The organism is Pseudomonas bubulae (genome assembly GCF_900618535.1).
GTDB classification, from domain to species: domain Bacteria; phylum Pseudomonadota; class Gammaproteobacteria; order Pseudomonadales; family Pseudomonadaceae; genus Aquipseudomonas; species Aquipseudomonas bubulae.
Genome location: NZ_UYJA01000007.1, coordinates 1 through 57,671, shown reverse-complemented (window position 1 = coordinate 57,671; position 57,671 = coordinate 1). Strand labels below are relative to the sequence as shown.

The 57,671-nt window shown below is 59.7% G+C and carries 42 protein-coding genes, 2 rRNA genes and 2 pseudogenes (1 of these 46 running past the window's edge); 11 read left to right on the top strand and 35 right to left on the bottom strand.

All coding sequences use genetic code 11. The features are described from left to right. Positions 1-637, top strand: the final stretch of a protein-coding gene (locus PPTH39_RS22055; RefSeq protein WP_198417418.1) for a purple acid phosphatase family protein. Its footprint begins 764 nt before the window's first position; the window shows 637 of its 1,401 coding nt (coding positions 765-1,401); its start codon lies off the left edge, out of view; the stop codon is at positions 635-637. A gap of 115 nt (positions 638-752) precedes the next feature. Here PPTH39_RS22055 and garD read toward each other — a convergent pair whose 3' ends face one another. The 5 genes from garD to PPTH39_RS22030 form a co-directional block, all read right to left on the bottom strand. After that, the gene (garD, locus tag PPTH39_RS22050; protein WP_095002495.1) at positions 753-2,306 is read right to left on the bottom strand and encodes a galactarate dehydratase; all 1,554 of its coding nucleotides are present in this window, start codon (positions 2,304-2,306) and stop codon (positions 753-755) included. 11 nt (positions 2,307-2,317) lie between these two features. Further along, a complete protein-coding gene (locus PPTH39_RS22045) occupies positions 2,318-3,673 on the bottom strand; it encodes an MFS transporter (RefSeq protein WP_095002494.1) in 1,356 nt (451 codons plus the stop codon). Positions 3,674-3,823: 150 nt separating this feature from the next. Beyond that, positions 3,824-4,735: a 5-dehydro-4-deoxyglucarate dehydratase gene (gene kdgD, locus PPTH39_RS22040; RefSeq protein ID WP_095002493.1), complete on the bottom strand. Its 912-nt coding sequence runs from the start codon at positions 4,733-4,735 to the stop codon at positions 3,824-3,826. Positions 4,736-5,088: 353 nt separating this feature from the next. After that, positions 5,089-5,838 carry a FadR/GntR family transcriptional regulator gene (locus tag PPTH39_RS22035; RefSeq protein ID WP_095002585.1) on the bottom strand — a complete coding sequence of 250 codons (750 nt, stop codon included), beginning with the start codon at positions 5,836-5,838 and terminating at the stop codon, positions 5,089-5,091. A 263-nt stretch (positions 5,839-6,101) separates the two neighbouring features. Then, positions 6,102-10,814, bottom strand: a complete 4,713-nt coding sequence (locus PPTH39_RS22030; RefSeq protein ID WP_130872475.1) for an AAA domain-containing protein — start codon at positions 10,812-10,814, stop codon at positions 6,102-6,104. A gap of 182 nt (positions 10,815-10,996) precedes the next feature. On the opposite strand from PPTH39_RS22030, the gene PPTH39_RS22025 reads away from it, so the two are divergent. Then, positions 10,997-13,966, top strand: a complete 2,970-nt coding sequence (locus PPTH39_RS22025) for an autotransporter outer membrane beta-barrel domain-containing protein (RefSeq protein ID WP_130872474.1) — start codon at positions 10,997-10,999, stop codon at positions 13,964-13,966. A 235-nt stretch (positions 13,967-14,201) separates the two neighbouring features. On the opposite strand, the gene PPTH39_RS22020 is transcribed toward PPTH39_RS22025, so the two are convergent. The 13 genes from PPTH39_RS22020 to PPTH39_RS21960 form a co-directional block, all read right to left on the bottom strand. Then, a complete protein-coding gene (locus PPTH39_RS22020; protein ID WP_095002490.1) occupies positions 14,202-14,780 on the bottom strand; it encodes a TerD family protein in 579 nt (192 codons plus the stop codon). Positions 14,781-14,819: 39 nt separating this feature from the next. Beyond that, complete coding sequence (locus PPTH39_RS22015; protein ID WP_016783512.1) at positions 14,820-15,395, bottom strand: TerD family protein; 576 nt, start codon at positions 15,393-15,395, stop codon at positions 14,820-14,822. A gap of 26 nt (positions 15,396-15,421) precedes the next feature. After that, positions 15,422-16,468 carry a TerC/Alx family metal homeostasis membrane protein gene (locus PPTH39_RS22010; protein WP_130872473.1) on the bottom strand — a complete coding sequence of 349 codons (1,047 nt, stop codon included), beginning with the start codon at positions 16,466-16,468 and terminating at the stop codon, positions 15,422-15,424. Positions 16,469-16,475: 7 nt separating this feature from the next. Further along, a complete protein-coding gene (locus PPTH39_RS22005) occupies positions 16,476-16,925 on the bottom strand; it encodes a tellurite resistance TerB family protein (RefSeq protein ID WP_095002488.1) in 450 nt (149 codons plus the stop codon). Between the two features lie 66 nt (positions 16,926-16,991). Continuing rightward, complete coding sequence (locus PPTH39_RS22000; RefSeq protein ID WP_130872472.1) at positions 16,992-18,197, bottom strand: TerD family protein; 1,206 nt, start codon at positions 18,195-18,197, stop codon at positions 16,992-16,994. Further along, a complete protein-coding gene (locus PPTH39_RS21995) occupies positions 18,194-18,784 on the bottom strand; it encodes a TerD family protein (RefSeq protein ID WP_095002486.1) in 591 nt (196 codons plus the stop codon). Before PPTH39_RS21995 ends, PPTH39_RS22000 begins: the two co-directional genes overlap by 4 nt. Positions 18,785-18,857: 73 nt before the next feature. Next, the gene (locus PPTH39_RS21990) at positions 18,858-19,535 is read right to left on the bottom strand and encodes an HAD family hydrolase (protein ID WP_095018727.1); all 678 of its coding nucleotides are present in this window, start codon (positions 19,533-19,535) and stop codon (positions 18,858-18,860) included. After that, positions 19,532-20,491, bottom strand: a complete 960-nt coding sequence (locus PPTH39_RS21985) for an HpcH/HpaI aldolase/citrate lyase family protein (protein WP_095020649.1) — start codon at positions 20,489-20,491, stop codon at positions 19,532-19,534. Before PPTH39_RS21985 ends, PPTH39_RS21990 begins: the two co-directional genes overlap by 4 nt. Further along, on the bottom strand, positions 20,491-21,585 hold the full coding sequence (locus PPTH39_RS21980) for a cysteine protease StiP family protein (RefSeq protein WP_130872471.1): 1,095 nt from the start codon (positions 21,583-21,585) through the stop codon (positions 20,491-20,493). Before PPTH39_RS21980 ends, PPTH39_RS21985 begins: the two co-directional genes overlap by 1 nt. Further along, the gene (locus tag PPTH39_RS21975) at positions 21,578-22,336 is read right to left on the bottom strand and encodes an HAD family hydrolase (RefSeq protein ID WP_095031907.1); all 759 of its coding nucleotides are present in this window, start codon (positions 22,334-22,336) and stop codon (positions 21,578-21,580) included. The genes PPTH39_RS21980 and PPTH39_RS21975 overlap by 8 nt, the downstream gene beginning before the upstream one ends. Then, complete coding sequence (locus PPTH39_RS21970) at positions 22,326-23,462, bottom strand: phosphoribosyltransferase domain-containing protein (RefSeq protein WP_095020647.1); 1,137 nt, start codon at positions 23,460-23,462, stop codon at positions 22,326-22,328. The genes PPTH39_RS21975 and PPTH39_RS21970 overlap by 11 nt, the downstream gene beginning before the upstream one ends. 77 nt (positions 23,463-23,539) lie before the next feature. After that, positions 23,540-24,682 (bottom strand): trypsin-like peptidase domain-containing protein, encoded by a 1,143-nt coding sequence (locus PPTH39_RS21965; protein ID WP_095002480.1) that lies wholly within the window; start codon positions 24,680-24,682, stop codon positions 23,540-23,542. Between the two features lie 40 nt (positions 24,683-24,722). Beyond that, complete coding sequence (locus PPTH39_RS21960) at positions 24,723-25,736, bottom strand: ATP-grasp domain-containing protein (protein WP_130872470.1); 1,014 nt, start codon at positions 25,734-25,736, stop codon at positions 24,723-24,725. A gap of 176 nt (positions 25,737-25,912) precedes the next feature. On the opposite strand from PPTH39_RS21960, the gene PPTH39_RS21955 reads away from it, so the two are divergent. From PPTH39_RS21955 to PPTH39_RS21945, 3 genes are all read left to right on the top strand, one after another. Further along, complete coding sequence (locus PPTH39_RS21955; RefSeq protein WP_095024395.1) at positions 25,913-27,208, top strand: carbohydrate porin; 1,296 nt, start codon at positions 25,913-25,915, stop codon at positions 27,206-27,208. 91 nt (positions 27,209-27,299) lie between these two features. Next, positions 27,300-28,760, top strand: a complete 1,461-nt coding sequence (locus PPTH39_RS21950; RefSeq protein ID WP_130872469.1) for an ArnT family glycosyltransferase — start codon at positions 27,300-27,302, stop codon at positions 28,758-28,760. 92 nt (positions 28,761-28,852) lie between these two features. Beyond that, entirely contained in the window at positions 28,853-29,359 is a 507-nt protein-coding gene (locus PPTH39_RS21945) for a hypothetical protein (protein WP_095018720.1), read from the top strand. 47 nt (positions 29,360-29,406) lie between these two features. Here the strand turns inward: PPTH39_RS21945 and pmrG are convergent, their stop codons facing one another. Beyond that, positions 29,407-30,129, bottom strand: coding sequence for a lipopolysaccharide core heptose(II)-phosphate phosphatase PmrG (gene pmrG, locus PPTH39_RS21940; RefSeq protein ID WP_232527685.1), 723 nt, complete (start codon positions 30,127-30,129; stop codon positions 29,407-29,409). A 341-nt stretch (positions 30,130-30,470) separates the two neighbouring features. Here pmrG and PPTH39_RS23935 point away from each other — a divergent pair. Together PPTH39_RS23935 and PPTH39_RS23930 are read left to right on the top strand one after the other, a co-directional pair. Continuing rightward, positions 30,471-31,565 (top strand): annotated as a pseudogene (locus tag PPTH39_RS23935) (methyl-accepting chemotaxis protein); the annotation flags it as partial. Further along, positions 31,557-32,420: a methyl-accepting chemotaxis protein gene (locus PPTH39_RS23930; protein ID WP_371928121.1), complete on the top strand. Its 864-nt coding sequence runs from the start codon at positions 31,557-31,559 to the stop codon at positions 32,418-32,420. The pseudogene PPTH39_RS23935 and the gene PPTH39_RS23930, both read left to right, overlap by 9 nt. A gap of 52 nt (positions 32,421-32,472) precedes the next feature. Here PPTH39_RS23930 and PPTH39_RS21930 read toward each other — a convergent pair whose 3' ends face one another. From PPTH39_RS21930 to PPTH39_RS21905, 6 genes are all read right to left on the bottom strand, one after another. Then, on the bottom strand, positions 32,473-33,918 hold the full coding sequence (locus PPTH39_RS21930; protein ID WP_095020642.1) for a SulP family inorganic anion transporter: 1,446 nt from the start codon (positions 33,916-33,918) through the stop codon (positions 32,473-32,475). A 199-nt stretch (positions 33,919-34,117) separates the two neighbouring features. Further along, the gene (gene ggt, locus PPTH39_RS21925) at positions 34,118-35,785 is read right to left on the bottom strand and encodes a gamma-glutamyltransferase (protein ID WP_130872467.1); all 1,668 of its coding nucleotides are present in this window, start codon (positions 35,783-35,785) and stop codon (positions 34,118-34,120) included. A 155-nt stretch (positions 35,786-35,940) separates the two neighbouring features. Then, positions 35,941-36,114 carry a hypothetical protein gene (locus PPTH39_RS21920; RefSeq protein ID WP_176465213.1) on the bottom strand — a complete coding sequence of 58 codons (174 nt, stop codon included), beginning with the start codon at positions 36,112-36,114 and terminating at the stop codon, positions 35,941-35,943. A gap of 60 nt (positions 36,115-36,174) precedes the next feature. Beyond that, entirely contained in the window at positions 36,175-37,095 is a 921-nt protein-coding gene (locus tag PPTH39_RS21915) for a LysR family transcriptional regulator (RefSeq protein WP_095002472.1), read from the bottom strand. Between the two features lie 116 nt (positions 37,096-37,211). Further along, positions 37,212-37,802 (bottom strand): NADPH:quinone oxidoreductase MdaB, encoded by a 591-nt coding sequence (gene mdaB / locus PPTH39_RS21910; RefSeq protein WP_095002471.1) that lies wholly within the window; start codon positions 37,800-37,802, stop codon positions 37,212-37,214. 143 nt (positions 37,803-37,945) lie between these two features. After that, positions 37,946-38,710, bottom strand: coding sequence for a sulfite exporter TauE/SafE family protein (locus tag PPTH39_RS21905; protein WP_095002470.1), 765 nt, complete (start codon positions 38,708-38,710; stop codon positions 37,946-37,948). A gap of 180 nt (positions 38,711-38,890) precedes the next feature. Here PPTH39_RS21905 and PPTH39_RS21900 point away from each other — a divergent pair, with 180 nt between their 5' ends. The 3 genes from PPTH39_RS21900 to PPTH39_RS21890 all read left to right on the top strand — a co-directional run bounded on the left by PPTH39_RS21900 (position 38,891) and on the right by PPTH39_RS21890 (position 41,795). Next, positions 38,891-39,772 carry a LysR substrate-binding domain-containing protein gene (locus tag PPTH39_RS21900; RefSeq protein WP_130872466.1) on the top strand — a complete coding sequence of 294 codons (882 nt, stop codon included), beginning with the start codon at positions 38,891-38,893 and terminating at the stop codon, positions 39,770-39,772. A 137-nt stretch (positions 39,773-39,909) separates the two neighbouring features. Further along, positions 39,910-41,313: an amino acid permease gene (locus PPTH39_RS21895; RefSeq protein ID WP_130872465.1), complete on the top strand. Its 1,404-nt coding sequence runs from the start codon at positions 39,910-39,912 to the stop codon at positions 41,311-41,313. A 137-nt stretch (positions 41,314-41,450) separates the two neighbouring features. Then, positions 41,451-41,795 carry a cupin domain-containing protein gene (locus tag PPTH39_RS21890; RefSeq protein WP_016783536.1) on the top strand — a complete coding sequence of 115 codons (345 nt, stop codon included), beginning with the start codon at positions 41,451-41,453 and terminating at the stop codon, positions 41,793-41,795. 60 nt (positions 41,796-41,855) lie between these two features. Here the strand turns inward: PPTH39_RS21890 and mmsB are convergent, their stop codons facing one another. After that, positions 41,856-42,743, bottom strand: coding sequence for a 3-hydroxyisobutyrate dehydrogenase (gene mmsB / locus PPTH39_RS21885; protein WP_095002466.1), 888 nt, complete (start codon positions 42,741-42,743; stop codon positions 41,856-41,858). A gap of 11 nt (positions 42,744-42,754) precedes the next feature. Next, a complete protein-coding gene (locus PPTH39_RS21880) occupies positions 42,755-44,269 on the bottom strand; it encodes a CoA-acylating methylmalonate-semialdehyde dehydrogenase (RefSeq protein ID WP_095002465.1) in 1,515 nt (504 codons plus the stop codon). A 114-nt stretch (positions 44,270-44,383) separates the two neighbouring features. Here PPTH39_RS21880 and PPTH39_RS21875 point away from each other — a divergent pair, with 114 nt between their 5' ends. After that, complete coding sequence (locus tag PPTH39_RS21875) at positions 44,384-45,331, top strand: LysR family transcriptional regulator (protein ID WP_095002464.1); 948 nt, start codon at positions 44,384-44,386, stop codon at positions 45,329-45,331. Between the two features lie 58 nt (positions 45,332-45,389). Here the strand turns inward: PPTH39_RS21875 and PPTH39_RS21870 are convergent. From PPTH39_RS21870 to PPTH39_RS21835, 8 genes and pseudogenes are all read right to left on the bottom strand, one after another. Next, positions 45,390-45,892 (bottom strand): annotated as a pseudogene (locus PPTH39_RS21870) (OmpA family protein). Between the two features lie 7 nt (positions 45,893-45,899). Further along, a complete protein-coding gene (locus tag PPTH39_RS21865) occupies positions 45,900-47,171 on the bottom strand; it encodes a diguanylate cyclase DgcN/YfiN (protein WP_095002462.1) in 1,272 nt (423 codons plus the stop codon). Beyond that, positions 47,168-47,743: a regulatory sequestration protein YfiR gene (locus PPTH39_RS21860; RefSeq protein ID WP_095002461.1), complete on the bottom strand. Its 576-nt coding sequence runs from the start codon at positions 47,741-47,743 to the stop codon at positions 47,168-47,170. The genes PPTH39_RS21865 and PPTH39_RS21860 overlap by 4 nt, the downstream gene beginning before the upstream one ends. Before the next feature lie 182 nt (positions 47,744-47,925). Beyond that, positions 47,926-50,010 carry an exodeoxyribonuclease V subunit alpha gene (recD, locus tag PPTH39_RS21855; protein ID WP_130872464.1) on the bottom strand — a complete coding sequence of 695 codons (2,085 nt, stop codon included), beginning with the start codon at positions 50,008-50,010 and terminating at the stop codon, positions 47,926-47,928. Next, on the bottom strand, positions 50,007-53,696 hold the full coding sequence (gene recB / locus PPTH39_RS21850; protein WP_130872463.1) for an exodeoxyribonuclease V subunit beta: 3,690 nt from the start codon (positions 53,694-53,696) through the stop codon (positions 50,007-50,009). Before recB ends, recD begins: the two co-directional genes overlap by 4 nt. Next, positions 53,696-57,145, bottom strand: coding sequence for an exodeoxyribonuclease V subunit gamma (gene recC / locus PPTH39_RS21845; RefSeq protein ID WP_130872462.1), 3,450 nt, complete (start codon positions 57,143-57,145; stop codon positions 53,696-53,698). Before recC ends, recB begins: the two co-directional genes overlap by 1 nt. 141 nt (positions 57,146-57,286) lie before the next feature. Beyond that, positions 57,287-57,402: ribosomal RNA gene (gene rrf / locus PPTH39_RS21840) — 5S ribosomal RNA — on the bottom strand. A 162-nt stretch (positions 57,403-57,564) separates the two neighbouring features. Beyond that, positions 57,565-57,671 (bottom strand): 23S ribosomal RNA (locus tag PPTH39_RS21835); the annotation flags it as partial.

Here is a 57,671-nt window from a genome sequence, read left to right as displayed (position 1 = left end):
CACCACCTACTTTGTCGACTATCAGGGTGTGCGGTTTATCGTCCTTGATGGCACCTCGGCGCTCGATATGGGCACCCTTGATCAACAGACCCGCTGGCTTAAGCAGAGCCTGAAAACCAGCCCCGCACGCTGGAATATCGTGGTCACTCACCAGCCGGTCTACACCTGCGCCCGCCCCGAAGATACCGAGCCGTTGAAAACTGCCTGGAAGCCGCTGTTCGAGCGTTATGCGGTGGATCTGGTGTTGCAGGGCCATGATCACTGCTACAGCCGTGTCAGCAACGAGGCCGGGCGTGTTGCGTCCAAAGCCGCACAAGCCGGCGGCAAGATTCAGGGACCGGTGTATATGGTCTCGGTGGCGGGTTCGAAGATGTATGGCCTCAATGACCGGGCCCGGCAGCAACCGGATCGCAGTGCTGAAGAAACCCAGCTGTACCAGACGGTCGACGTACAGGACTCAAGGCTGAAGGTGCGCAGCTACACCGCCGCTGGCAAGTTGTATGACGCCTTTGACCTGGAGCGCGACGGCAAAAATCGTAACCACTTGCGCGAGCCGGTGAAAAACCTGCCCGCCGAACGCGCCTGCACGCAAACGGCTGGCCCCGACGGCTTCGCCTGCAGCTCAAGGGCCAAGTAACCCGCTGCTACGGGAAAACTTCAACTGTGGGAGCGAGCCTGCTCGCGAACGACCTTCGCGAGCAGGCTCGCTCCCACTGGAAGGTATCTACGGGGTTCGGCGGCACCTCACTGCTCTAGGTGATCGGCGCCGGATTGAACAGGGTGATGTCGTTGTGCAATTTGTGCTGCTCGGCCCAGGTGTGTTGTTTACCGCTGGCCACGTCCAGGTAGTAATGGAACAGTTCCCAGCCCAGTTCCTCGATGCTCGCCCGCCCGGTGGCGATGCGCCCGGCGTCGATATCGATTAGGTCCGGCCAGCGTCGGGCCAGCTCAGTGCGGGTCGAGACTTTCACCACCGGTGCCATGGCCAACCCATAAGGCGTGCCGCGACCTGTGGTGAATACGTGCAGGTTCATACCGGCGGCCAGTTGCAAAGTACCGCAGACAAAATCGCTGGCAGGCGTGGCACAAAAAATCAGGCCCTTGCCCTTGACCCGTTCGCCGGGCCCCAGCACGCCATTGATCGCGCTGCTGCCGGATTTGACGATGGAACCCAGGGACTTTTCGACAATATTCGACAACCCGCCTTTCTTGTTCCCCGGCGTGGTGTTGGCGCTGCGATCCGCCTCACCCTTGGCCAGGTAACGGTCGTACCAGTCCATTTCGCGCACCAGTTCACGGGCGACGGTTTCGTTGGCAGCACGGGAAGTCAGCAGGTAGATGGCGTCGCGCACTTCGGTGACTTCGGAAAACAGCACCGTCGCCCCTGCCCGCAGCAGCAGGTCCGAGGCAAAGCCCAACGCCGGGTTGGCAGTGATGCCGGAGAACGCATCGCTGCCACCGCACTGCATACCCAAAATCAGCTCGGACGCAGGCACGGTTTCGCGGCGACGTTGATCGAGCTTTTTCAACCGCACTTCGGCCAGCGCCATGATCTGTTCGATCATTTCGGTAAAGCCGTGGCTGGAGTCCTGCAAGCGGTACAACCACGGCTCGCTCAAGTCCACTGAGCTGTCGTTTTCGTGCATCACCTGGCCGGCCTGGAGCTTTTCGCAGCCCAGACTGATCACCAGTGCTTCGCCACCCAGGTTGGGGTTGCGCGCCAGGTTGCGCACGGTACGGATCGGGATATAGGCGTCGGTGGCGCTGATCGCCACACCGCAGCCGTAGCTGTGGGTCAGAGCCACCACATCATCGACATGCGGGTAACGGGGCAACAACTCGTCCTTGATGCGCTTGACCGCATGGTCCAGCACGCCGGTCACACACTGCACGGTGGTGGTGATGCCGAGGATATTGCGCGTCCCGACCGTGCCATCGGCGTTGCGATAACCCTCGAAGGTGAAGCCCTCAAGTGGCACTTGCGGTGCGGGAACATCAGTGGCCAGTGGCAGGCTATCGAGCGGCGGTGCGGTGGGCATGCGCAGTTGGTCCTCATTGACCCAACTGCCCCGCGCAATGGCTTGCAGGGCATAGCCGATCACCTGACCGTAGCGGATCACCTCGCCACCTTCGGCAATAGCCGCCAGCGTGACCTTGTGGCTCTGGGGGACAAAATCCACCGTCACCAGCCCGTCGGCAAACACAGTACCCGCCGGTACGCCCTGGTCGTTGACCACCACCGCGACGTTATCCCGCGGGTGCAGGCGGATCGAGCGCGGTGAGTCGGAATGTTCAATCAACGTCATGACGCCGCTCCTCAAATATGGACAGGTAAAATGTCAGCGATTTTCGGGTCGCTGGTCGGTGGTTCTTTAAGTACCACACGCTTGATCGGGCCGACGATCACCAGATAGCTGAAGACCGCCACCAGTGCGTTGCAGCCGACAAACACCAGCGCCCATTTGAACGAGCCGGTGGCACTGATGATGTAGCCAATGACGATCGGGGTAGTGATGGAGGCGATGTTACCGAAGGTATTGAACAGGCCGCCGCTCAAGCCGGCGATCTGCTTGGGCGAGGTGTCGGAAACCACGGCCCAGCCCAGTGCGCCCACGCCCTTGCCGAAGAAGGCCAGGGCCATAAAGCCCACCACCATCCATTCAATGTCCACATAGTTGCAGGCCACGATACTGCTCGATACCAGCAGGCCGGCGATGATCGGCGCCTTGCGGGCGAAGGTCAGGGAGTGGCCCTTGCGCAGCAGGTAATCGGAAATGACCCCGCCCAGCACGCCGCCGATAAACCCGCAGACCGCCGGCAGTGAGGCAATAAAACCGGCCTTGAGGATGGTCATGCCGCGATCCTGCACCAGGTACACCGGGAACCAGGTCAGAAAGAAATAAGTGATGCCATTAATGCAGTACTGACCCAGGTAAACGCCGAGCATCATGCGATTGGTCAGCAGTTGGCGTATGTAGTCCCACTTGGGGCCGTCGGCCTTTTTGCCTTTCTGGTCCATGTCGACCATGCCGCCGTTGTCGGCGATGTGTTTGAACTCCGCTTCGTTGATGCGCGGGTGCTCACGCGGGCTGTAGATCACTTTGAGCCAGATGCCCGAGAAGACGATGCCGAACACACCCATCACGATAAAGACGTGCTCCCAACCGTAGGAATACACGATCCAGCCCATCAACGGTGCAAACAGCACGGTGGCAAAGTATTGCGCCGAGTTGAAAATAGCTGAGGCCGTGCCACGTTCGGCGGTGGGGAACCAGGCGGCCACGATGCGGGCGTTGCCGGGAAAGGACGGCGCTTCGGCCAGCCCCACCAGAAAACGCAGCATAAAGAGCGCCACCACGGCCGTGGACATGCCGAATTCACCGACAAAGCCTTGCAGCACGGTGAACAGGGACCAGGTAAAGATGCTCAGGGCATAGATTTTTTTCGAGCCGAACCGGTCGAGCAACCAGCCACCGGGGATTTGCCCGGCCACATAGGCCCAGCCAAATGCGGAGAAGATATAGCCCAGGGTCACGGCGTCGATGCCGAGGTCTTTTTGCAGGCTGGAACCTGCGATGGCGATAGTGGCACGGTCGGCATAATTGATCGTGGTCACCAGAAAAAGCATGAGCAAAATCAAATAACGGACATGCGTCGGCTTGGTCGCTTGCATGTAGTACTACTCCCACTGATTATTTTTATGTGCGGGTTAATCTGTTTTGGCTGTAGCTGACGGGTGGAACTTATGTGGGAGCTGCGTGAGCCACCGATCGTATTCCTTTACGTAAAAAGCCGCTGATTACTCAGCGGCCTTGGTCATTGCTTACTGCGGACCTTGCTTGTCGATCAAGGCTGCCAGCGCCTCGTACTCGTCCGGCAGCAGATCGGTCAACGGGGTACGCACCGGGCCTGCGCCGTAACCGGAAATGGTGGCCCCGGCCTTGACGATGCTGACCGCGTAGCCGGCTTTGCGGTTGCGGATGTCCAGGTACGGCAGGAAGAACTCATCGATGATCTTGCCGATCGTGCCGTGATCGTCACGGGCCACCGCACGGTAGAACTCCATCGCGGTTTTCGGGATAAAGTTGAACACCGCCGAAGAGTAAACCGGAACGCCCAGTGCCTTGTAGGCCGCGGCGTACACTTCGGCCGTCGGCAAGCCGCCCAGATAGCTGAAGCGATCACCCAGGCGGCGACGGATCGACACCATCAATTCGATATCGCCCAGGCCATCCTTGTAGCCGATCAGGTTGGGGCAGCGCTCGGCCAGACGTTCCAGCAGCGGTGCGGTCAGACGGCAAACGTTGCGGTTGTAGACGATCACGCCGATGTTTACCGACTTGCACACAGCCTCAACGTGGGCGGCAACGCCGTCCTGGCTGGCTTCAGTCAGGTAATGCGGTAACAGCAGCAGGCCTTTGGCGCCCAGGCGCTCGGCTTCTTGGGCGTATTCGATGGCCTGGCGGGTCGAACCGCCGACACCGGCCAGGATCGGCACGCTGGTAGCGCAGGTATCGACTGCGGTTTTGATCACTTGCGAGTATTCGCTGGCTGCCAGGGAGAAGAACTCACCCGTGCCGCCAGCGGCAAACAGGGCCGAAGCGCCGTACGGAGCCAGCCATTCCAGACGTTTGATGTAACCCTCAGGGTGGAAATCACCTTGAGCATTGAAGTCGGTTATCGGAAAGGACAACAGACCGGAAGAGAGGATGGACTTCAGTTCTTGTGGATTCATTATTCGAACACCCTGGGAGCACATTGTGATGAGAAATACGTTAGCGATTCGTTGCGTCGTACGTCATCGTACAACTTAAAAAAAGAACGTCAATCTCATTTCTTGAAATCGTGGCTGCCCTGGGGCGAATCAGTTTCGATAAAAACAAAAAAGCCCGTCTAGTACGGGCTTTGGTGGAGTGTGGTGAAAGTGAAATTTAATTTTTGGTAAGTGACAGGTTGTCGTAGAACAGCTCATCTTACGCAGCAATACCCTGTGGGAGGGGCTTGCTCGCCATGCAAGCGCCGCGTTCTGTCAGGCAAACCGCGTCGATACGATCGCGGGCAAGCCCGCTCCCACAGGTGGAGGACGCCCTACCCGCGCTGCGCCTCTGCCTCTTCATGGGCATGGCGCAGGCGCTCGCGGCTGTTGGTCAGGTGCAGGCGCATGGCAGCGCGGGCCGCTTCCGAATCCTGACGGGCAATGGCCTGGTAGATTTCTTCGTGTTCACGGTTCAGGCGGTCCATGTACTGCTGCTGGTCATCATGGGCCAGACGCGCCGAATTGAGCCGGGTTCGCGGGATAATGCTGGTGCCCAGGTGAGTCATGATGTCCGTGAAGTAGCGGTTGCCGGTCGACAGTGCAATCTGCAAATGGAACTGAAAATCCGAGGCCACGGCATCACCGTTACGCGCGGTGTTTTCATTCAGGGCATCCAGCGCCGCGCGCATTGCGGCCAGTTGTTCGGCACTGCGACGCTGCGCCGCCAGCCCTGCAGATTCAACCTCCAGGCTGATGCGCAACTCAAGAATCGCCAGCACATCGCGCAATGTGACGACAGTTGCCGGATCGATGCGAAAACCGCTCGGGCTCGGTGTATCCAGCACAAAGGTGCCGATGCCGTGTCGCGTCTCGACTTGCCCTGCGGCCTGCAGTCGGGAAATGGCCTCGCGCACCACCGTACGGCTAACACCATGGGCTTCCATGATCGCCGACTCGGTGGGCAACTTGTCGCCGCGCTTGAGCATGCCGTCGCGGATCTGCTCGGACAGCACCGTCACCAACTCTTGCGCCAGGCTGCGGCGCTTGCGAGGGAGGCGGGGTACGTCGTTGTGGTTTTCCATGGTGAACATTTTTCTCGAAATCAAAAGGATCGGAAGCATTGATGATTAAAGCAGCTGATCTATCGCCTTGGCCGACCTGAACACTGCGAAATCGCGCCCCCGTAGGGACGCATCATAGCTCAAGGTGGTTGTACGATCACCTGCTGACACATGACAACGCAAAACCCCAAGGGGCTGGCCTGCCTGTAATACAGGCGCTGCGGTCTGGCTGGCCGGGTCACGGTATCGCGAGCAGGTTCGCGCCTACTGTTCCCCGGCGACCATCAGACGGTCAGTGGCAAAGACTGCTCAGCCTCGACATCGCTCACGGCCAATGTGTCGTCCGGTACCCAGAACAAAAACGGATCTTTGGCCGGACGGTTATCATGGGCCCGCACACGGCCCTCCTCGGTGACTGTTCCTGCGCGTTCAAAGCCATATACCTGACGTCGCTCGACATGAATGCTCGGCGCCGCGCCTTCGCCGCTGGCAGGTTCGATGTTCATTGCCTTCAAGGTAGCCAGCAAATCATCAATGATCTGCTGACGATCAAGGGTAAAAGCCGATGCAAAGCAACGCCAGAAACGCCAGCCTGCCCGCTCCAGAATACGCTGGCGACGCATGTCGCTGTCCCAGCGGTCCGGGCCGTGGAAGCGGTCGCCGTCACATTCGATGGCCAGGCGACTGTCGTTGTCGCCCTCGACCACCATGTCGATGCGATACGCGCCAACGCCCACCTGCGGAATCACCCGATAGCCACGCTGGGTCAGCTCATCGTACATCTCCTGCTCGAAGCCGGATTCGCACAACTCGCGCAGATCACTGACCTGCGCAGCATCCTGGGTAAAAGGGGTTTCAAAGTGCTCAATCAGGCCGCGGCGCAAACTGTCCACAGGGCTGAGGTCGGTCAGCTCGACACTGCGCACCAGGTACATGCGATCCCGTGCCCGCGAAGCGGCCACGTTGAAGCGCTGGGCTATCGAGTCGCGGCTGTTGGCAAAGCAATCGCCGGGAGAGGCCACCATGCTCAGGAACATGATGTCGCGCTCCTTGCCCTGGAACGTGCGGGCATCGCCACAGCTGATCTGGAACTGGGTAATAGCCTCTTCACCCAGCTCCTTGGTCAGCATCTGCATGATCTTTTGCGCTTGCTCGGCGCCCAGCAGCGAGACCACGCCGATGCTGCGTCCAGTGATCTGCGGCAGGGCGATCAGGCGGCGAATTTCCTCGACGATCACCTGGGCTTCGCCAAGGTTGAACTTGCCTTTCTTCTCCCCGTCCATCACCAGCAGATCCACCAGCGGCGGGTCAAGACGCTCAGTCATCAACGGCAGGCGCAGCGGTTTGAGTTCGTGGTTGTAGAACTCTCGCTTGGAGTATTCGATGATCGGCGCCACACAGCGAAAATGCTCGCGCAGCATGGTGCCGCTCTTGGCAAATACCACTTTGAACAGGTCATACAGCGAACGCTCGGGCGACATCAAGGGCCGATACAGGCCCACCTGATTGCCCAAAAAGCGCGCCATCATGTTCTGCACGCGCTCTTCTTCCATGCCGATACCATCGGGCGATACTTGTTTGTCATCGCCCACCACCAGCACTTTTTTCGCCCGCAGCAACGCCGGCAATGCACTGAGATCCGACTGCGACGCTTCGTCGATAATCACCAGGTCAAAGGCACCGTACTGCGCGGGCAGGCTTTCGCAAATGCGGTAATGCGGCATGATCCAGCACGGGATGGCCGAGATCGCCACATCGGCCGCCAGTCGCGCATCCTGACGATAACGCCCGGCGCGTACGCCGGTGCCCTTGCCGATCTTGCGGATTGCGGTGCGGTACAGCTCAAGGGCTGCCCTGACACTCGGCGTGGCGTTTTCCGACAGCCGCAGCCAGGTTCGTTTGACCACCGCATCCTGATAAAGACGCGACAGACTCAGCTCCAGCTCACCGCGTAACTTGAACAATCGCTTGAGGTCTTCGCGTCCGTCGATGCTTTCGAGGTAGCGGGCCAGACGGCTCAGGCGCCACACATCCAGGCAGTTGTCCGGGAGCAGGCCGTCGACCGGCCCGACGACCGGCTCTTCACGCAAACGGGCGGCCCAGAGCAGGCCGCCGCTTTGCGCGATCAGGTCGGTTACCCGCTGTACGGTCTCAAGGGCAGTGGCCAGGGCCATCACCCGGCGCAACTCGTCCATCAGCGCGGACCACCGGGTTTGCAGTAAGGCGGTATCAACCAGAGGCTGACCAAGGCTCAAATCCAGAAAGCCTTGCAACTGCTCACTGATATCGCCACCACACCCGGCCAGCGCTTTGTTGAAGGTTTCCTTGATGGCCCAGGTGGCCGCCAGGCGATGGCGTATCAGGTAGTGTCGCAGGATGCTTTCGGCCTCGGCCAATACCGGTGCGTTGCTGCGCAACTGGCTAACCTCGGCCCAGTCCGGGAGCAGCTGCTTGAGTTCGCGGTGGGCACGGGCTTCGCCCTGCTCGGTGAGCACAATGGCATCGAACTGCTCGATCGCCCGGGCCGCTGCCATCAGTTGTTCGGCGTCGGTTTCCAGCGTCGGCAAGGGTATTTCGGCGGCCAGCGCATTCCAGCGCAGCAGCAAGGTACGGCTGTGTTGCTGGAAGTGCACAAAGGCTTGCACATGCTGCCAGTCCTGGTCGCTTTGCGGCTTGCTGCCCAACACCACAATGGTGTCCAGCAACTGTTTTTGCGTGCCCTTGCCAAGCAGGCCGGACAAGCCGAACGGGCGTCGCCCCTGGGCCAGGTTATCGATAGCTGCCACCACCTCGGGTTGCGCATGCAACTCGAACGACAGGCTTACCGGTCGTGCCACAAAGGCCTTGCGCCCTGCCAGCGCGTCTTCAATCTCGCCCTTGAGGCTGGCAAACAGCGCCAGCACATCATCGTTGCCACCACGCATCAGACAAGCCTGCATGGGCGCGGCCCAGCTGTGGGCCGAGGTGCTGATCTGTGTGCGCAGGGTTTGCAGTTGGCCCAAATGCTCGACCAGCGCCTGGGCCTGCTCCAGGGTTTCGGCACTGTTATCCAGCAGGCGCGGCACTTCGCCGGTGCTTTCCTTGAGCTGCAGCTGGCTTTCCTGAGCCAGATCCTGATGCACCTGAATCAGTGTCTGCGCGTCCGGGAAGTCAGCCAGCTGCGGCAGTTTCTGGCCCAGGTAGGCCAGTGAGTCCTTGAGTTCAAGCCGGGCTTCGCGCAAGGCGATGATGTCTTGCAACGTAAAGCGCGGACGATACGCTTCGTCCACGCCGATCCGGTCGGTAAAACCGCTGACTTCATCTTGGGCCGCCGCAACCTGCAAGGCCGCATGGGTAGGGCTCAGGCGCTCACCGTCGATCTCCAGGTCCGACAGATTACGCTCGGCCCAATGAGTGATCTCACGATCAACGCCGGCCATCTGACCATGAAGGGTGTTGATTTCGTCGTCAATCTGGCCGATTTCGCGCTTATACAGCGCACGATCGATGCGCTGTACTTCGGCTGAGATCTTTTGAATGGCGAACTCGAACTGCTTCATGCCGTCCGCTTCACTGCTCAACAAACTGATTGCCAGCGGACGTATGGCTTCCGGGAGTTTTTCCTGCAGCACCGCCAGGGCCGGGTCTTTCATCGACGTCACCAGCACCCGCTTGCCATTGGCCAGGTAATGGCTGATGACGTTGGCGATGGTATGGGTCTTGCCCGTACCGGGCGGGCCCTGCACCACAACGCCATCGTGCACTTGCAGCAGCTGGATGATTTGCACCTGCTCATCGTTGTACGGTTTGGGGAAATACAGCTCCTGCGCTTTTGCCGCCGGCGCATCATCCCCCTGGGTACCGCTGACGTAGGACAAACCACGAAACGGTGGCAGGACCACATCTTCCAGCACACTGGACGGTTCGGTGAGAATGGCCCGCAAGGCCGCCGGCAGCTCACCGGCCTCCTCGATCCCGGCTTCAAAGCGACCCAGGTCTTCAATAAACATATTGCTGTCGCGGGCGCGGGCAAACAGGCACCAGGTATCGGTGACACACAAGAACTCGGCAGCCTTGGGGACGGATCGATCACCCTCGGCCAGCGTCACCGGCAAAAACTGACCATGGGCATCGAGCAGGGTCGATGCTGAACGAATCACCGGCTCGTAGCTGGCGGCGTTGAACGGGCTGATGCCGGCCTGATCCTGTTGGAAAAAATCCTTGGCCAGGGTTGCCAGCGGCCCGACACCGGCAATATCGGCCGCCACATAGGCATCCACTTCCAGGCGTGGCTCGGCAGCGCGCGGACGCACTTCAATGGCCATGCTGTCGGGGTTGATGGCGATCTCCACCAACTGGCTGATTAACGGGTAATGGATGACACCGACCACGGGATGTTCCCACGTCGAAACCCCCAGGCCCCACACCAGTTCCAGCTGCGCATCCCCCAGGTTGCCCTGCATCTGTTGCACCAGCATAAAAAGCTCGGCATACAGTTCGATGCTTTTGCGCCGCTGTTTTTCCTCAGCGGCCCACAGGCGCCAGGCCGTTTGGCTGTAAGACTTGAATTGCGCACGGATCTCGCCAGCATCCAGGCAGTCTTCCAGATTGACCCACTCTTCGACAGCGACGTCTTCCCCGATCTGCAGAGCTACAGGCATCAAGCGCGAGCGTTCGTCCTCGGAGATCGCCGTGCTGTTGATCAGGACCTCCCGTGCCAGGCGGACCTTGAGTGCCGGTTCGGTCTGCGGCGTGCCCTTGAGTTCGATCCACAACCCCAGCAGCGGGCTGAGGGGCGCCGGTGGCTTGCGCTCATGCAGACGTTCGAGCTGCAGCCAGACTTCGTCTTCCTCGCCGTTGTGCAGATCCAGGCTGACCCCGGGCAACGCCCGCAATTTTTCTTCGCTGGCACTGAAGGCGCTGTGTTGGCTAAGGGTTAACGCCGGCCGCTTTTGCATCAGCGCGGTCTGTTTAACAAATTCAATCAGGCCGGCAAGACGGGCACGTACTGTTTCCATGGGTGAGCTGAACCACTTCGATAAGGGGGCACTTCGACAGAATCTGGAAGCGCCGAGTAAAAGCGAAATTTCTTACAATGGCCGACACGATACAGAGGTTCTGGTGGTATTCGGATACATCATTTTGTAAAACCTGTTCGCTATACATGACGACCTTATTATTACAAAAAAGGTCGTTCGTCATGCCCGCCTCACCCCAGCGTCTTGCGCTCACCCTTGCACTGCTGAGTACCAGCTGTTTATCCCCTGTGGCGTTTGCCAAAGCGGCCCTCCTCAGCACCGCCAGCACCGACAGCCTGACCCTCAATGGCAACGACACCCTGACGTTGACGCCCAGCGGCAGCCTGACCACCACCAAGGTGGCGGTCACTCTGAAAGACGACACCCGCGCCTCAGGTGTCGTCATCGACAACGCCGGCAGCTTGATCTCGACAGGCGGGCGAGCCATCGATACCAGCGGCAGTACCCGTGGTGAACGCAACTACAGCATTATCAATCGCAGCGGCGCGACGATTCAGGGCAGTAACGATGCTTTGCGAATCGACACCAATTTCACCAGTGGCAGTGTGTTGATCGACAACAGTGGCACTGTGCGCTCGACCGGCAGTGGCCAGGCCATCGACCTCGACTCGCTGCGCAGCGAAGGTGTCCAGACCACCCTTATCAACCGCGAGGGTGGGCTGATCCGCGGCGAATTCAGTGACGGCATGAAAACCGGTTCCAACGCCACAATCCTCAACTACGGCGAGATTTCATCGGGTGATGCCCTGACCGACGACAACAAATTCGACGGCATCGATATTGACTCGGCAACCGGCGTGACCGTGACCAACCACGGCACCCTTTCAGGTGGTCGCCACGGCATGACCACCGATCTGGGCGCAACCCTGGTCAACTACGGCGAAGTCACCGGGCGCAACGGTTCTGGCTTTGGTTCGGACGGCAACGGCACCGTGATCAATTACGGCACCATCACCGGCGCCTACTCCGGGCTCAAGCCCAACGGTGACGGCGATGGCGTGGATATCGACCTGATCGCCCATATCGAAAACTATGGGGTGATTCAGGGCACCGGCGCCGGTGGCGTCGATAAAAACGGCTTTGCCAATGGCAGCGAAGGTATCGCCCTTGGCGGGGGTTATCTCTACAACGCCGCAGGTGCACTCATCAGTGGCGCCAACAATGCGGTGCTGGTGGATGACGGCAGCGATGGCCCCGGGGTCGCGGCCACCCGACTGATCAATAACGGCACAATCAAAGGGTTGGACGGTTTTGCCGTCAGATTTGTGGGAGAGTTCGATGATGTGGTCAGCAACAAGGGTCTGATCAGTGGCAGCAATGGTCTGGCCCTGGACCTCGGCGGCGGCGATGACCACCTGACCCTGGGCAGCGCCAGCCGCTTCGACGGCCTGGTGGACGGCGGTAGCGGCTACGACCGGGTGACATTGGATGACCCGGCCGGTGGCCGCTTCGGCAATAGCCAGAACGTTGAATGGCTGGATGTGAAGTCCGGCAGCTGGACCCTCACCAGCCACAACGACTTCAGTGACGGCGGCGAGGTGTTCAGCGGCGCCCGCCTGGTCAACCTGGGAGCCATCAGCGGCGCTATCACTGTCGATGAAGGTGGCATGTATGCCGGTGGTGGCAGCGTCGCCAACCTGCAGGTCAACGGCACACTGCAAACCGACACGCAGCTGGGCAGCGCCACCATCAGCCATGACTTGACCCTGAGCAGCGGCGCGACCCTGGCGTATGGCGTCAATGCCGATGGCAGCAGCGCACCGGTGCAGGTTGGCGGCACCGTCCACCTCAATGGCTCGACCCTGGCCATCAATGCCGGTAGCGGTACCTATCCGTGGCTAAGCCAGTACAGGGTGCTGAACGCAGCGGCCATCGACGGCACCTTTGGCAAAGTCACCAGCGATTACGCCTTCCTCACCCCGACCCTCAACTACACCCCCACCAGCGTCGAGCTGACCTATGCGCGCAATGACGTAGCATTTACCGATTATGCCAGCAGCGCCAACGGCCACAGTGCGGCCATCGGCCTGAGCCAGCTAAAGGCCGGCAACGCGCTGTATAACGCCCTGCTCAACACCTCGGCACAGACGGCGGGCGCCGCCATCGAGCAGCTATCCGCCAGCAGCAATGCGAGCCTGGGCAGCGCCACACTGGGCGCCTCTTTGCAGGTGGGCAGCAGCATGCTGGCGGCCATGCAGTCGTTGGGCGCAGGCGGTGGCCTACAGGTTGCCAGTGCCGCCAGTGACACCCCTGCCCTGGCCGCCACGGGCCTGGTGCCGGGCGTGCGCAACCTCAACGACCCGAATGCCCGGGGCAGGCTCTGGCTGCAGGGCCTGGGCAGCTATGGCCGGCTGGACGCAATCCACGGCAACAGCGACCTGACCCAACGTACCAAAGGCGGTGTACTGGGTGCCGACTGGGCGCTAACCCCGGACTGGCGCATGGGTGTACTGGGCGGCTACTCAAAAACCGACGTGGACAGCACCGGCATGGAGGGCAGGGTCAACAGCTGGCACGCGGGCGCCTATGCCATTCACCAGAGCGGTGCGCTGGCCCTGCGCCTGGGGGCGGCGTATAGCGGCCATAACGGCGACAGCAAACGCAGCGTGATATTCAACGGCTTCAGCGATCAGCCCAAGGGGGACTACCACGCCAGCAGCCAGCAGGTTTTTGCCGAACTGGGCTACGCCCTGGGCAGCGGTCGTCTGAGTGCCGAGCCGTATGCCAACCTGGGTTATCAGCGTTATCAACGTGACCGCTACACCGAAAAAGGCGGTGCCGCGGCGTTGCAGGTTGACCGGCAAACCCAGGACAACTTCAGTAGCACCCTGGGTGTACGGCTGGCGCATCTGAACCAGCTCGAAAACGGCATGAGCATCACACCCCGCCTGAGCGCTGGCTGGAAACACCTCTATGGTGATGTCAGCAGCTCAACCACCCAGGCCTTTGTGCTGGGCGGATCGGCCTTTGATGTCGAGGGCAGTGCGCTGGATCGCAACTCGCTGGTGCTGGAGGCCGGGCTGGATCTTGGCGTCTCTGCCAGGCAGACCCTGGGGGTGGGCTATACCGGCGATATCGGCAGCAACAGCCGCAACCACGGGCTGATGGGGCAGTGGCAGATGAGGTTTTGATCAAGCGGTGCGTGGAATACTTGTAGCAGTTGCCGAGGAACGAAGGCTGCGTTCGAGGGCGAAGATCTCGTAAAACCTGAGCGTTCAATCTATCTGATGCAGCGAAGTGTCTGATTTCACGACGGCTTCGCCGCCGAACGCAGCCTTCGTTCCTCGGCAGCTGCTACAGGTGTTTATACACAAAAAAAAAGGCCCTCCCCGATACCGGGGAGGGCCTTTCGTTTAACGCCGGGGGTTAGCCCAGGTTAACGCCAAAGTTCGAAGCCAATGGCGCCAGGCCACCGGCAAAGCCCTGACCAATTGCCTTGAACTTCCACTCTTCGCCATTGCGATACAGCTCGCCGAACACCATCGCGGTTTCGGTCGAAGCGTCTTCGCTCAGGTCAAAACGTGCCAGCTCCTTGCCGTCAGCCTTGTTCAGAACGCGAATGTAAGCGTTGGATACCTGACCGAAGTTTTGCTTGCGGCCATCCGCTTCGTGAATGGTCACCGCGAAAGCCAGTTTTTTGGCTTCTTGCGACAGACCCGACAGGTTGACGTTTACTTGCTCATCATCACCGTCGCCGGCGCCCGAGCGGTTGTCGCCCTGGTGCACAACGTTGCCGTCGGGCGAAGTCTTGTTGTTGTAGAACACAAAGCTGCCGTCGTTCAGCACTTTGCCGTTCTCACCAACGATAAACACCGAGGCGTCCAGGTCGAACTCCTGACCGTCAGTAACCCGTGGGTCCCAACCCAGGCCTACAACCACTTCGGTCAGGCCAGGTGCTTCTTTGGTCAGGGAGACGTTGCCGCCTTTACTCAGACTTACTGCCATGTTCGTGAACCCTTATATGAAAAGTTGATGGGGTGCAGATTAAAACTTCAGGCCGTAGCTTTCCGCCAATGGCTTGAGACCGCCAGCAAAGCCCTGGCCCACAGCGCGGAACTTCCACTCGGCGCCATTGCGATACAGCTCGGCAAAGATCATCGCGGTTTCGGTGCTGGCGTCTTCTGCCAGGTCATAACGCGCCACTTCACTGTTGTTGTCCTGGTTCACAATGCGGATGAAAGCATTGCGCACCTGACCGAAGTTTTGACGGCGAGCGTCAGCTTCGTGAATGGTCACGGTAAACGCGATCCGGTCGATGTCAGCGGGTACTTTGGACAGGTCGACCTTGATCGCCTCGTCATCGCCGTCGCCTTCACCGGTACGGTTGTCGCCCGTGTGTTCAACCGAGCCGTCCACGCTTTTGAGCTGGTTGTAAAAAATGAAATCGGAGTCAGCGCGTACTTTACCGTCAGCCTTGAGCAAGAAAGCGCTCGCATCCAGGTCGAAGTCTTGACCATCGGTGGAGCGAGCATCCCAGCCCAGACCCACGAGGACTTTGGTCATCCCGGGGGCTTCTTTGGACAGAGACAGGTTGCCGCCTTTGGAAAGGGAAAGTGCCATGTGTAATTCTCCTTAGTAATGTGCGATCAAGCTTTCGTGTCGTTGTTAACGTCGGATTGCTCTTCTTCCTTACCGGGAAAGATGATGCTGGCCACGATACCGATAGCCAAGACCACCAACACCACAATCAGACTGGTGTTTGGATCAATTTCATAACCATGGCCAAACAGGTGATCGGTTGCGTTCAGGGCCAGCTTGCCGGCGATAAAGAACAGCAGGGCGATAACCGCTTTTTCCAGGTGCACCAGGTAGCGTTTCAGTGCTTCGAGAACGAAGTACATGGTCCGCAGACCCAGAATGGCGAACATCATGGCCGAGTACACGATCAAGGGTTCACGGCTCACGGCAATCACTGCCGGTACGGAGTCGAAGGCAAACAGAATGTCTGAAACCTCAACCACCACCACACACAAAAACAGTGGGGTAGCAAAAAGAGCGCCCTTGCCTACAAGAGTCATTCCCTTGTTCTGCGGCTTCGTGATCTCTTTTTCAAGCTCTTTGCGTGAAACAAAGAAATTATGCCCGTGCAGCTTCGGCCAGACCGGGAACAGTTTTTTCGCAAAACGGTAGGCGATGTGCTTGGAGTAATCCTCCTCCTCATCCTCTTCCTTGCTGCGCAACATCATCACTGCGGTCCAGGCCACGACCACGGCAAACAGCACTTCGACCCAAGGGCCAAACGCCAGCAGGCCAGTACCGATCGCCACGAAAATCAGGCGGAACACAATGGCGCCGATGATGCCCCAGTACAGAACCCGGTGACGCAATGCGTCCGGGATCTTGAACCAGGCAAAAATCGCCATGAACACGAACAGGTTGTCGACGCTGAGTACTTTTTCCAGCGCGTAACCGGTAACGAACAGGCTGGCCACACTTGGGCCGTGGGCCACATACAGGTAGCCCGCAAACATGAGCGAGATCACCACCCAGAACATCGACCAGACGGCGGCGTTGGTCAGCGAGACCGGTTTATCGCTTTTGTGGGTAAACAGGTCGATTGCCAGAGCAATGACCGCCAGAGCCACAAATACAGCGATGGTAGTTGGCGGAAAGCCAATTGCCGTGTTTTCCATGATGTCCTCAGAGATCAAAATCGCCAGGGTTCAGCCCCAGCTCATTGCAGATAGTGCGGCAGGCAGCCCGCTCACTTTCATCGAAGTTGCCGTCGGCGCTACCGATTGCGCAGCAAACACGCACCAGCAGGCGGGCGGCATCTTCTTTTTTACGTAGCTGACCGATTGATTTCAGCGCTTCAGCGCGACCGATCTGCTGGTCAAATTCAAACTTTTCACACACAGCGTTGAAAGCTTTGATCACGTCCTTGACGTCAAAGACCTTCAACTCATTGGAGTTTTGAATAAATCCGACCATTTTCTGTTTTTCGTCGCTGCTGATATTGCCATCGGCAGCGGCCACCAGTGCGCAACCGGAAACCACGGCTTCCATAAACTCACGGTTCTTGAATTTGCTGACTTCCGCCGAGAGCTTGTCACGGGCGGCGCTTGCGTTGGTTTTGAGCCATTCGAGCATTGGAGTCACCTTGTCAGAAATTGCAGGTACGGCGCCTGTTTCATCAGGCGGCCACTTACAGAGCGCTCATTTGGAGCCGGCAGCCCAGCGCATACCCCAACCAAACGCTTTATCCATGTCAGAGTGGCCCTTGAAGAATTCAACCCGACGGTTGACCTTCACACTGCCACCGACGTTTTCAAGCAAAGCAATGGCGCACATGCCTTTGGTCCCGCCCTCTTCGCTCAGGCGCACTTCAATCGGCGGCTCACCCGGGATGTACAAGGTGATGACACCGTCAGTCGCCTGCCAGTTCGGGGCACCTTCGTAGATGAACGCGTAAACCAGCACGCGACGCATCTTGCGCCACTCCTTGCCATTGATGCGCAACCACTCGCCGTCACTTACCGAGCCGGTGCGGTCGTCGCCCATCAACTGGATAAACGGCTCGTCACGGAAATCACCGAAGGCATTGCCCAGGGCCTGTACCGCGCCTTTGCGGCCGTTCTCCATTTCGTACAGGCAGCCCACGTCCAGGTCGATCCCGCCCGACTTGCCGCGCAGCGAAGCAAAGAAGCCGCCGCCCCCGGCGTTGGGGTTGGTACGGTTCCAGTTGAGGTTGATCTTGATCTCGCCGAAGTCACCGTCCTTTTTCTCAAGGCTGATGGACGGACGCTGCTTGTCCAGGGTGATCTTCGACAGATTGATCTTCGCTGCCGGTGCCGGTGCCGGTGCTGGTGCTGGTGCTGGAGGCGCTGGAGGTGGCGTCGGCGCTGCAGCAGGAGCAGGAGCCGCAATATCAACCCCAAAGTGCTCGGCCAAGGGCGCAAGGCCACCGGCAAAACCCTGTGCTACGCAGCGGAACTTCCACACGCCCTGACGGCGATAGAACTCGCCGAGGATCAACGCGGTTTCCTGCATGCCCTGGGTCGGAATCGGTGCTTCGATGCCGCCGCTCACCGTTACGGTCAACTGCGGGAAGGCGTCGAAACGGGCCTTGTTCTCATAGATGGTTGCGGTGAGGGCGACTTTTTCGATGGCCTGATCAATGGCGTCCAGATTGACGCTGAACACACTGCGACCTGCAGCCGATTCCACCAGCTTGACCGCGCCATTATTGACGCTTTGCTGGCCGAAGAAGCACATGTCGTTGTCGCCACGCACCTTGCCCGACTCATTGAGCAAAAACGCAGAAACGTCCAGGTCCGCGCCGGTCACCGGGGTATAGCTGACGGTGACGCTCAGGGTACCGCTGGCAACGCCGGTGTTGGCGCCCGGGGTCAATGTGGTCATGAGCGCACCGCCTGGGCTGCGTCAGTGGCCAGATCCTGGGCGGTACGGCCATTGGCCACGGTGCCGATGGCGGTCAGGTCCCAGCCCGCCGATGTGCGGCTGATGTATGCCATGACCACGCCGGTGTGACGGCCCTTGTCCGACAGGTTGAAGCGCGCCAGCTCTTTGCCGGTCAGCTCGTCAACGATACGGCAGTAGGCGTTTTCTACCGCTTCGAAATTTTGCCCGGTAAACGAGTTCACGGTAAACACCAGGTGTTTGACCCCGGCTGGCAGCTGCTCCAGGTTGACCTGGATCGACTCGTCGTCGCCATCGCCCTCACCCGTGCGGTTGTCGCCGGAGTGCACGATGGAGCCGTCTTTGGACTTGAGCTGGCGAAACCACACCAGGTCCAGCGGTTGTTTGGCACTGTCGAGCAGGATGCACGAAGCATCCAGGTCGATGGCGGTATCACTGCTCAGCAGCTTGGCGAAAAAACCGCTGGGCTTGACCGGATCCCAGCCCAGGCCCATGCGAATTTTCTTGAGACCGGCTCCCGCTTCTTTCTCGAGAGAGATGGTTTGATTCTTGGACAGCGAAATGGCCATGAAACGTCTCCTTGTCTGCACTGAAGCACGATAGGTAATTACTGATTATTGACATGCTTTGCTTGCGCCTGGCTTACAGCTCCTCGCGCAAGCACACGTCAAGTGGCCGCTTGCGACGCCACAATGCGTGAAATTCACGCCAATGCGGCTCTTGAGCGGCTCCGAGCATCTGTTCATCGCCCCGGGTGTCACCCCAGGCACGCAGTGTGTATTGGTCCAGAGGCCCGTATTGCGCCTCCAGCCGAATGACTTTTTGTTCACAGCGACAGTTGGTGCCCTCGATATCTCCGGTCAGCACGCCATCGACTGAGGCCAGCCGTGTACCGATCAAGCCGATACCGAGTTTTTTGGCAAAAGGTGTGAGCACCAGTTCAGGGGACGCCGAGCAAATTGTTACCTTGGCGCCCTGCTCAATCTGGTTGGCGACGGATGTTAAGCCCAAAGGCCGCATCAGACGCTGCCAGGAAACGTCACAAAATGCTTCAGCGCGCTCCTTTACCCAGGCCTCTTTGGCGCCGGTCAGGTAGACCGCGATCAGTTTCTCTTTCAAATCATTGCGAGAAATCCTGCCCAGCAGGTAGCACGCCGTGGCCGGAATCATCCGCAACAGGCGCATCGCGAACAGGCGATTGCCAAAGGCAAAGCGCAAAAACGGCACAAAGCTGTCGTGATAGGTCAGTGTGCCATCGAAGTCGAACGCTGACAGAACCTGCTTGTTGCCTTTGTCCGATGTATTCAAAACGTCGTTCAACCCACTAATTCAGCCAATCTCAGGCTGCCTCCAAAAGTGTCTGTCGGGCAGGCGACTTCAGGGCGAACCCCTTGCCAATGTGCCCGTTCAATAATTGTTTGCGCCCATTTGTAATGGGTCGCAGGCTCGCACATGGCGTCGTTGAACTTGAACACCGCAGGCGCCGCCTCACTCAATATTTGGCGTGCGCTGTTGAGATCTTCAAGGCTGACTTGCAACGCCCTGTGGATAACTGCAATTTGTGACGGGTGAATCGCAGTTTTCCCTACAAGCCCGTGAGCCATATCCAGCGCCAGTTCCTGATCCAGCACGTGTGGCGTATTGAGCTGCTCGAACACCGGTGCGGTCAGGGCAAAACCTGCCGAGCCCATGATCCCGCACAACATGGGAATCACATAGCTCATGGGCGTGCTGTACAGGGTCATGGTTTGTGGACGACGCAAACCCAGGCAGCCCATCAGGTCGTTGCCACCGATGCGCAGGGCAATAATGCGCTCAGGCAACAGCTCCAGCATGGCGCTGCGCAGCTCTACCATGGCATTGGGCACAAAGACTTCCGGGGTTTCCAGAGTGGGCATCAGCATCAGGTCGTCGCGGGTCACCGCCTGCTGCCACTCGCGGATATTGCCCAGGCTGAGTTTGGGCACCACAAAACCGTCGACATGGCGCATCAGCGACCAATCATTAAGCACCGCTGCCATTGCCGCATCACGCGGGCGCACAAACAGGATCGGCCCGCTCGACGGACGGCCGCCACGCGCCTCGATGCCCAACAGCAGGTTCTTGAGGTTGTTCAGCCCCTGCTGCACGTCGATTTCGGCCACGGCGTCTTCCAGGCACACCACCAGCGAGCGTAAACCCTGGATCTTCTCGCCCAGCACCACATCCAGAATATCGGGACGGGTGGCCGGCATATAAAGTGTGGCGCCCAAGGCATAGGCTGAATGCTTGATCATCAGCGAACACTCCTGATTACGGTCACAGCGCGATACGGCCCCAGTTCATCACCGACTTCCTGGACCTCGATATTGGCCTGGCGCGTCAGGTGCAACAGCAGTTGCACGTCCTGATCGTCAAGGTTGCGCACCAGCACGTGGTCCGGTACCCGGCGCATCACGGCGCGGGTGGCCTCGGCGATACCCGGTTTGACCCGGTTGGGGTTGGTCACCGCAAACCGCGTCGAGATACGTTCGACCGCAGCTACCGCCGAGTGTTGCAAGGCTGCGGCCTGATCCAGTGTCCAGGGTTGCGCAGCGGGCAACGGGGCAAGCTGTGCCCGCTCGGTTTCGATGCTGTGGATAAAACTCATGGTCACGTCGTGTTCCGCCAAATGGTCATACACCACGCAACCATGCAGGCCCGGGGTTTGCGGCCAGATGGAACGAGAAACCAGCCCGGAAACCGTAGCCCCCAGAATGCCCGAGGGGATCAGCCAGTCTTCAGCGGACGCCGCCAGCCACGCGCGGCCACAAGGGTCCGCCAACACCACCAGGCGTGGGTCTGCCGGGAAACGCGAGTCTCCCGCCAGGCTTTCGCGGATCTGGCCGCTGATCGCGCCCTTGCCGGTCCAGCCATCGACAAACACGATGTTTTCGGCACCGTGGCTCTTGATGATAGCTTCGAGTGCGACGTTGTCGATTCCACGGTCACGAATAATGCTGATGCCGTAATGCGCAGCCTCGCGCCCCAGATCAAGCAGCGCCCGGCGCAGCAGTACACCCAGCGGTAAACCGGCGCGCACAAAGGACACCAGCGCAATCGAGGGGCCGTTGTAGCGCTCATTCAAGGCCAGCGCCAGCGCCTGCACATCGGCCGCCATGCGCGCGCCATTTTGCATCAGGGCACGCTGGTAAAGGCTTTTATGGGTGTCGGACGGCGCATGTTCCTGGCTGATCATCTCGGAGTAATGGCGTTGCCGGGTCTGGATCAGCCGCTCTTTTTCCTGCACGTCGGTGACTTCAATCTGCAGGGCGCGCAGTAAAAAGTGCACGTCATCGGCGTCATAGCTGCCACTACCGACGGTTTCCAGGCCTGCGAAAGCATTACTCATGGTCGACGCTCGCCAGCACATGAGCGGCCAACTGCCCGCGTTTGGGCGTGCCCCACCAGTCGCACTCGGCCATAAAGCCCAGGTCCGACACACTGTCACCGAAGCCCAGCAACGGGCGCTTGCCGTTGATCGCCTGATCGCGGCGGATCCACTCACGTACCGCTTCACGCTTTTGCAGGGTGATGGGCAGAAACGCCAGGTTGTTGCCATTGCCGTGTACATACAGGCCATCGAGCAACCCGCGCGCCCTGACCTCGGCCAATACGACGAGCAGCGCTTCGTCGGTTTCGTTGTTGTGCTTGGTGACCACGTAATTGGCCAGGCCCTGCTCTTCAACCACCCAGCCACGCAACGAAAAGCCAAGTTCGGCACCAATGGCCAGGGTTTGCTCGCTCAGTTGATGCAACCGGGTTTGCTCAAGGGCCAGCTCCTCGCACATGCGCGCATGCCAGACCGGGTCCAGCGAGCCGTCAGGCTTGAGAATCACGCCGCCGTGGGCACACACCGCGCCGTGGACGAACGGCAATTGCACACGTTGATAGGCCTCGATGCTGCGCGCAGTTACGGGGACGACATCGCTGGTGGCCAGCAGCCATTCCACAAAGCTCTTTTGTGTTGCGCTCATAAAGCCGTTGGGCTGGCCGTCCACATCCAGGGTGGCGGCAAAGCGTGGCTCATCACCCATTTTGCGGGCGGTTTGAAACAGGGTGTCGTCCAGATCAACGAACACCAGAGGACGATTACTGCTCATCAACGATTACCTGCGCATTCAACGCGCTAACCAGCGCCGGATCGACCGCAGCTGCCGGGGTTTCGCTGCAGATCAGCACCCGGTCGAACTGGCCGGGGGCGACGTTATAAAGAAAGTTGGGGATACCCAGGCCATAGTTATCCGAGAACGACAATGCATGATCGATGCAATGGCCCAAGGCAATGGGCGAGCGGCTGGTGGAGCTGAAGCGCACGTCGGCGCCCGCCCGCTCAAGGCGCTCGGCCAGCAGAAACGGGCGCCAGACAAATTCGCTGGTGCCGACCACCAAGACCCGTTCACCTGGGGCGACCTGCAGATCGGGCGCCAGGGTATCAAGGTGTTCGCGAACGCCCATGCGCCCCCAGTCACGGCTGGCATCAAGTGCCCAGTCGCCCTGGGCCACGCTGCCCACTTCGGGCATTTGAGGGAGTTCTGCGGTGGTATCTTCGGCGAACGTGTAGCGACCATCGAGCAAAGAGACGCTGCTGACATGATCGCCCATGGCCTTGCGCACAGCGTCCCGGGACCAGTCGGTCAGGGTCGTGGTGACAATACGCTCGACCGAGTTGAGCCCTGCTTCGGCCAGCGCCCGGGACAGATTGATAAAGGTATTGCCGGTAGAGGCTTCATCGTCCACCAGCACCAGCGAGCGGGCGTTGAGCATCATCTCGCGGGTGTGTGCGTCTTGCGGCAAATGCAGCAGATGCGAGCTGGCGTGGCTGTGCTCTTCTTCAAAACGGGCAAACAGTTCACTGCCCGTAGGGTGGCGGCTGCTGCACAGGTACACGCTGTCATCACGGGTCTGGCTGAGCGCGCGGTGCACGCCAGCACCCAGGCCAACGGCGGTTTCAGCCATGCCGATAACCAGCACCGGGCCGGGCAGGTCGGCAGGGATTTTTGCAGCCAGGGCATTGAAGCTTTCCGCCATCAGTGACGGCCGTGCCGGGATATGACGCCCCAATACACGGGAAACGAATAAAAAGGCGCGCTTGGGGTTTCGGCGCTCGGCAAAATCGAAAAGTGCCTGTGGCTCAAAGGTCGATGCATTGACCTCTACCTCCAGACGACCGCGCTTGAGGTTTGCATGCAATACCTTGGGTTCGGTCTTGGAATTACCGCTGTTCATTGATGTTTACTACCTGAACATACTGAAAAAATGGGGGACGATTAGGGAGACGGGGGGTTAAGACAAGTAAAAAATGGTTACTGAAGATGGCTGGCGTCAATCCGCCACAGTCCAGCCTGCGAAGCGCGTACCAACTCCGGCGTGCTCAACGAACGTTCACTGCACCCGCGCCGGGCCGGTACACGGGCTGCCTCAAGGAACGCCAGTACCAGTGCCGACTTGACAGCAAAGTTCATGTTCTGCGCATCCGCCATGCTCGAGGTCACCAGGCCACTGACCAATCCTTGCGGGTCAAACACCGGGCTTCCGCTGGAGCCGGGCTGAATCGGTGCGGTGAACTGCATCAGGCTGGCATCGTCGCGAAGGCCAAACAGGCCCGAAACCACACCTTGGGAAACTTGCACGCCACCGCCTGCCAGCCCGGCGAGCGGAAACCCCAGGGTGACGACACTTTCGCCCAGCTCACAGCCCACGCCCTCACGAAAAGTCACCGGGTTCAAAGGGGGGGCACCAATGACCCGCAGCAAAGCGAGGTCGTTCTTGCGATCGACCACCACAGACTCCGCCTTGTATCGACCTTCAAAGGACGTAATCGACAATTGCTCGAGGCCTTCAATGACATGAGCACAGGTCAAAATATGCTGGGTGCTTACGGCAAAACCAGTACCTGTAGCCCCTTGGCGCGCAACGCTGTCGTCTGATGCCTCAGGTCTCATGCGTTGCGGATGACGATCATCCAGAGCCAGCCCCAGGCGTCGGGCAAACGCGCTCAAGCCGTAGGCGGACGCTTCGGCGAGTGCGCGGATTTTCCATTGATCGTTGCGTCGGTACACCTCGGCAATGACCATTGCGCCATCACCGAACTCATCCAGTGCCAGACTGTGCTCGATCTGCTCACCGACCTTGAGCCGGAACTGGCCGAGTTCACGTAACGGACCCAGCGCGCCGAACACATAGAGCACCAGCAATACACGCTCACAATCTGCAGGCAATTGTTCCAGCACCAGGCTGAAGCGTGCCAGGCCGGCGGTGTCATGCCATGCCAGCCAGGGTTGCGGGGCGTGTATCAGCGCAGGCTCCCCGACGGGTTGGCGCTTGCCATCCACGGCCAGCAACGCCAGCCCCGCATAGTCACCCAATGCGCCCGCTCGCGAGCAGGTCAGGCTCATCTCACAACGCACAGATTCAAGGGCCGCATTGGCGCCCGGCATCAATATCATCGCTTGTGACTCCCCTGTGCCCGCGACAAACAAGAGCTGATCACCTTAACAGCTCTTCTCCGCGAACCGGAACCACCACCGTGATTGCCTTGACCTGCACATTCTCGCGCCATGTACTGGCTGGCACGGGCAGGCCCAGGCGGCGTGCGGCAAAGATACCCGGCAGGTTGACTCCGGCTTCGCGGGTGTAGCCGATACCGCCAGAATAGCGCAGGTTGATCTCCAGCAAATGCGGCTGGCCTGCGGCATCATCCCGGGTCTGCACATTGACGATACCGTCGCACTTGAAGTGCCGCGCCGCCTTGATCGCCAGTTCGACCGCCGCACCGTCGCGCTCGAATGTCTGCATCAGGCCCTGCTTGCGCCGCCCCACATAGGCCACGGCCTCGCCCGCCTCGCAGACCATGTCCACCGAGCATTCGCTGCCGGGCATATAAGGCATCACCAGCAACGGTTGGGGCGCATCCGATTGACCGTAGGCCTGGGCAAACACTGTCGCATTGACCTCATGGGCGTCGGCATTGGCAAAACTTCGAAACGGGTCCACGTTATCGGCCAAACGCCAAAAGCCCTGGCCGTAAATACCGCGCGTCGGTTTTACACACACCTGGCCGTCGCGGGCCAACTGGGCGTAAGCCGTTTCCAGTTCAGCCTGGGTGCTCACCGTCATCGCCGGTATGCACGCCAGTCCGGCCGCCAGGGCTTCACGGGTAAACGTCGACTTGTCGTCAACCCGCTCAAAGGTGTCCAGATCCAGAGCGCCAGTAACCAGTTGCAACCCGGCCGCTTCGAACTCGGCGCGGTGCGCTTCATATACCTGACCCACACGCCCGGCCAGCACCACCTTGATCTGCCGGGCGCTGGCCTGCTCGATCACCCAGCCGATGCGCTCCTGATTGTCTTGCGGCTCCCGCCAGGCGACATCCGCCAATCCGGTGATTTCAGGGCGATTTTGGCGGTGCGAGGCGAAAATTCGCACGGTGTCCGGCAGCGCCGCCCGGGCACCTGCAATCACATCGCGTTGGCTCGATTGCCCTTCAAGAAACCAGATCATGAACATCCCTTGGTACGGATAAACGCGGGAGTCTAGCGGATGGCCGCTACCAACGCCCTTAGTCATTAGAGGGAGGTCGTGTAACCAAATATGAAATTAATTAACTAAATAGTTCATAATGTGCGGCATCGTGTCGCGCCCCGTCGCCGACACTTCATATAAAGGAGCTTCTGTAGATGTTTTTCTCTTCCCGCGCCCTGCTGAACACCAGCCTGTGCGGCGGCTTGTCATTGCTGGCCCTGACGCCTGCCTGCGTACTGGCCGACACCACCGACAACCTGATGAACCGTTCGACCCTGACCGGCGACTGGGGCGGCGAGCGCCAAAAGCTGATCGACAAAGGCATCAAGCTGACCGGTGATTACAACTCCGAAACCTTCTCCAACTTGCATGGCGGGATCAAGCACGGCACCCGTTACTCGCAACAAGTGCGTATCGGTGCCCAGTTCGACCTGAGCAAAATACTGGGTAGCGCCGATGCTGGCCTGGTGCAAATCACCGTCAATGATCGTCGCGGTCACAGCGCCTCCGAAGACCTCGTAGGCAACCGCCTGCCAATCCAGGAAAACGCCGGCGGCAACTACACCCGCCTGTCCGAGTTCAGCTACCAGCGCACGCTGTTTTCCGAAGACCTGACCACCAAGGTTGGCTTTATGCCAATGGGCAACGATTTTGGCGGCATGCCGCTGTTGACCAGCTTCGTCAACGCCGGTTTCTGCGCGCATCCGCTGACCCAGTCCAATGGCAGCGGCTGGACCAACTACCCCACCGGCCACTGGGGCGGCGAACTGCGCTACACCGTCAGCCCGGCCCTGACCCTGCAAACCGCCGTGTTCCAGGTCAACCCCGAATACAACAGTCGCTCCTCCGAAGCCTTCAGCATGACCACCAAAGGCACTACCGGAGCGATCATGCCGCTGGAAGCGATCTTCACCAACAACGCCTGGCTCAATGGCCAATACAAAGTGGGCTGGTACTACGACACCTCCAATACCCGCAAGATTGGCAGCACGCAAAAAGCCAACAACCGCACCGGCGCCTATGTGCTGGTCGACCAGGCCATCTGGCGTGATGAGCAAGACCCCGAAAGCGTATTGCGCGCCTTTGGCCAGGCATCCAGCAGCAATGCCGCGACCTCGCCTATGCGCCACTGGTACTCGGTAGGCCTGGTCAAACAAAAGCCGTTTGCCAGCCGCCCCAAAGACAGCATCGCCTTTGCCTACGGCCGCGCCGTATTCAACTCGCGCTCCCGCGACGTGCAGGAAGCGGCAGCCAGCAGCCCGGAACAGGCGGACATGATCGCCAGCCTGGACAGCGGCGAGCAGTTGCTGGAGCTCAACTACGGCGCGCAAGTCACGCCGTGGCTGCTGTTGCGCCCGGACCTGCAATACATCATCGAACCAGGGGCTTTCTACGGCGCCAAGCGCAGCAATGCGCTGGTCGCGGGGCTGCAGGTCAAGGCAACGTTCTGACACAAGCGTTTGTGTAGCTTTCACAAAGCTTTAAGGTTTGCCCTCCTATACTCCAGTGCAGTACTCCATTCGATTGCTGCCTGGTAGCCCAATGCGTCTGACTCGTCCTGCCCTGCTGTTACTGCTTCTCGGTTGCGTGCTGTTCTTTTTTGCGCTGGGGAATCACCAATTGCAGGGCTCGACAGAGTCCCGCGTGGCAGGCATAGCCATGCAGATGCACCTGAGCGACGATTGGGTAACGCCCAATTTGCTCAATGCCCCCTTCCTGGAAAAACCACCCCTGAGCCTCTGGCTGGATGCAGGAGCCATTCGCGTATTCGGCGGCGAACTGTTCGCCGTACGCCTGGCTTCGGCCTTTGCCGGTCTATTTTGCGTGTTGTTGCTCTATGCAATGCTGCGCAAGCTGGGCCGCCCCACAGCACTGGCCTGGACAGCCGCCGCCATGCTGGCAACCATGGGCATATTTTGGGGCAACACCCGCCAGGTGGGCGAAGATGCCTTGCTCACCCTGGGCGTAACCATGGCCTTGCTGGCGTTTTTTCATGCCAACCGTCAACCCGGTTTTGCCCGGGGCAGCTGGCTGTTATTCGCGACCGGCATCGCCATTGCCACCTTGAGCAAAGGCGTACTGGGCCTGGCACTGCCGGGCGTGGTGATTTTTGTCTATCTGGTGTGTGAAAGCCTGCTGGAAAAACGCTTCAAGCCGCGCAACTGGCTACGCCCTGCCCTGCTGACCCTATTGGGGCTGATCCCGCTGACGGTCTGGCTGTGCATGCTCTATCAGCGCGGCGGCATGCCGTTAGTCAGCGAACTGCTGCTGACCAACAGCGTTGGGCGTTTTAGCGGCTCCTTTGTTGAAGCCGGGCATTACGAACCCTTTTACTACTACCTGCGAAAACTGCCCGAAGCCTTCCTGCCGTGGAACCTGCTGACCTATCTGGGTCTGTGGCACTTTCGCAAACAACTGCGCAGCAACCCCTTCCTGTTGTTTTTCTGTGTATGGCTGGTCGCGCAATTTGTGCTGCTCAACCTCGCCTCCAGCAAGCGGGCGGTGTACATGATGTCGATGGCCCCTGCGGCTGCAGTGATTGCCGCCGAGTACGCCCGGGGGCTGCTGGACTGGCTGTACCAAAAAAGCGCGCACTCGACCGTGGCCAAATTCTTCAGCGACAACCATCGCCCGCTTGCCATCGCGCTGCTGGCCGCTCTGGTGGGCGCCTACCTGCTGGCGGCCCATCGGGCACCGCTGGCCGACAAGGAACAGTCCTTCCAGCCCCTCGCCGCTGAGGTCATGAGCCTGCAGGCCAGCGGCAAGCAGGTCGCACTGCTGCGGCCCGACGAACGCCTCGGCGCCGTGGTGTTCTACAGCCAGCAGTTGCAGCACACCCTCAGTTCAACCGAAGAGTTGCAGGCATTCCTCAGCGCATCCCCCGACAATATCGCCCTGGTAGAAAACCCCGAGATACCGGGCATGGCCCTCAAGACTCTCGACAAGCTCAGCGTCGGCCGGCACCACTTCTACCTTGTCAGCCTGGCCGCTTCAGCCCCATAAACTTGATCCCGGGCAACGCAACCGCAGATACCGTGGCCGATCACGGCACATTGACTACGCTCCTTGGACAATTCCCGACCAAGGAGCCCGCCATGACCATCGGTATATCCAGCAAAACATTGAGCGACTACGACGCTCACCTGGCCTTCAATACGGCCACCGCCTTCTTGCGCAAATCCGATCTGGCCAACTATCTGATCGATCAGCTAGAGCAGCAGCATGTGAAACTCAATGTCGAGGTCAGCACCGACCCGGCATTGGCCAATCAGGAGGTGTCGAACAACGGCGCGATTCTATGGAACCTGCGCAGCAACCTGTCACCCGGTGCGAACCTGCCTGACGTGGCCGCCCTGCTCAATCGCATCCCCGAGCAACAAAAACCCTACATCACCAGCCTGTGGGCGCTGATGCACTTGCTCGCCCAGGCGTGCCAGCAATTGAACAACCAGCTCAACTTCCGCGATGCGGATGCGACCTGGCCATGGCTCGACGAAAAAGTGCTCAGCGCCAACGATATCGAAAACGTGGTGGCCCGCGAACTCAGCGACCTGCCATTGCCGGCAGAACAGAACTGGGATCGTTTGTTCAAGCACAATTGAGGGGGGATGGATTGACTCTATGGGCGCGAGCCTGCTCGCGCCCACGATTAGAACTGCGAGGCTTCAAACCCGTGACGGTTGTTCGGGGTGACCACCGGCACGATATTTTTCCAGTCTTTGGGCTCGATATAGCCCAGCATCTGCGGATCCTCGTTCGCGCCATCGGTCTTGATAAACAACGAAGCGCCATAGCCAAACGTGGTGCTGGTTGACAGGTTCATGTCCATCAACAGTTGGTCCATGCATTCGCTGTGGCTCACCAGAATCAGGTTGTGGCCCGCCACTTTGTGCTTGAGAGCATCACGCAGCATGCTGCCGCGGCAGTTGAACAGCCAGTCCTGCGCCTCTACCGGGCGGGCAAACATGGCATCGGCGGTTTGTCGGGCCCGGGTCAGCAGGCTGCTGTGAATATCAGTATGGCTGAGCCCCAACTGCCTGAAGTCTGCGCCCAGCGCCTGAACTGCTGCTTCACCGCGCACCGTCACGCCGTCCATGGGGCCCAGGCACTGGGCCGAGGAACGGTCGCAACGCTCGCCGTGTCGAACCAGCGCAATCACATCACCCTTGGCCCAGCTGTCGGTGAGCAACAACACACGATCGGCATGGCTGGGCTGCGCCAGATCAGGCGGGGCCGCAGGGGCCAGCAGCCTCAATGTCAGCGCAACGGCAAGCGCACTTGCCACGATCACCACCAGCACATTTTTGTAACGGAGCAGAGCACGACGCAACAGCGTACGGTTAATTCCGGTCTGATCAAGACTCAACGTCACGATGCTTATGCCCTCTGCGCCAGCCAGTGATATCACTGACCGACACCCTATAGCGCGAATATGACAACGGGTCGCTTCGCGGCCCGGCGGTATAAACAGACTTGCATAAAGCAGGTCTCTATTAGCTGAACGCAGGCTAAAAAAAGGGAGGTCAGAGGCAGGTGAAACGGATGTGAAAAAAAGCGTAAAAGCGCAATCCAGGCACGCTACTCAAATGGATAGGTTGTTATGTGAACTGGCGCCCAACAAAACGTTTCAGCTCTGGCGAATGCAGCCGATACCCCTCCAACACAACACTCGGCTGGGTCAAAAAAAATAATTCCCTCCAGCGAACTTAGATCATGCGTGCAGCGTTCCTGGAGAACTCTATGAATAGATGGCTGAGCAATATCAGCGTCAACCTGAAACTGTCCCTGGGCTTTGGCCTGGTACTGGCCCTTACCTGCGTAATGGCCGTCAGCAACTGGATCAGTCTGGGCCAGATGATTGATCGCAGTAACTGGATGAGCGACATCACCCGTTTAAACACCGCGTTTACCAACCTGCGGGTGACGCGTTTGCAATACATGCTGACCGATGGCGACGAAACTGCCGCACAAAGTGTACAGGCCAGCATTGACGCGTTTTCTGCGCAACAAAGTCAGCTGATTGCCACCTTCCAGAGCCCGGAAAACCTCAAGTTGCTCAAGGAGCAACAAGCCATCATCGGCCGCTACGAGCGTGCACTGGTGAGCATGCGCAAGGCTTACGTCGAGTCCGCCGCATCCCGTGCCGACATGGACCGCAGCGCCGCTCTGGCCCAGGACGCCATCACGACGTTGCTGAACCGCGCCCTGCAACTGCCCGCAGGTGACGAAAACCGTTTTGCCATGTACCAGAGCGTGTCTGAAGTACGTGAACAGTTCCTGCTCTCGCGCTATCAGGTGCGCGCTTATATTGCTGCGCCCACCCCCGCCACGGAAAAGGCCGCACGCCAGCAACTGGACGCGGCCCTTGCCAGCCTAGACCGCCTGAGCTCGCACTTTGCCGCCAATGCCGGCGACACCCTGCGCACCCTGAACAAAACCATGGAGCAGTACCAGCAGGCGCTGGAGCTGTACACCAGCACCGCCAACACCATCATTGCCATGCGCAAGGACATGACCGAATACGGCTCCAGCATCCTTGGCCGCAGCGATGAGCTGTACAAGATTCAACTGGAACGCCGCGACATCGAAAGCGCCACGGCCAACAGCATGCAACTGATCACCACCTTGCTGGTATTGCTGTTTGGCATCACCGCGGCCGTGATCATCACCCGCCAGATCACCGTGCCCCTGCGTGAAACCCTGGCCGTGGTCGATCGCATCGCCAGTGGCGACCTGACCCAGAACCTGCGCGTCACCCGTCGCGACGAACTGGGCGTGTTGCAACAAGGTATTGCACGCATGGGTACGACCCTGCGCGAGTTGATCAGCGGTATCCGTGATGGCGTCAGCCAGATTGCCAGTGCCGCCGAAGAGCTGTCCGCGGTGACCGAGCAAACCAGCGCCGGGGTCAACAGCCAGAAGATCGAGACCGATCAGGTGGCCACCGCCATGCATGAAATGACCGCCACCGTGCAGGAAGTGGCGCGCAATGCCGAGCAAGCCTCGCAAGCCGCCGCGGCCGCAGACAATGAAGCCCGTGAAGGCGATACCGTGGTCAACCAGGCCATTGACCAGATCGAGCGCCTGGCGGTGGAAGTGGGTCGTTCAACCGAAGCCATGGCCGTATTGCAACAGGAAAGCGACAAGATCGGCAGCGTGATGGACGTGATCAAGGCCGTGGCCGAGCAGACCAACCTGCTGGCCCTCAACGCCGCAATCGAAGCAGCCCGTGCCGGTGACGCCGGGCGCGGTTTTGCCGTAGTGGCCGATGAAGTGCGTGGCCTGGCCCAGCGTACGCAAAAATCCACCGAAGAGATTCAAACCCTGGTCGCGGCCCTGCAAAGCGGCACCCAGCACGTGGCCACCGTGATGCAAAACAGCCGCACCCTGACCGACAGCAGCGTGACCCTGACCCGCCACGCAGGCACCTCGCTGCAGGGCATCACGCGCACGGTGTCGAATATTCAGTCGATGAACCAACAGATTGCCGCTGCTGCCGAACAGCAATCTGCGGTCGCCGAAGAGATCAGCCGCAGCATCGTCAACGTGCGCGACGTGTCCGAGCAAACCGCAGCGGCGAGTGATGAAACGGCCAAGTCCAGTGTTGAACTGGCGCGGCTGGGTAACCAGCTGCAAGAGATGGTCAGCCACTTCAAGGTGTAGAGCGCTCTGTCCCCTCTCCCACCGGGAGAGGGGTAGTAAGGGGCTCCTGACCTTATTCGTGCTGAACCCGGGCGCGCTTGAGCAACTTCTTGCTGCGCTCGGACAGGTGCAGCACCCGCAGATGCTTGCCCGCTTTGCGATAACGCTCGCGCAGGGTGTCCAGTGCCGCAATGGCCGAGTAATCGACCAGGTTCAAATGACGACAATCGAGCGTCACCTGCGCCGGGTCATTACCCGGATCGAACTGTTTGAGAAACGTCGTAGTCGAGGCAAAAAACAGCGTGCCGTGCACACGGTAAAGCTTGCTGCCATCGCTCTGCAGATCCGCGTCGGCATACATCTGGCGCCCCTGCTGCCAGGCAAAATTGAGCGCAGCAATAACCACCCCGCACATCACCGCTACCGCCAGATCGGTAAACACGGTAATCACGGTCACCGCGACAATCACCAGCACATCGTTGAGCGGCACTTTGTTCAGTACTCGCAAAGAGGCCCAGGCAAAGGTCTGCTGCGACACCACAAACATCACCCCCACCAGAGCCGCCAGCGGAATGCGTTCAATAAATGGCGACAGGAACAACACAAACAGCAAAATCATCACACCGGCGGTCACGCCGGACAATCGCCCGCGCCCGCCGGAGCTGAGGTTAACCACGGTCTGGCCGATCATCGCGCACCCGCCCATGCCGCCGAATGCCCCCGACACCATATTCGCCGCCCCCAGCGCCACGCACTCGCGGTCCGGGTAGCCACGGCTTTCGGTGATTTCGTCGGTGAGGTTGAGGGTCAGCAGGGTTTCCAGCAAACCCACCACTGCCATCACGATCGCATAGGGCGCAATGATGCCCAGGGTCTCAAGGGTCCAGGGAATCTGCGGCAGGCTGAAGCTGGGCAAACCACCGGCGATATGCGCCATGTCACCCAGGGTGCGGGTTGGCAAACCCAGCAAGTACACCGCCAGCCCTACGCCCAAAATGGCCACCAGCGCAGGTGGCGCGGCGCGGGTCAGACGAGGCAACAGATAGACGACGGCCATGGTCACGGCCACCAGCCCGATCATCATGTACAACGCCATACCGCTGAGCCAGGTGTCGCCATCCTTGAAGTGATCCAGTTGCGCCATGGCAATCACGATTGCCAGGCCGTTGACGAAGCCCAGCATCACCGGGTGCGGCACCATGCGTACCAGCTTGCCGAGTTTGAACAAGCCGAACGCCAGCATGATCAACCCGCTCAGCAGCACCGTAGCCAACAGATACTGCACACCGTGTTGCACCACCAGGGCAACGATCACCACCGCCATCGACCCGGCAGCACCGGACACCATGCCCGGCCGGCCGCCAAACAGCGCGGTTAGGGTGCAAATGATGAACGCGCCATAGAGCCCCATCAAAGGGTTGAGATGGGCGACCAACGCGAACGCAATGCACTCGGGCAACAGGGCGAAAGACGTCGTGAGCCCGGCCAGGACATCAGCGCGCAGACGTGAGAGTTTCATGGTTTACCTAAAATTCGGGACGGGAAAAACGGAGGGAGTTACAGGCAACAGATGGTAGCAAATTGCAGGTGCTAAAAAGCAATTGTGGGAGCGGGCTTGCTCGCGATGGCAACAACTCGGTGAACCAGAATGGCCGAGGTGTCTGCATCGCGAGCAAGCCCGCTCCCACAAGAGTGATGCGTCTATGTGCGTTGCGGGCTTACTTCACCACCATCCCCACACCACGGCCACGCGGGTCGGAGGCGGTTTCAAGCTCAGTGCCTTTAACCCGGATGGCCTGAATATCCCCCATGTTCCAGCCCTGATCCTCCAGGGTGTAGCCCATCGCTTTCAGCTCCTGAGCCACCTTGCCGGTAAGTGGCGCATAGGCGTCAAAGTAGATCGTGTCTTTAGGCAGCAACTGGTGATGCACACGCTGTGCAGCTACGGCTTTTTCCAGCGGCAGGTCGTAGTCGTAGATATTGTTCAGCACCTGGAAAATCGAGGTAAAAATCCGTGAGCCACCCGGCGTGCCCAGCACCAGCGTAACCTGGCCATCGCGGGTTACCAGACTTGGACTCATGGAAGACAACATGCGCTTGCCCGGCTCGATAGCGTTGGCATTGCCGCCCACCACACCAAAAGCATTGGCCACCCCGGGCTTGGAGCTGAAGTCATCCATTTCATCGTTCAGCAAAAAGCCCGCGCCCTTAACCACAACACCACTGCCGTAATCCCAGTTCAGGGTGTAGGTATTGCTGACCGCATTACCCTGTTTATCGACGATGGAGAAGTGCGTGGTCTGATGGGGTTCCAGGCCCGGTTTGACGTTGGCAGTCGCAGAGATCGCTTTCGGGTTAACCTCTTTCGCACGCTTGGCGATATAGGCCGGATCGGTCAGCTCGGCCACAGGCATCTTCCCGAAGGCCGGGTCGCCGAGGTAGTCGGCACGGTCGGCGAACACACGTTTTTCGATTTCGGCCAGCAGGTGGATATAGGGCGCAGAGTTCAGCTCCACACCTTTGAAGTCCGCTGCGCGGTCCTCCTTGATACCGATCAACTGCGCCAGAGCAATACCGCCCGAGCTTGGCAGCGGCGCGGTGTACAGGGTGTTGCCACGAAAATCCACGCGCATCGGCTCACGCCAGCTGACCTTGTAGTCGTTGAGGTCTTGCTTGGTGATCAAGCCCTTGTCCTGCTGCATTTGCGCGACCAGCAGGTCGGCGGTCTTGCCGCGGTAGAACTCCTTGGCGCCCTGGTCGGCAATGCGCTCCAGGGTCACGGCCAGCTCTGGCTGTTTGAACGTTTGCCCGGGCTTCATGCTGCCAAAGTAGTCCGCGAAATTGGTAGTGCCCTTGAACAGCGCCAGTGCATCTTCGCGGTACTGAAATTGCTGATCGGCCACTTTAAAGCCGTTTTTCGCATACCCCACGGCCGGGGTCAGCAATTCGGCCCACGGCAATTTGCCAAAGCGTTGATGCGCTTCCCACAGCCCCATCACCGTGCCCGGCACGCCGGCAGCGCGGGAACCGACCAGGCTCAAGTTCTCGATGATGTCGCCTTTGTCGTCCAGGTACATATCGCGGCTGGCGGCTTTGGGGGCGGTTTCGCGATAGTCGAGGAAATAGGGTTTGCCATCGATGTACATCGTCATAAACCCGCCACCGCCGATATTGCCGGCTTCGGGGTAGGTCACGGCCAGGGTAAAGGCGGTGGCAACTGCGGCGTCGACGGCGTTGCCGCCTTTTTTGAGAATTTGTGCGGCCACTTCGGCGCCGTATTGATCGGGTGCGGCGACTGCGCCGCCGTCCAGGGTGACGGCATACGCCGAAGAGCTGGCCGCGATGGCAGCCGTCAGGGCCAGGGTTTTGAACCACACAATGCGCATTCGATACATCCTTTTATTGTTATCAACTGTGGCCGAACCTTGTCTGAATTCGGCGATATTTTCAAACAACAAACGTAAAAGTGCGCAATGACACACACCCTTGAGGGCAGCGCGGTTCTGCACCAAAACAGAACTGGTAGCAGCTGCCGAAGGCGTTATGTGCGCGTTTCGGTGATCAGTGCATCCACCAGACCACGGGCCAGCTCGACGCCGTGAATGACGCACCACAACTGCTCGGCCTCAAAACCGCTGAGGTGGGAACGGATGTCGTCGGCGGTCAGTTCTGCGCCCTTGAGCAACAGCGAGGCATGTTTGAGCGCCTCCTGCATCGGTACGCCGGGATATAAAGCGACGCAGTAGGTGCAGACGTTGCTTTATATGTAGGAACCTCACTCAAGCCCTGTGGGCTTGTCGCAGATCGCGTAGCTGGCCAGCTTGGCCTGGATAAAGTCCAGAAAGCACTGAATGCGCAGCGCCAGCTGCGAGTTGCGGTAATACACGGCATGGATCGGCTGGCGATAGCCGCTGTTGAACTCGCCCAGCACCACCTGCAGGCGCCCGGCGCTGATATCTTCGTGGGTCATAAAGTGCGACAGGCAGGCGATGCCCTGACCTTGCAACGCCAGATGACGTACGGTTTCACCGCTTGAGGCACTGATGGCAGGCTGAATGGGCCAGCGGTCGCCCTGGGCATAACGCAGCGGCCACTGGTTGAGGCCATCGTTCTGGGTAAAACCTATCAGGGTATGGTGGGCCAAATCCGCAACATTTGTGGGCATGCCGTGGGCGGCAATGTAGTCCGGGCTGGCGAGGATATTCAGCGGGCTGCACCCCAGGGAGCGGGCATGCAGGGTGGAGTCGGCCAGGGTGCCGATACGAATGGCAATATCGGTGCTTTGTTCAAGCAGGTCGATAATCAGATCGTTGCTGTTGAGTTCCAGCTGAATCTCGGGGTACAGGGCACGGAATTCAGGGATATACGGCACGATGGCATGTAGCACAAACGGCGCGGCGGCATTGATGCGCAAGCGCCCGGAGGGGGTACGCTGGTGCGAGATCAGGCGCTCTTCCAGCTCGTCCATTTGCTCAAGTATCAATTTGGCCCGTTCGAAAAAGAACTTGCCCTCCTCGGTCAGGTCCATGCGCCGCGTGGTGCGGTTGATCAGCGTGGTTTCAAGCTTGGCCTCCAGCCGTGACAGCGTACGGCTCACGGCCGAAGGCGTTTGCCCGGCCTGCTCGGCGGCGGCAGATATCGAGCCGCACTCGATCACCGAAACAAAGATTTGCAGCTCATCGGATCTGGCTTTCACGCGGTCGACCTTATCTACGTGTGGGAGCGGGCTTGCTCGCGATGGTATCACCGCGGTTCGTCATAACAACCGAGTTGCCTGCATCGCGAGCAAGCCCGCTCCCACCCCGGCGTCGCTTACGCCTTCAGGCCAAACACCTCGGCCAGGTGCTGCTCGTAACGGGCCGCATCAACGTCTGGCTGCGGACGTTTCATCACGTCAACACACAGGAAAGTCGGCAGGCCGGTCATGCCCAAAAATTCATTAGCCTTGTGGAACGGGAAGTACACCGCGTCCACGCCCTTGCCTTCAAAGAAGTCGGCCGGGTCATCGAACGCCTGCTGCGGTGCGTTCCAGGTCAGCGACAGCATGTACTGCTTGCCCTGAATCAGGCCGCCGCTGCCGTAGCGCTGCGAAGCGTCGGAACGGGTGCGGCCGTCACTGGCGTAAAGTTTACCGTGACCCTCGGTGAACACTTCATCCATGTACTTTTTAACGATCCACGGCGCGCCCATCCACCAGCCGGGCATTTGGTAGATGATTACGTCAGCCCAAAGAAATTTTTCCACTTCTTCGGCGATATCGTAGCCTTCGTCGATATGGGTCACTTTGACTTCAAAACCCTGACGATCAAAAAACGCCAGCGCAGTGTCGTGCATGGTCAGGTTGTAGCGACCATCGGAGTGGGCGAATTTTTTCGCACCGTTAAGCAAGAGTATTTTTTTCATCATCAGCCTCCAGGGGGTTAAACCCTCAGCGCTGTTGAGCGACAGGGGAGTTCAAAAACATGTCGGCAGAATATCGTTTCCCTCGCATGAGAAAAACCCGTGATGGGTCAAATCACCTTTGCCGCTACAGCACGAATCCATTGTTAATTGTTGATTAGCAAGTGAGTACCCAGCAGCGCCATGCCGATAAAAAACACCCGTTTAAACAGCAAGGCGCTGATGCGCTGGCGCAACCATTGCCCCAGCCACATGCCGAGCATGGCGGGCAAAAGCGCCAGCAATGAGGCATTGAGCTCGGCGCCAGCCAGGTTGCCACGCCAGTACAGCCCGGCGGCAAGGGCCAATGTGGAGACGCTGAAGGACAAACCCAAGGCCTGCACCAACTGGTTTTTGCTCAGGCCCAGGGCTTGCAGATAGGGCACGGCAGGGATAACAAACACCCCGGTAGCCGAGGTGATGACCCCGGTGATCAGCCCGCACACCGGGCCCAGCCAGGGTTCGCGCTGCGGGGCGATGCGCAGGGTGGGCAGGAACAACCCGCTGAGGGCATAAAGCAACAGGGCCGCGCCCAGCGCTCGTACCACCCAGCTACCGCCATCGATACTGAGCCACAGCATGCCTGACGCGGTGCCGATAAAAATCCCCAGCTGCATGGGCCACAGACGTTTGAGCAACCCCCGCAACTGGCCGCCGGCGGCCAGTTGCCAGGCGTTGGTCACGATGGACGGGATAATCAGCAGAGCCGCAGCCTGCGCCGGAGCAATAGCCAGCCCGAGCATACCCATGGCGACAGTCGGCAGGCCCAGGCCGATGACGCCCTTGACCGTACCGGCCAGCAAAAAGGTCACTATCACCAGCAGTGACAAGGCCCATCCCAGGTGTTGGTAAAACTCGACAAGTGTCTTCATGGGCCTATGCTGGGGCATGGGCCAGCGCCTGAAAATGCGCCATGCACAGAGTCTGCCTATCGCCTGACAATAGGCAGAACCCCTCACCCGTAGCAGCTGCCGAACGCAGCCTTCGGCAGCTGCTACAACAGCGGTTTGCGGCGCTATTTAGAATCTTTACAGGATCTTCAAGGACCTTTCATGCACTTCGACCTGGTTGACCTGCGTCTGTATTTGAATGTGCTGCAGGCAGGCAATATCACCGCCGGCGCCAGCCTCAGCCATCTATCGCTGCCTGCCGCCAGTGCGCGGATCCGGGCGATGGAAGCGTCCCTGGGCGTGGCGTTTTTGCAGCGCAGCCGTCGTGGCATCAGCCCTACCCCTGCCGGGCAAGCGCTGGCCCAACATGCCCGGTTACTGTTGCAGCAGGTGGAGCGCATGAACCACGACCTGAGCGAATACGCCCAGGGCTTCAAAGGCCGTATCCGCCTGCTGTGCAACACCGCCGCCCTCACCGAATACCTGCCCGAGCTGCTCGCCGACTTTGTACGCCAGCACCCTGCCATAAGCGTCGACCAGCAAGAACTCACCAGCCTGCGCATCACCCATGCCCTGCGCCTGGACGCCGCCGATATCGGTGTGATCTCCAACGCGGTAGACACCCGTGACCTGCAAACCCGGCCCTTTCGCGATGACCCGCTGGTACTGGTCATGCCCCTCGACCACCCGCTGGCCCACAGGCCCAGCCTCTCGTTCAGCGACACCCTGAGCCATGACTATGTCGGGTTGTCGGCCAGCAGCGCGCTGGCGGTGTACCTGGAAGAACAGGCACTGCATATGGGGTGTCGCATGCAGGTGCGTATCCGTGCCGAAGGCTTTGACGGGGTATTGCGCATGGTCGCTCGCGGCGCCGGGCTGGGGATTGTGCCCAGGGCCACCATCGAGCGCTGGCAGGCCCCGCGCACCTTTGAAGTGGTGAACTTGAGCGAGCCATGGGCTGATCGTAAATTGCTGCTGTGCGCCCGCTCGTTTGCGCAATTGCCCACCTATGCCATGGCATTGCTGGAAGCTTTGAGCTTGTAAGAATAGTCGCCGTTTACTGCCAGCCTGTATGCCTTGGTTTTTACCCAGAGTAATATCCGGGGCTTGCGACACCCGGGGCGCCTTTGCCCACGGGTACTTTTATCCAGTTTTGAGAATAACAACTCACAGGGCACCCGATGGCTGACGCTAATTCCCCCCCGGTCACACTCAAACGCGGTTTGAAAAACCGCCATATCCAGCTGATTGCCCTGGGCGGCGCTATCGGTACGGGCCTGTTTCTGGGGTCGGCGGGCGTGCTCAAGTCGGCCGGGCCGTCGATGATCCTGGGCTATGCGATCGCCGGCTTTATCGCGTTCCTGATCATGCGCCAACTCGGTGAAATGATCGTCGAAGAGCCAGTGGCCGGTTCCTTCAGCCACTTTGCCCACAAGTACTGGGGCGGTTATGCGGGGTTTCTGTCGGGCTGGAACTATTGGGTACTGTATGTGCTGGTGGGCATGGCCGAGCTGACGGCCGTGGGCAAGTACATCCAGTTCTGGTGGCCCGAGGTGCCAACCTGGGTCAGCGCCGTGGTGTTCTTTGTACTGGTCAACCTGATCAATACCCTGAACGTGAAAGTGTTCGGCGAAATGGAATTCTGGTTTGCCATTATCAAGGTGGTGGCGATTGTCGGCATGATCGTCCTGGGTTGCTACCTGCTGTTCAGCGGCACCGGCGGCCCTCAGGCGTCGATCAGCAACCTGTGGAGCCACGGCGGGTTCTTCCCCAATGGCGGCATGGGGCTACTGATGGCCATGGCCTTTATCATGTTTTCCTTCGGTGGCCTGGAGCTGGTGGGTATCACCGCGGCGGAAGCCAGCGAGCCGAAAAAGGTGATCCCCAAGGCCATCAACCAGGTGGTGTACCGGATCCTTATTTTCTACGTGGGCGCCCTGACCGTGCTGCTGGCACTGTACCCGTGGGACCAGTTACTGGTAACCCTGGGCGCCGGCGGCGATGCCTACGGCAGCAGCCCGTTTGTGCAGATCTTTGCCTTGATCGGCAGTGATACCGCCGCGCAAATCCTCAACTTTGTGGTACTGACTGCCGCGCTGTCGGTCTATAACAGCGGCGTGTACTGCAACAGCCGCATGCTGTTTGGCCTGGCCGAGCAGGGTGATGCCCCCAAAGCCCTGATGAAGCTGACCAAAAATGGCGTGCCGTTGCGTGCACTGGGCGTGTCGGCACTGGTGACGCTGTTGTGCGTGGTGGTCAACTATGTGGCCCCGCACAAGGCACTGGAGCTGCTGTTTGCCCTGGTGGTTGCCTCGCTGATGATCAACTGGGCACTGATCAGCCTCACCCATATCAAGTTCCGCAAGGCCATGGCCGTTCAGGGCATGACGCCTTCGTTCAAGGCATTCTGGTTCCCGTTCAGCAATATCCTGTGCCTGGTGTTTATGGCGGTGATTGTCTCGGTTATCTGGATGATCCCCGACGTTCGTGCGTCGGTGTATGCGATTCCGGTGTGGCTGCTGATCATCTACGGCTTCTATGTGCTGCGCCTGCGCACCGGTAAGGCTCTGGCCAACTCGCACTAAGCATTTGGCTGTTACAAAAAAGCCCCGGCACTGAAAACAGTGCCGGGGCTTTTGCGCATCTGGGGGTCGGAACCAGGCATCTGTCAGAGTATCGCTGCGGTTAGGGTGAGGTTCGATAACCCATCACCGGAGGTTTTATGTCTGCGCCAATCACCGTGCTTCGTGACACCCACCCCCTGCCCGTGCTCGATGCCTGCAAATGGGAAAAACTCGAGGGCGACCCCCATACCGTCAACCTCAACGCCTACACCAGCGAAGACGGCAGCAAGATCATGGGCACGTGGATTTGCACGCCCGGCAAGTGGTATGTGGAATATGTGAAGTGGGAATACTGCGATTTCCGTGAGGGCTATTGCATCATCACCCCAGAGGGCAAAGAACCGATCCATCTGCGGGCCGGGGATATCTTTGTGGTCGAGCCGGGCATGAAAGGCACATGGGAAGTGGTTGAAACCGTGCGCAAGTATTTCGTTTTTGCCTGAGTGAAACCACGCAAAAAACCCGGGAGCCCGCCCGACGCGGGCTCCCGGTAAAGCGACCAGTTACTGAGGTTTGCGATAGCTGTTGATGATGGCCGAGAAATCCTTGCCGCCTTCGCCGCGCAGGCTCATGGCCTGATACAGCTGTTGCGCCACGGCACCCATCACCACAGGCTGGTGGGCCTGACGTGCCGCCTCGGTGGCCAGCCCCAGATCCTTGAGCATCAGCTCGGCACCAAATCCACCGGTATAGCCGCGTGACGCAGGGGCGGTTTCAACGATGCCCGGCCACGGGTTGTACACCTCCGAGCTCCAGCAGCGCCCGGTGGAGCTGTTGATCACCCCGGCCAGTACTTCGCTGTCGATACCCAGTGCAGCCCCCAGGGCCATGGCCTCGCTGACGCCGACCATGGAGATCCCGAGCAGCAGGTTGTTGCAGATTTTAGCCACTTGGCCGGTGCCCACATCCCCGCAATGGACGATGTTGCGGCCCATTTGTTCGAGTACAGGGTGCAGGGTGTCGAACAGCGCCTGGGGAGCGCCGACCATAAAGGTCAGGGTGCCCGCCTGCGCGCCACCGGTGCCGCCGGACACCGGCGCATCGGCCATCTGCACGCCCTGTTTGGCGGCTGCAGCGGCGACATCGCGGGCGGTCTGCGGGTCGATGGTGCTGCAATCCACGGCGGGTACACCTGCGCCGATGCCAGCCAGCACGCCGTCCTCACCCAGCCACACGCTGCGCACATGGGCAGCAGCCGGGAGCATGGTGATCACCAGTTCGGTGCCTTGGGCGGCCTCCCGAGGCGAGGTGCTGATATGGCCACCCAGGGCGGCCAGCTCGGCGAGAATGCTTTGGTTCAGATCAAACAGGTTCAGCGAATGCCCGGCCTTGAGCAGGTTGCGCGCCATTGGTGCGCCCATGTTGCCCAGGCCGATAAATGCGATATTCATGCTGTGTGCCCTCAACGAAGATTGATGGTTGTGTTGACGCCATCATTCACGCTGTCATCGTCGAACCAGCGACTGGTGACGGTCTTGGTTTGAGTATAGAACTGCACCACTTGCTTGCCGTACGGGCCAAGATCACCGAGTTTCGAGCCACGGGAACCCGTGAAGCTGAAGAACGGCACCGGCACCGGGATCGGAATATTGATACCGACCTGGCCCACATCGATTTCAGTCTGGAACTTGCGCGCTGCAGCGCCGCTTTGGGTAAACAGGCCGGTGCCGTTGCCAAACGGGTTGGCGTTGACCAGTGCAATGGCCTGGTCGAGGGTATCGACCTCAATCACCACCAGCACCGGGCCGAAAATTTCCTGGGTATAGATTTGCATATCGGTGGTGACCCCGGAAAACAGGGTCGGACCGATAAAGTTGCCTTGTTCGAAACCCGGGACCTTGATGTTGCGGCCATCCAGTTCCAGCACTGCGCCTTCTTTGATGCCGCTTTCGATCAACCCCAGTACCCGCTCTTTAGCACGCCTGGAGATCACCGGACCTACATCCGTACCCGCCTCGCTGCCGGCGTTGACCTTGAGTTTTTGCGCCAGCGCCTTGAGATCCGGCAGCCATTTTTTCGCCGCCCCCACCAGTACCACCACCGAGGTAGCCATACAGCGTTGGCCGGCTGCGCCAAAGCCGGCACCGACCAGCGCGTTGAGGGTTTGCTCGCGGTTGGCATCGGCCAACACCACGGCGTGGTTTTTCGCGCCCATCATCGATTGCACGCGCTTGCCGTGACGGCCCGCCAGGTCATAAACGTGGGTACCGACGGCGGTTGAGCCAACGAACGAAACCGCTTTGATATCGGTGTGGGTGCACAGCGCATCCACCACATCCTTGCCGCCATGCACGACGTTGAGCACACCCGGCGGGACCCCGGCTTCCAGCGCCAGCTCGACCAGCATCAAGGTCGAGAGCGGGTCTTGCTCGGACGGTTTGAGAACGAAGGTGTTACCGCAGGCGATGGCCATCGGGAACATCCATAGCGGAATCATGGCCGGGAAATTGAACGGTGTGATCCCGGCGCAGACCCCGATAGGTTGGCGCAAGGTGTAGGTATCCACCCCGCCCGCAACGTTTTCAGCGAATTCACCCATCTGCAAGGTGCCGATGGAGCAAGCATGCTCGACCACTTCCAGGCCGCGGAAAATATCGCCCTCGGCGTCGGCAATGGTTTTACCCTGTTCGGCACTGAGCACAGTGGCGATGCGCTTGGAGTGCTCGCGAATCAGCGCCTGCAGCTTGAGCATGATGCGCATGCGCGCGCCAATGGGCGTCAGCTTCCAGGTCTGGAAAGCGCGCTGGGCGGCAGCGATGGCGGCGTTGACTTCAGCGGCAGTGGCAAACGGTACTTTGGCCAGCACTTGCTGAGTGGCGGGGTTGATGATGTCGTGCCACTCGGTGGTCTGCGACTCGACCCATTCGCCATCGATCAGCAGGCGGGCGTTTTGGTACGGGGTGGTAGAAACGTTCATGGAAGTCTCCGGCATTATTATTTTAAGTAGGGCTGTCCAGATTGGTCGCAGGACTGTTTTTGGAGTATAGGTGTGCGTTCTTCTAATAAGAACGCACATAAAAGCCGATCAAACATGCAAAAAAACATCACATCGTTAAGCGCATTGAACTGGGACGACCTGAAGTTTTTTCTCGAGGTGGCCCGTACCCGTAAAGCCAGCACTGCGGCCAAACGGCTGGCGGTGGACTACACCACCGTATCGCGACGCATCAGTTCGCTGGAGGCTGCCCTCGGCACACTGCTGTTTGAAAAATCGCGCACCAACGGCTTCACCCTGACCAACGAGGGCCAGCGCTTGCTGGGCTATGCCGAGGCCATCGAAAGTACCCTGCATATGGCCTGCGAGCAGGTGTCGGGGTCGGGGGTGGCGTTGTCCGGGCATGTGCGCATGGGTTGCACGGAGGGGTTCGGGAGCTTTTTTATCACCCCTCAGCTCAGCCATTTTGTCGACGCCTACCCGGCCATTTCAGTGGATATCCTGCCCCTGCCGCACTTCATCAGCCTGTCCAAGCGCGAGGCGGATATCGTGATCGCGCTGGAGCGTCCGGAACACGGGCCCTATGTGTGCTGCAAGCTATGCGACTACCGCTTGCAGCTGTATGCCACCCAGGAGTATCTGGACCAGCACCCGCCTATCAACCGGGCGGCGGATTTGGCCGAGCACACTTTTATTAGCTATGTGGACGATCTGGCGTTCAGTTCGGAGCTGCTGTACCTGGCCAACGTGCTGCCTGGCGCCAGCGCCAACCTGCGCAGCACCAGCGTGATTGCGCAATTCGTGGCAGCGCAGCAGGGCCGCTCGCTGGCGATTTTGCCGTGCTTTCTGGCCGCCCAGGACCCGCGTTTGCTGCCGGTATTGCCGGGCGAGGTCACCCTGACACGGCAGTTCTGGATGTACTGCCGCGAAGATCTGAGGAAGTTGAAACGCATCACCCTGCTATGGGATTACATCCGCGAAGTGACGGAACTGAATGCACCGCTGTTGCTGGGCGAGACCCGGGGCATGAGGTTTGTGGACTGACCACACCGGCCCGTAGCAGCTGCCGAAGGAACGAGGCAGCTGCTACGGACCCGGCTTATCAGTCGGCAATCACCACAATCGACACACGGCGGTTTTCCGTACGCCCGGCCCGGGTGTTGTTGCTGGCTACCGGCTCGCGACTACCCAACCCACGGACCTGGATATTCTCAGGGCGCATGCCAACTTTGGTCAGGGCCTTGACCACGCTGTTGGCGCGGCGTACCGACAGTTGCTCGTTGTAGGACTCCTTGCCCGAAGAGTCGGTGTGACCATCCACCCGCACCCGCTGGATATCGGCACCCAGCAAGGCCGTGCCGATACGCTCAACGATTTCCTGGCTCTGTGGGTTAAGCACTTCAAGGTCGCTGCCAAACAGCACTTTGCCCGAAAGACCAAATGCCCAGCCCTCCTCGGTCAACTCAAAGCCTGTTCCTTGAGGACCGCAATCTGCGCCGGGGTCAGACCCTTTGGCGGGGGAGTCTGGCAACCGGTCAACGACAACGTGGCCAACAACAAGGCAACGCTGAAAAACTGCAGATAACGCTGGGTCAATGCACGCATTTTTGAGTTAGCTCCTGATATTTACGGTGTTTGCGGGGTGCTCCGACTCCGCTACATGTTGCCCGCCTCGGGCGAGGCGCTTGGCCTGGTACATCGCCGAGTCCGCTGCACAGAGCAGTTCCTGGGCGCTTGCACCATGTTCGGGGTAGACGGCAATGCCGATACTCAGCGATGTCACGACGCTCACCTGCCCCGGCAGTTCGATGGCCTCAAGCATGCTGGCAATGATCTTCTCGGCAATGCGCTGGGCATCTTCTATTTTGTGCAGCGGAGTCAGCAAGATCGCAAATTCGTCACCGCCCAGGCGCGCCACTACGTCGTCTTCACGCAGTTGCGCACGAATGCGCGTTGCTACCGCTACCAGCACCGCATCACCGGCGGCATGGCCGTAGGCATCATTGATGCCCTTGAAGCGGTCACTGTCGAGAAACAGCACCGCAGCCTTATCCCGCGTTTTATTGAGCGAGCGCAGAGTGCGCGTCAACCGGGCTTCAAAGTAGGCGCGGTTAGGCAGGTTGGTGAGCGAATCGTGGCTGGCCTGATGGGCCAGGGCCTCATTTTCGTTTTGCAGATGGCTTTGCCATGACTCCAGCTCGTCGAGCAGGGCATTGAAGTCGTTGCCCAGACTATCGAGCTCGGCAATATGCGCGGGCGGTACGCGACGATCGAACGCACGTTCACGACGGGCAGCGTGGGCCACTTGCGCCAGCTGCTGCAAAGGCCCGGTAATGCCATCCAGCAGCCGGCGCGACAGGTACAGCGCACTCCAGGCACTGAGCGCGGTACACACCAGCACGCCAAGCAAGCCGCTAAGCAAAAAACGCAGCATATTGGCGCCATGCCCGCGCAGAACGACCCGGCCAACCTCCTGGCCCTGATGCAAAATCGGCATGCTGATCGGCTGCTGCAGCAAGCCATCGGCCAACAGCATTTCGACCCTGGACAGCAGATCGGTTTGCGGACGCTGCCATTGCGCGAGCAGTTCACCCTCGGCGGTATACACCTGAGCCTCGGCGACCGCTTCGGTGGAAGCAATCAAGGCCAGGGCCTCGGTTGCTGCCCCGGGGTCGTCAAACACCACGGCCGCTTCCACGGTGTAGTTGATGGAGCGGGCAATCAGGTGCAGGTTGTGATCGGCATAGACCTTGAGCGCCAGCACGCCCAGCAGGGTCATGGAGGCGCTGGCCAGTGTCACCGCAACCAGTGCCACGCCAAGATGCCCACGGCGCAACACCGAACGCAGCCGGCGACGTCGTTGCGGCGCATTCAACCCGCTCATGGCTGCGCCGCCCGACGGCGTGACAGTTGCAACACGCTGGGGTGAATACGTACACCGCTGCGGGCGACGGAGTCGAGGTTGACCTCGAACGACACTTGCTCATCACGCACATGCAGGCAAAACAGGCTACCCACGGTGCATTGGTCACCGTCTTCGCTGATGCTCAGCACCGCCTTGGTGTTGAGGCTGCTAAACAGGCGACTGCGCTCGTCGGCGCTCAGCTTGCCCAGGTATACCGCGTTGCAACTGCTGGCGATGCCGGGGTCACTCGCCAGCACGCGACGCACCTGCACCGGTCGGCCAGTAGACTGGGTCGCGCCCTTGAGCAGGTCATCGGTGTATTCGGTGGGGCCGATCACGCACAACTGCAGTTGTGCCGGCTCTGTGGGCCAGCGCGCATAACTGAGGATGCCTAGCACAACCTGGGTCACGGCCTTGGCGCGCTGATCCGCCAGGTTGATGGGCGTTTGAGCCTGAACCAGACAAGGAGTGCTCAGCAGTAACAGGCAAAAGGAAATCAGCCGTAGCCGCCATCCAAAGTGCTGTTCTGTCGATGAGACAGCCACATCCATGCGGGATTTCTCTGAGATCTTTATGGGAATAGTGTCGTAACGATAGCACGACAACCGTATTAACTGTGATACAGGTCACATTGGACGCGCCATTTCTTGTGGGAGCGGGCTTGCTCGCGATGGCATCACCCAAGTTTGCCAGCTCCCATAAAAAAGTACCCCGATCAGGATCAAGACTTCGGCTATCCCAGCCCCAGCATCAACCCGCTCAGGCGCTTGACCTTGCGCTGTACGGCCTCCTCAAAAACTCCCGCTCGCGGCTCTATCAGACTGAACCAGTGCTTGGCCCGGGTGATACCGGTATAGATCAGTTCTTTCGTCAACACCGGGTTGAGCGCTTCGGGCAGCACCAACGCCGTATGGGAAAACTCCGAGCCCTGGGATTTATGTACGGTCATGGCATAGACCGTCTCGACATCATTGAGCCGGCTTGGCAGTACAAAACGGATGCCGCCCTGCCCGTCGTTACGCGCGAAAGCCACCCGCAATACATGACGCCGGGCCTGACCATCACCCTCGGGAAGTGTGAGGGCGATGCCAATATCGCCGTTCATCAGGCCCAGTCCGTAATCATTGCGGGTCATCAGCACCGGGCGGCCTTCGTACCAATGCCGGTCGCCATCAATCAGCTTGCGGGCAAACAGGGCGCCGGTGATACGCTCATTCAGGCCCTCCACGCCCCACGGTCCCTTGCGCACGGCGCAGAGCACCTGAAAGGCCTCGAACGCCTGCAGCACGTTACCCGCCCATACCGCCCAACACGGGTCTTCAAGACCGCTCTCGGTGTCTGGTCGCTGATCGCGCAAAACCTCCAGGTAGTGCCGATAGCCTTTAGCCTCTGTCCCCCGCCCTTCCAGCGCCAGACGTTCAAATGCGCGATCCTGCTCACCCTTGAGGGGCAACGCAAAGAGGTCGGCATGGCTGCCTGCCGCCAGCAAGGCTCGCGCTTCGCGGGGCAGTTGCTGGTTGACCAGACGCGACAGCTGGCCAATACCGCTGCCCTCACCAAAGCGCCGCGAGTGGCGCAGCATCACTACCTGCTGCGCCAGCGGGTGCGTACTGTCCAGGTCTTGCTGCAAACCACTGGCACTGAGATTTTCGCCGCTGACCTGCTCCAGCCAGTTACGGGTTTGCGGGGTATACCAGCCCGCTTCGGCGTCGCGGCACAAATCACCCAGCACGGCACCGGCTTCAACCGATGCCAACTGGTCCTTGTCACCCAGCAGCACCAGCCGCGCATGAGCAGGTAGGGCATCGAGCAAATTGGCCATCATTTCCAGATCGATCATCGACGCCTCATCAACCACCAGCACGTCCAGCGGCAGGCGATTGCCCGCATGATGGCGGAAATGCCGCGTACCGGGGCGGCTGCCGAGCAGCCGATGAACAGTGGTCACGTCGCTGGGGATTTTTTGCCGGACCTTGTCGTCCACTTCCAGGGATTTGACTTGCAGGCTGATCGACTCTGTCAGGCGCGCAGCCGCCTTGCCGGTCGGTGCCGCCAGGCGAATGCGCAAAGGCGTGCCCGCCTCTACCGCCGGTGCTTGCAACAACGCCAGCAAACGCACCACGGTGGTGGTCTTACCGGTGCCGGGGCCACCGGTGACAATGCTGAAAGCTCCCCGCGTGGCCAGGGCGCAGGCCAGTTTTTGCCAGTCAATCGGCGCATCCTGTGCAGGTCTGCCAAACAAACCGTCAAGGCGCGTAGGCAAATCCGCCGGTGTCGCTTCAGCCATCGCCAGACGTTGGCGCAAGGCACCGTCGATTCGACGTTCATAGGCCCAATAGCGACGCAAATACAGACGCCGCTCACTCAATACCAAGGGTCGGCTGGCCGCATCCGCAGACGACCAGCCCGCGTGTTCAACCAGCGGGCTGGTTTGCAGGGCCTTGCACCAGGCCTCGCCGTCCAGGGCCTCAAGCAGTTGCGAAGGCAGCAGCATGGCGCCGGTTTGCACATCACCTTCGGGGGGTAAAGAAAGTGCAAAGTCCGGCTCTTTCAGGGTTTCAAACAAATCCAGGCACACATGACCGTGGCCCAGTTGATGGCTGGTCAGGGCCGCCGCCAGCAACACCAGGGGGTCGCCCTGCGGATCGCGCTCATGCAGGAACGCGACGAAGGCCTTATCCAGAGCGCGCAACCAGCCGCGCTCGACCCAGCGTTCAAGTAACAACAGCAAATCCTCGGCCCGGCCCAGCGGTTGAAGCAGGGCCAGGCTTTCGGCCGTCAATGGCGTAGGCAACAGTTCGGCAAACGAACGACTCATAACAACACTCCCTGTTCCCACGCCGGTTCAGCTGTTTTCGGCAGCGGTTTGCCCTGGAACATCAGGTCCAGACTTTCGATCAATAGTCTGGGCGGGCGGGTGAAAAACACGCCCTGTCCCTGGGCGCGGGTACCACGCAAAAACAGATACAGTGCGCCGCCCATATGCTGGTCGTAGTCATAGCCGGGCAATCGAGCCTTGAGCTGACGATGCAAAGCCAACAAATACAGGACATATTGCAGGTCGTAGCGGTTGTCCAGAATGGAGGCGGTCATCGCCTGCTCGGTGTAGGCCGAATCATCGGTACCCAGCCAGTTGGATTTGTAGTCCGCCACGTAATAACGCCCCTGGTGCTCGAAGGTCAGATCGATAAAGCCCTTGAACATGCCGTTGAGCAGGCTCGGCTCGGCCCCCGCCCGCGCGGCGCCACCGTGGGTATGCTGACGCACCAGTGTGTCCATCTGCACAACATCGACCTTGTGGCTGGCAAACCAGAATTCCATTTCAATCTGGTACTGGCTCAACTCACTCAAGACCACAGCGGGCTGACCATTATTCAGACGCAGCGGTTCATCTTGCAGATGCTGCAGCCAGTCACTCAAGGTTTCGATCCAGCCTTGCCAGCCACGCCGGTTGCAGCGCCGTGCTACAGCGTCCTTGATCGCTTCGGGGTCGGCCTTGAAGCCTTCGCTGCCCGCCCACTCAAGCAGGCCATGGAGAAAAGTCCCGGGATTTGGCCCACGGGGGAAGCGGTGAATATCACCCCCACTGAGCAACACTTCACGCGGTGCCTCAGGGTCGAGGCGCTCATCATCCGAGAGCTTTTGCGCCAAGGCACTTTCAGGTGCTTCGGCCGGGCTGAGGCTGTCACCAATGCGCAGTGCGCTATAGGAAGCGATCCACCAGTTTTCAGCGGCGCGGCGGCCCGGGATCAGCGGCTCAAGCAAGGTTGCCTGGTTGAGCGGTGGATAAAAATGCGCCGCGTCAGCAGCTGGAACGGGTTCGCACTGCAAGGCGTCGCAACCTTGCTGCACCTCGGCCAACCAGCTCTGCAAGCCCGCCGACTCGGCCAGCATGGCACCACCACCCAGCAAATAACCCAGGGCGCAGAGGTGCAAGACCGAGCGATTGCTATTGCCGCGCTTGAGGTCGGCAACCCCCAGCCAACACGCATGCCGGGCACGGGTCAGGGCTACGTACAGCAAGCGCAGGTCTTCGGCCAGACGCTCGTCATCGGCCTGGGCAATCAGCTCTGGCGTCGGTTTCAAACTGACCTGGGCGTTGCCCGCAGCATCGTGGAAGTGCAGCGGCAGACGACTGCCATCCACCGGTTTTGCGGAGCAGATAAACGGCAAAAACACCAACGGGTACTCCAGCCCCTTGGACTTGTGGATAGTCACCACCTTGACCAGTTGCTCGTCACTTTCCAGGCGCAGGATCTGTTCTTCACCCGCCTGGCCGGACAAGGCCAGGTGCTCGGCCAGATGACGGATAAGCGCCTGCTCACCGTCCAGCTCGGCTGCGGCTTGCTGCAACAATTCGGACAAGTGCAAGACGTTGGTCAGAACGCGCTCGCCATCGGGGCGGGCAATCAGGGCCTGGGGCAGTTCAAAGTCATGCAGCAGACGACGCAACATGGCGAGTACCCCTTGCTTGCGCCAGGTTTCGCGGTAACCGCGGAACTGCATAACACGTCTTTCCCAGGCCAGTTCGTCCTGGTTCAGACGCTCCAGCTCAACCAGCGGCAAGTCCAGGGTGATACAGGCCAATGCGGCACGCAGTGGGCGCTCGACGTCAGGCTCGGCGCAGGCCTTGAGCCAGGCCAGCACATCATGTGCTTCCTGCGCGGCGTACACCGAATCCTTATCCGACAGGTAAACGCTTCGCACACCACGGCTCGATAATTCTCTCCGCACGGCCTGAGCTTCCTTGCCGTCACGCACGAGAATCGCGATGTCGGCAGGTAATACGCCACGCAGCGCTTCGCCGTCCTTGATAAAACCGCAGCGCCCTTGCTGGCCACCATTAAGCAGCTCGACAATCTGGCTGGCACAGGCGGCCGCCAGATACTGACGATACACAGCACCCGACAGCGGTTGCTCGGAGGGCAATTGCCAGAGCGTCAGGGCGCTGACAGGCTGGCCATCAAGCTGCAGGACTTCCTTACGCCCCTGGGATTTAACCGAAACAAAGGGCACGGGGTTTTCTGAACCCTCGCGGAACAAAAATGCCCCACGTCCGCTATCGCGCAGCTCCGCCCGCTCAAAGACATGATTGACGGCCTTGACCATGGCGTGACTGGAGCGGAAGTTGGTATCCAGCGTGTGCAAGCGCCCTGCAGTCGCCTGACGTGCGCGCAAGTAGGTGTAGATATCCGCCCCGCGAAAGGCATAGATAGCCTGTTTCGGGTCGCCAATCAAAAACAGCCCGGTGTCTGGGCAATTGTCTTCAATCCGGTAGATGGTCTCGAAGATACGGTACTGCACGGGGTCGGTGTCCTGGAACTCATCGATCAGCGCCACGGGGAACTGTTCACGAATCAGGGTCGCCAGGCGATCACCGCCATCGGCCTGCAATGCCGAGTCCAGGCGCAGTAGCATATCGTCGAAACCCATTTCGGCACGGCGGCGTTTTTCTTCTTCAAAACGCACACTCACCCAGTGCGCCGCATGCTGCAGCACGGCGGCGTCCGGGCTCGGCAAGGCATCGAGCGCGGCCTTGAGGCCGGGCATGGCATCCAGGCCCGGATGCTGCGGGGCAACGCCTTTCCAGGCTTCGGCCATACCGTCGGGAGTCAGACGCGTGAAGCCGGTACCCAGATCAAGCTGTTCCTGATCTTCGTCAGCCGCCCAGGCGCTGAGCTTTTCAAACCAGGGTTCAAAATAACGGGCCTGCATTTTACGACCGTCGACCGTTTTGCTGGCCACGCCCTGCAGGCAGATCTCACGCAGCTCTTGAGCCCATTGCAACCAGGGGGCTTTAAGCTGCACCAATGCCTGGCGGCGCTCCAGCAAGCAGGCTTCGATCATTTGTGCAGGCGTTTGTTCAGCGTTGGCTGGCTGGCGCGAGCTACCAAACAACGCTCGCACGCGCGGCATCAAGGCGGCGGGGCCGCTCCAGTTGGCACGCACCCAGTTCAGCGCGTCGCCGTGCATGGGGTAGCAAAACAGCCGCCAGTAATCGCGCAGCACTTCGCCCAGCAAGTCGCTGTGATCGGTTTCCAGGGTCTGGGTAAACAGGCTGCCGCTATCGAAAGCGTGCTCGCGCAACATGCGCTGGCACCAACCGTGAATGGTCGAGACCGCAGCCTCGTCCATCCATTGGGCGGCGATATCCAGACGCCCGGCGCAAGCAGCCCACTGCTCGGGAGCAAACTGGTCACGCAGTTCTTCGACCAAGGCATCCGGCGCGTCGATCTCGCCACGAAAATAGCGTGCGGCTTCTGCCAGGCGGGTACGGATGCGGTCGCGCAGTTCTTTGGTGGCAGCATCAGTAAAGGTCACCACGAGAATTTGCGGTGGTAATAGCTCACGGCCAAAACCCGATTCTACGCCGCCATGCCCCAAAATCAGGCGCAGGTAGAGTGCCGAGATCGTGAAGGTTTTACCGGTGCCTGCACTGGCCTCGATCAATTGGCTACCGCGCAGGGGAAATGCCAGGGCCAGCGGTAATTTTTGCTCGCTCATTAGCGGGATGCCTCGCTGTTTAATGAGCGCCAGGGCGCATCAAAAAGGGGTCGATAGAGGGCATCGCACCACTCTTCGAATTCGTCGCCAGCCATCAAGGCCGCATAGTCAGGAAACTGCCGGGCCAGGGCGGCGCTTTCACGGCGCTCGCCGTCACTGGTTTGGCCATCACCCTCATAGGCTTTTTGCGCCGCCGCATCGGCCTTGGCCGGATCTGTCTGGGCCAGCCAGGCAAAAGCAGTTTTTACCGCGAGAGGCAGCGGGTGGCTCATCCCGACTTTCCAGGCAGTGAGCAAGTTGCCAAGAATCTCCCGGGCCTGCCTGGTGTCCAGAGGTTCGAGCAGCAAGGTGTCATCACTGGCCACCAGGGCGGTCGTCATCTGCAGGCCACAGGCGCAGGCTGCCAGATGGTTTACCCATGGCCGGGTCAAACGGTGCCATTTCCGGGTTTTGATCGCACCAATGCTATTAGGAATAGTGGTTACAGACAGTAAGCCCTTGTCGCTACGCTGATGCAGATTGCCGAGCCAGCCTTCCAGCGTCAGACCTTGATCCTCAAAACTGACAGGCAACGCGCTGTTTAGCGGTGTAGGCCAAAGAGCCAGCAGTTGCTGATAGCGCTGTAGTACATCTGGTAATGGCTCGATTAATTCGTGTTGCAGGCACTCTCCAAACCCGGCCATGGGCAGCAAGCCGCTGCCTTGCAGGCGCTGGGCACGAGTATGCAAGGCGCTTTCCAGTTGATCCGGCTGCGCCAGTGCAGCTTCAAGCAGGCTGTCGCTCAAGGTGTAGCGCTGCAATGCGTCGAGTACGAAAGGTTCTTCATCGGCCAAAGGTACTTCCGCTGCCTCAAAGAATACTTTCAGGCGCTGACTAAAGAAGTGGCGCACTGGGTTTCGCAAAAAATCCTGTAACTGCGTCAGGTTCAGTGGTTCTTCCTGGATATGCGCGCCAAGCGTGCCGGGGCCAACGGGCTCCGGTTGTGGCGCATGCAAGCGCTGCCATTCACGCGCATAGCTGAACAGGTTAGGGTTGCCTTCATGAAAGTAACGAGTGCTAAAGGGTTGCAGTGGGTGCTCTTGGGTCATGGCCTCAAGCAGGTCGCCGCCCCCTTGCAGATGCCAACCACTGGCAAGGTGGTCACGCAGCTGGCCAATCAGGACACAGGCCGGACGCTCGCTGTTGTCGCGAATACTGCGCCCTACCCAGCTGATATAAAGCTGATCACGAGCCGAAAGCAGCGCTTCAAGAAGCAGGTAACGGTCATCTTCGCGGCGCGAACGATCGCCCGGGCGGTAATCGCTGCCCATCAGATCGAAGTCCAGCGGCGGCTGGGCTCGCGGGTAGTCGCCGTCGTTCATGCCCAGCAGGCATACCAGCTTGAAGGGGATGGCCCGCATCGGCATCAGGGTGCAGAAGTTGACCGCCCCGGCCAGGAAACGTTGTGACAACTTGCCCTGGTCAAGCCCGGTAAGCCAGGCCTCGCGTACTACGGTCAGCGGTAACTCATCCTGCAGACCAACCAGTTCACAGGTTTCGAGCCAGGTTTCGCGCAGCTCTTCAAGCTGGGCCAACAGGTAGTCGTCGTGCTCTGTTTCGGCCTGGAAAAACAGCTGCACCAAAGCCTGCAGGCGCTCGCCCCAGAGCTGCGGCAATGCCGGTTGCGAGAGCTCCTGATGAGCGATTTCCAACGCATCGAGCAAAGCTACCAGCGGGCCGATCAGTACGGCATCCAGCCCCCCGATCTCATCGTAGGGCTCAATACCGTCGCAGGCCTCACCACTGCCTACGGCATATCCGAGCAACATGCGGCGCAAACCAAAACGCCAACTGTTTTGCTCCAGTTGCTCGGGCAAACCAAGACCGGCACGCTGCTGCGCATTCAACCCCCAGCGAATGCCAGCGCCTTCAATCCAGCGATGCAAGGTTGGCAAGTCGCGCTCTTGCACCTTGAAGCGGGCGCGCAGTGATGGCACGTCGAGCAAATCCAGGATTTCACTGACGGGGAAACGGCTGTCAGGCAATTTAAGCAAGTGTTCGAGAGCGATCAGCAATGGATCACGACCACGCTGCCCCTGGTCGGCCAGGGTGTAGGGAATAAAGCGCCGATCATCACGTTCGATTTGCCCAAAAACAGCACGGATATGCGGCGCGTAACTGTCCACATCCGGCACCATCACAATCACATCACGTGGCTGCAACTGAGGGTTCTCGCTGAAACGTGCGAGCAACTGGTCGTGCAGGATCTCGACTTCACGTTGCGCACTATGCGCAACATGGAAGCGTATTGAGCGATCCTGTGCCAGACCGATGGCGGGCCATAGCTCCCGGGTTTCGTTGAGCGGGCGCAGCTCAAGAATATCGTCCTGCAACTGGTTGAGCAGGTTAAGCGGTTCAACTTCGCTGAACAGGTCGATACGGCCATCGCGAAAAGCTGCGCGATAACTGTTGGGCTCGTCGTAGCTGTCGAGCAGGTTGATATAGTCACGGCCTTGTTTACCCCAGGCAGCCAGCAAGGGATGGGCATGCTGATGCAGGGTATCCAGATCAAGTGCTGTAGGCATGCCGCTTTTGCGGGCCTGACGTTTGTACTGATGACGCAGCAGATCTTTATCGGCAACGATGTCAGACCAATGATGGCGGCAAGGGTTGTGCACACACAACAATACCTGGCTGAAGCGGGCGAGCCCGGCCAGGGCTTCAAGTGCCTGAGCAGGCAGTGACGAGATGCCAAAAACGATCACCCGCGCGGGCAAGCCGGGCGGGGCTTGCTCGAGGCTGTTGATCTTGTCCATAAAACGCTGATGAACGCCGGCACGGCTCTGTGACATGCCCTCTTCACCTACATCGAGCAGAAGCGCACGCCACAACTCAGCCTGCCAGCAGTTAGCCGGGCTCAGGGCCGGGCTTTCGCCCCGGGCGTTACGCAATTGATGGCGACCTGCGGCCCAGTCCTCAAGCCAGTCGGCGCGATATACCTGATATTGGTCGAACAGGTCGGCAAGACGCTCAGACAGCTGATAGCGCTTGCGCAGATCGGTGTCGTGAGTCAGGAAGCGCTGCAGGGGTTCGAAGTGCGGCTGATCGATAAGGGCAGGCAGCAGGCGCATCAGACGCCAGGTCAGCGGGGCTTTATCGAGCAATGACTTGGCGGGGATTTCTTCACTGCCCAGTACCAGCCGATAGAGCTGCCACAAAAAACTGCCGGGCAACTGCACGTCCACGGCTGCAGCAATACCGCAGCCGCCGAGGTCGTCGTCGCGGGCATCTTCGGCAAGAGCCAGCTTTAACCATTGGGCGATGCCGTTACTCTGCACCAGAGCAATTTCGTTCTCCAGAGGAGCCAGCGGGTAAAGGCGCATCCAGCTGACAACCAGGCTGCGTAACTCATCGAGGCGGTTGCCATGAACCACCATAAAACCCGCATTGAGAGGCGTAGCAACCGACATGACGGCATCCTTAGGAGAAAGCGAAATCCAAAGGCGAACCTTAACATTGCTCGGCAATGGAGGCTTGAAGCTGCGGCTGTTTTTCTGCGCACAAAAACAAACCCCCTGTCTGCGTTAGCAGACAGGGGGTTTGGAATTTAATCTTGACGATGACCTACTCTCACATGGGGAAACCCCACACTACCATCGGCGATGCATCGTTTCACTACTGAGTTCGGGATGGGATCAGGTGGTTCCAATGCTCTATGGTCGTCAAGAAATTCGGTAGCCAGGTCGTTTACCTTTCGGTTCACGCTCCAGCGAATGGGTATGTAATAGATGTGGTGTTTTGTGAACCGCAAACTTTCGGTCTGTATCGTCTTCACACACCGCAACTTGCATGCTCTTGTGTTCAAGGGCGCAAATTGCTTGGGTGTTATATGGTCAAGCCTCACGGGCAATTAGTATTGGTTAGCTCAACGCCTCACAGCGCTTACACACCCAACCTATCAACGTCGTAGTCTTCGACGGCCCTTTAGGGAACTCA

Bases quoted from the DNA above. Each gene is read 5' to 3' on its own strand.
- PPTH39_RS22000 (WP_130872472.1), bottom strand. From the start codon at position 18,197: ATGACCACATTGACCCCGGGCGCCAACACCGGCGTTGCCAGCGGTACC.
- PPTH39_RS21950 (WP_130872469.1), top strand. From the start codon at position 27,300: ATGCGTCTGACTCGTCCTGCCCTGCTGTTACTGCTTCTCGGTTGCGTG.
- PPTH39_RS21995 (WP_095002486.1), bottom strand. From the start codon at position 18,784: ATGGCCATTTCGCTGTCCAAGAATCAAACCATCTCTCTCGAGAAAGAA.
- PPTH39_RS22025 (WP_130872474.1), top strand. From the start codon at position 10,997: ATGCCCGCCTCACCCCAGCGTCTTGCGCTCACCCTTGCACTGCTGAGT.
- garD (WP_095002495.1), bottom strand. From the start codon at position 2,306: ATGACGTTGATTGAACATTCCGACTCACCGCGCTCGATCCGCCTGCAC.
- PPTH39_RS21970 (WP_095020647.1), bottom strand. From the start codon at position 23,462: ATGAACAGCGGTAATTCCAAGACCGAACCCAAGGTATTGCATGCAAAC.
- PPTH39_RS21890 (WP_016783536.1), top strand. From the start codon at position 41,451: ATGTCTGCGCCAATCACCGTGCTTCGTGACACCCACCCCCTGCCCGTG.
- PPTH39_RS21975 (WP_095031907.1), bottom strand. From the start codon at position 22,336: ATGAGCAGTAATCGTCCTCTGGTGTTCGTTGATCTGGACGACACCCTG.
- mmsB (WP_095002466.1), bottom strand. From the start codon at position 42,743: ATGAATATCGCATTTATCGGCCTGGGCAACATGGGCGCACCAATGGCG.
- recC (WP_130872462.1), bottom strand. From the start codon at position 57,145: ATGTCGGTTGCTACGCCTCTCAATGCGGGTTTTATGGTGGTTCATGGC.
- PPTH39_RS22030 (WP_130872475.1), bottom strand. From the start codon at position 10,814: ATGGAAACAGTACGTGCCCGTCTTGCCGGCCTGATTGAATTTGTTAAA.
- PPTH39_RS21865 (WP_095002462.1), bottom strand. From the start codon at position 47,171: ATGAGCGGGTTGAATGCGCCGCAACGACGTCGCCGGCTGCGTTCGGTG.
- PPTH39_RS21955 (WP_095024395.1), top strand. From the start codon at position 25,913: ATGTTTTTCTCTTCCCGCGCCCTGCTGAACACCAGCCTGTGCGGCGGC.
- PPTH39_RS22020 (WP_095002490.1), bottom strand. From the start codon at position 14,780: ATGGCAGTAAGTCTGAGTAAAGGCGGCAACGTCTCCCTGACCAAAGAA.
- ggt (WP_130872467.1), bottom strand. From the start codon at position 35,785: ATGCGCATTGTGTGGTTCAAAACCCTGGCCCTGACGGCTGCCATCGCG.
- mdaB (WP_095002471.1), bottom strand. From the start codon at position 37,802: ATGAAAAAAATACTCTTGCTTAACGGTGCGAAAAAATTCGCCCACTCC.
- PPTH39_RS21875 (WP_095002464.1), top strand. From the start codon at position 44,384: ATGCAAAAAAACATCACATCGTTAAGCGCATTGAACTGGGACGACCTG.
- PPTH39_RS21945 (WP_095018720.1), top strand. From the start codon at position 28,853: ATGACCATCGGTATATCCAGCAAAACATTGAGCGACTACGACGCTCAC.
- recD (WP_130872464.1), bottom strand. From the start codon at position 50,010: ATGAGTCGTTCGTTTGCCGAACTGTTGCCTACGCCATTGACGGCCGAA.
- PPTH39_RS22010 (WP_130872473.1), bottom strand. From the start codon at position 16,468: ATGGAAAACACGGCAATTGGCTTTCCGCCAACTACCATCGCTGTATTT.
- PPTH39_RS22045 (WP_095002494.1), bottom strand. From the start codon at position 3,673: ATGCAAGCGACCAAGCCGACGCATGTCCGTTATTTGATTTTGCTCATG.
- PPTH39_RS21880 (WP_095002465.1), bottom strand. From the start codon at position 44,269: ATGAACGTTTCTACCACCCCGTACCAAAACGCCCGCCTGCTGATCGAT.
- recB (WP_130872463.1), bottom strand. From the start codon at position 53,696: ATGAGCGAGCAAAAATTACCGCTGGCCCTGGCATTTCCCCTGCGCGGT.
- PPTH39_RS21980 (WP_130872471.1), bottom strand. From the start codon at position 21,585: ATGAGTAATGCTTTCGCAGGCCTGGAAACCGTCGGTAGTGGCAGCTAT.
- PPTH39_RS21960 (WP_130872470.1), bottom strand. From the start codon at position 25,736: ATGATCTGGTTTCTTGAAGGGCAATCGAGCCAACGCGATGTGATTGCA.
- kdgD (WP_095002493.1), bottom strand. From the start codon at position 4,735: ATGAATCCACAAGAACTGAAGTCCATCCTCTCTTCCGGTCTGTTGTCC.
- PPTH39_RS21930 (WP_095020642.1), bottom strand. From the start codon at position 33,918: ATGAAACTCTCACGTCTGCGCGCTGATGTCCTGGCCGGGCTCACGACG.
- PPTH39_RS21920 (WP_176465213.1), bottom strand. From the start codon at position 36,114: ATGCAGGAGGCGCTCAAACATGCCTCGCTGTTGCTCAAGGGCGCAGAA.
- PPTH39_RS22005 (WP_095002488.1), bottom strand. From the start codon at position 16,925: ATGCTCGAATGGCTCAAAACCAACGCAAGCGCCGCCCGTGACAAGCTC.
- PPTH39_RS21985 (WP_095020649.1), bottom strand. From the start codon at position 20,491: ATGATCAAGCATTCAGCCTATGCCTTGGGCGCCACACTTTATATGCCG.
- PPTH39_RS21905 (WP_095002470.1), bottom strand. From the start codon at position 38,710: ATGAAGACACTTGTCGAGTTTTACCAACACCTGGGATGGGCCTTGTCA.
- PPTH39_RS21900 (WP_130872466.1), top strand. From the start codon at position 38,891: ATGCACTTCGACCTGGTTGACCTGCGTCTGTATTTGAATGTGCTGCAG.
- PPTH39_RS21965 (WP_095002480.1), bottom strand. From the start codon at position 24,682: ATGATATTGATGCCGGGCGCCAATGCGGCCCTTGAATCTGTGCGTTGT.
- PPTH39_RS23930 (WP_371928121.1), top strand. From the start codon at position 31,557: ATGGGTACGACCCTGCGCGAGTTGATCAGCGGTATCCGTGATGGCGTC.
- PPTH39_RS22015 (WP_016783512.1), bottom strand. From the start codon at position 15,395: ATGGCACTTTCCCTTTCCAAAGGCGGCAACCTGTCTCTGTCCAAAGAA.
- PPTH39_RS21860 (WP_095002461.1), bottom strand. From the start codon at position 47,743: ATGGATGTGGCTGTCTCATCGACAGAACAGCACTTTGGATGGCGGCTA.
- PPTH39_RS21895 (WP_130872465.1), top strand. From the start codon at position 39,910: ATGGCTGACGCTAATTCCCCCCCGGTCACACTCAAACGCGGTTTGAAA.
- PPTH39_RS22035 (WP_095002585.1), bottom strand. From the start codon at position 5,838: ATGGAAAACCACAACGACGTACCCCGCCTCCCTCGCAAGCGCCGCAGC.